Source organism: Emticicia aquatilis (assembly GCF_014644295.1).
GTDB classification, from domain to species: Bacteria; Bacteroidota; Bacteroidia; order Cytophagales; family Spirosomataceae; genus Emticicia; species Emticicia aquatilis.
Window position 1 is genome coordinate 519,043 of sequence record NZ_BMKK01000005.1, and the last position, 57,671, is coordinate 576,713.

At 38.4% G+C, this 57,671-nt stretch carries 52 protein-coding genes (2 of these 52 only partly in view); 28 read left to right on the forward strand and 24 right to left on the reverse strand.

The features are described 5' to 3' along the window. Nucleotides 1-915 carry the 3' portion of a chorismate-binding protein gene (locus IEX65_RS14830; protein WP_188766862.1) on the forward strand. The gene continues 318 nt to the left of window position 1, outside the view, so 915 of the gene's 1,233 nt are visible here — the last part of the coding sequence; its start codon lies beyond the left edge, outside the window; the stop codon is at nucleotides 913-915. 58 nt (nucleotides 916-973) lie between these two features. Here IEX65_RS14830 and IEX65_RS14835 read toward each other — a convergent pair whose 3' ends face one another. After that, a complete protein-coding gene (locus IEX65_RS14835; RefSeq protein WP_188766863.1) occupies nucleotides 974-2,353 on the reverse strand; it encodes a hypothetical protein in 1,380 nt (459 codons plus the stop codon). Nucleotides 2,354-2,691: 338 nt separating this feature from the next. Between IEX65_RS14835 and IEX65_RS14840 the strand changes: the two genes are divergently transcribed. The 5 genes from IEX65_RS14840 to IEX65_RS14860 all read left to right on the forward strand — a co-directional run bounded on the left by IEX65_RS14840 (nucleotide 2,692) and on the right by IEX65_RS14860 (nucleotide 7,642). Then, on the forward strand, nucleotides 2,692-3,297 hold the full coding sequence (locus IEX65_RS14840) for an RNA polymerase sigma factor (protein WP_188766864.1): 606 nt from the start codon (nucleotides 2,692-2,694) through the stop codon (nucleotides 3,295-3,297). Beyond that, the gene (locus tag IEX65_RS14845; protein ID WP_188766865.1) at nucleotides 3,266-3,502 is read left to right on the forward strand and encodes a hypothetical protein; all 237 of its coding nucleotides are present in this window, start codon (nucleotides 3,266-3,268) and stop codon (nucleotides 3,500-3,502) included. The genes IEX65_RS14840 and IEX65_RS14845 overlap by 32 nt, the downstream gene beginning before the upstream one ends. Before the next feature lie 168 nt (nucleotides 3,503-3,670). Continuing rightward, nucleotides 3,671-4,819 (forward strand): hypothetical protein, encoded by a 1,149-nt coding sequence (locus IEX65_RS14850; protein WP_188766866.1) that lies wholly within the window; start codon nucleotides 3,671-3,673, stop codon nucleotides 4,817-4,819. A 110-nt stretch (nucleotides 4,820-4,929) separates the two neighbouring features. Beyond that, nucleotides 4,930-5,883 carry a glycosyltransferase family 2 protein gene (locus IEX65_RS14855; RefSeq protein WP_188766867.1) on the forward strand — a complete coding sequence of 318 codons (954 nt, stop codon included), beginning with the start codon at nucleotides 4,930-4,932 and terminating at the stop codon, nucleotides 5,881-5,883. Further along, on the forward strand, nucleotides 5,867-7,642 hold the full coding sequence (locus tag IEX65_RS14860; RefSeq protein WP_188766868.1) for a PorZ beta-propeller-like domain-containing protein: 1,776 nt from the start codon (nucleotides 5,867-5,869) through the stop codon (nucleotides 7,640-7,642). The genes IEX65_RS14855 and IEX65_RS14860 overlap by 17 nt, the downstream gene beginning before the upstream one ends. Nucleotides 7,643-7,677: 35 nt before the next feature. On the opposite strand, the gene IEX65_RS14865 is transcribed toward IEX65_RS14860, so the two are convergent. From IEX65_RS14865 to IEX65_RS14885, 5 genes are all read right to left on the reverse strand, one after another. Further along, the gene (locus tag IEX65_RS14865) at nucleotides 7,678-8,625 is read right to left on the reverse strand and encodes a hypothetical protein (protein WP_188766869.1); all 948 of its coding nucleotides are present in this window, start codon (nucleotides 8,623-8,625) and stop codon (nucleotides 7,678-7,680) included. A gap of 6 nt (nucleotides 8,626-8,631) precedes the next feature. Then, nucleotides 8,632-10,275: a M1 family metallopeptidase gene (locus IEX65_RS14870; protein ID WP_188766870.1), complete on the reverse strand. Its 1,644-nt coding sequence runs from the start codon at nucleotides 10,273-10,275 to the stop codon at nucleotides 8,632-8,634. A gap of 131 nt (nucleotides 10,276-10,406) precedes the next feature. Beyond that, the gene (locus IEX65_RS14875) at nucleotides 10,407-10,925 is read right to left on the reverse strand and encodes a DinB family protein (protein ID WP_188766871.1); all 519 of its coding nucleotides are present in this window, start codon (nucleotides 10,923-10,925) and stop codon (nucleotides 10,407-10,409) included. Nucleotides 10,926-11,108: 183 nt separating this feature from the next. Next, nucleotides 11,109-11,969 carry an alpha/beta hydrolase family protein gene (locus tag IEX65_RS14880; protein ID WP_188766872.1) on the reverse strand — a complete coding sequence of 287 codons (861 nt, stop codon included), beginning with the start codon at nucleotides 11,967-11,969 and terminating at the stop codon, nucleotides 11,109-11,111. A 109-nt stretch (nucleotides 11,970-12,078) separates the two neighbouring features. Beyond that, a complete protein-coding gene (locus tag IEX65_RS14885; RefSeq protein ID WP_188766873.1) occupies nucleotides 12,079-12,636 on the reverse strand; it encodes a TetR/AcrR family transcriptional regulator in 558 nt (185 codons plus the stop codon). A gap of 242 nt (nucleotides 12,637-12,878) precedes the next feature. On the opposite strand from IEX65_RS14885, the gene IEX65_RS14890 reads away from it, so the two are divergent. The 5 genes from IEX65_RS14890 (at nucleotide 12,879) to rpoN (ending at nucleotide 17,832) form a co-directional block, all read left to right on the forward strand. After that, nucleotides 12,879-14,156: a metallophosphoesterase gene (locus IEX65_RS14890; RefSeq protein ID WP_188766874.1), complete on the forward strand. Its 1,278-nt coding sequence runs from the start codon at nucleotides 12,879-12,881 to the stop codon at nucleotides 14,154-14,156. A gap of 2 nt (nucleotides 14,157-14,158) precedes the next feature. Then, the gene (locus IEX65_RS14895; RefSeq protein WP_188766875.1) at nucleotides 14,159-14,734 is read left to right on the forward strand and encodes a Crp/Fnr family transcriptional regulator; all 576 of its coding nucleotides are present in this window, start codon (nucleotides 14,159-14,161) and stop codon (nucleotides 14,732-14,734) included. 69 nt (nucleotides 14,735-14,803) lie between these two features. Next, nucleotides 14,804-15,223, forward strand: coding sequence for a darcynin family protein (locus tag IEX65_RS14900; protein ID WP_188766876.1), 420 nt, complete (start codon nucleotides 14,804-14,806; stop codon nucleotides 15,221-15,223). A 4-nt stretch (nucleotides 15,224-15,227) separates the two neighbouring features. After that, nucleotides 15,228-15,965, forward strand: a complete 738-nt coding sequence (locus tag IEX65_RS14905; protein WP_188766877.1) for an SDR family oxidoreductase — start codon at nucleotides 15,228-15,230, stop codon at nucleotides 15,963-15,965. Between the two features lie 379 nt (nucleotides 15,966-16,344). Then, on the forward strand, nucleotides 16,345-17,832 hold the full coding sequence (gene rpoN / locus IEX65_RS14910) for an RNA polymerase factor sigma-54 (RefSeq protein WP_188766878.1): 1,488 nt from the start codon (nucleotides 16,345-16,347) through the stop codon (nucleotides 17,830-17,832). Nucleotides 17,833-17,977: 145 nt separating this feature from the next. On the opposite strand, the gene IEX65_RS14915 is transcribed toward rpoN, so the two are convergent. The 3 genes from IEX65_RS14915 to IEX65_RS14925 form a co-directional block, all read right to left on the reverse strand. Continuing rightward, the gene (locus IEX65_RS14915; protein WP_188766879.1) at nucleotides 17,978-18,133 is read right to left on the reverse strand and encodes a DUF4295 domain-containing protein; all 156 of its coding nucleotides are present in this window, start codon (nucleotides 18,131-18,133) and stop codon (nucleotides 17,978-17,980) included. A gap of 50 nt (nucleotides 18,134-18,183) precedes the next feature. After that, nucleotides 18,184-18,366, reverse strand: coding sequence for a 50S ribosomal protein L33 (rpmG, locus tag IEX65_RS14920; protein WP_188766880.1), 183 nt, complete (start codon nucleotides 18,364-18,366; stop codon nucleotides 18,184-18,186). Nucleotides 18,367-18,557: 191 nt separating this feature from the next. Further along, nucleotides 18,558-19,751: a TlpA disulfide reductase family protein gene (locus IEX65_RS14925; protein ID WP_188766881.1), complete on the reverse strand. Its 1,194-nt coding sequence runs from the start codon at nucleotides 19,749-19,751 to the stop codon at nucleotides 18,558-18,560. Nucleotides 19,752-20,008: 257 nt separating this feature from the next. Here IEX65_RS14925 and IEX65_RS14930 point away from each other — a divergent pair, with 257 nt between their 5' ends. Both IEX65_RS14930 and IEX65_RS14935 read left to right on the forward strand, forming a co-directional pair. Further along, a complete protein-coding gene (locus IEX65_RS14930; RefSeq protein WP_188766882.1) occupies nucleotides 20,009-21,007 on the forward strand; it encodes an NADP-dependent oxidoreductase in 999 nt (332 codons plus the stop codon). 51 nt (nucleotides 21,008-21,058) lie between these two features. Then, complete coding sequence (locus IEX65_RS14935; RefSeq protein ID WP_188766883.1) at nucleotides 21,059-22,201, forward strand: hypothetical protein; 1,143 nt, start codon at nucleotides 21,059-21,061, stop codon at nucleotides 22,199-22,201. Here IEX65_RS14935 and hisF read toward each other — a convergent pair. From hisF to hisH, 6 genes are all read right to left on the reverse strand, one after another. Further along, nucleotides 22,198-22,965, reverse strand: coding sequence for an imidazole glycerol phosphate synthase subunit HisF (hisF, locus tag IEX65_RS14940; RefSeq protein WP_188766884.1), 768 nt, complete (start codon nucleotides 22,963-22,965; stop codon nucleotides 22,198-22,200). The two genes, IEX65_RS14935 and hisF, sit on opposite strands and share 4 nt — an antisense overlap. Before the next feature lie 27 nt (nucleotides 22,966-22,992). Next, entirely contained in the window at nucleotides 22,993-23,436 is a 444-nt protein-coding gene (locus IEX65_RS14945; protein WP_188766885.1) for a GNAT family N-acetyltransferase, read from the reverse strand. Between the two features lie 72 nt (nucleotides 23,437-23,508). After that, nucleotides 23,509-24,231, reverse strand: a complete 723-nt coding sequence (gene hisA / locus IEX65_RS14950; protein WP_188766886.1) for a 1-(5-phosphoribosyl)-5-[(5-phosphoribosylamino)methylideneamino]imidazole-4-carboxamide isomerase — start codon at nucleotides 24,229-24,231, stop codon at nucleotides 23,509-23,511. Nucleotides 24,232-24,324: 93 nt separating this feature from the next. Continuing rightward, nucleotides 24,325-24,738, reverse strand: a complete 414-nt coding sequence (locus tag IEX65_RS14955) for an HNH endonuclease (protein WP_188766887.1) — start codon at nucleotides 24,736-24,738, stop codon at nucleotides 24,325-24,327. Continuing rightward, nucleotides 24,735-24,974 (reverse strand): hypothetical protein, encoded by a 240-nt coding sequence (locus IEX65_RS14960; protein ID WP_188766888.1) that lies wholly within the window; start codon nucleotides 24,972-24,974, stop codon nucleotides 24,735-24,737. The genes IEX65_RS14955 and IEX65_RS14960 overlap by 4 nt, the downstream gene beginning before the upstream one ends. Nucleotides 24,975-25,028: 54 nt before the next feature. Continuing rightward, entirely contained in the window at nucleotides 25,029-25,619 is a 591-nt protein-coding gene (hisH, locus tag IEX65_RS14965; protein ID WP_188766889.1) for an imidazole glycerol phosphate synthase subunit HisH, read from the reverse strand. Nucleotides 25,620-25,870: 251 nt separating this feature from the next. Here hisH and IEX65_RS14970 point away from each other — a divergent pair, with 251 nt between their 5' ends. The 3 genes from IEX65_RS14970 to IEX65_RS14980 all read left to right on the forward strand — a co-directional run bounded on the left by IEX65_RS14970 (nucleotide 25,871) and on the right by IEX65_RS14980 (nucleotide 30,915). After that, nucleotides 25,871-27,232 carry a deoxyguanosinetriphosphate triphosphohydrolase gene (locus IEX65_RS14970; protein ID WP_188766890.1) on the forward strand — a complete coding sequence of 454 codons (1,362 nt, stop codon included), beginning with the start codon at nucleotides 25,871-25,873 and terminating at the stop codon, nucleotides 27,230-27,232. 262 nt (nucleotides 27,233-27,494) lie between these two features. Further along, nucleotides 27,495-28,745: an MFS transporter gene (locus IEX65_RS14975; protein ID WP_188766891.1), complete on the forward strand. Its 1,251-nt coding sequence runs from the start codon at nucleotides 27,495-27,497 to the stop codon at nucleotides 28,743-28,745. A gap of 112 nt (nucleotides 28,746-28,857) precedes the next feature. Beyond that, on the forward strand, nucleotides 28,858-30,915 hold the full coding sequence (locus IEX65_RS14980; protein WP_188766892.1) for a ComEA family DNA-binding protein: 2,058 nt from the start codon (nucleotides 28,858-28,860) through the stop codon (nucleotides 30,913-30,915). Nucleotides 30,916-30,939: 24 nt separating this feature from the next. Here IEX65_RS14980 and IEX65_RS14985 read toward each other — a convergent pair whose 3' ends face one another. Then, nucleotides 30,940-31,782: an N-acetylglucosamine kinase gene (locus IEX65_RS14985; RefSeq protein ID WP_188766893.1), complete on the reverse strand. Its 843-nt coding sequence runs from the start codon at nucleotides 31,780-31,782 to the stop codon at nucleotides 30,940-30,942. Nucleotides 31,783-32,043: 261 nt separating this feature from the next. Between IEX65_RS14985 and IEX65_RS14990 the strand changes: the two genes are divergently transcribed. From IEX65_RS14990 to IEX65_RS15005, 4 genes are all read left to right on the forward strand, one after another. Then, the gene (locus IEX65_RS14990; protein WP_188766894.1) at nucleotides 32,044-33,711 is read left to right on the forward strand and encodes a glutamine--tRNA ligase/YqeY domain fusion protein; all 1,668 of its coding nucleotides are present in this window, start codon (nucleotides 32,044-32,046) and stop codon (nucleotides 33,709-33,711) included. Nucleotides 33,712-33,857: 146 nt separating this feature from the next. Continuing rightward, the gene (locus IEX65_RS14995) at nucleotides 33,858-34,583 is read left to right on the forward strand and encodes a hypothetical protein (protein ID WP_188766895.1); all 726 of its coding nucleotides are present in this window, start codon (nucleotides 33,858-33,860) and stop codon (nucleotides 34,581-34,583) included. A gap of 172 nt (nucleotides 34,584-34,755) precedes the next feature. After that, nucleotides 34,756-35,307, forward strand: coding sequence for an RNA polymerase sigma factor (locus IEX65_RS15000; RefSeq protein ID WP_188766896.1), 552 nt, complete (start codon nucleotides 34,756-34,758; stop codon nucleotides 35,305-35,307). Between the two features lie 43 nt (nucleotides 35,308-35,350). Then, nucleotides 35,351-36,913, forward strand: coding sequence for a hypothetical protein (locus IEX65_RS15005; RefSeq protein WP_188766897.1), 1,563 nt, complete (start codon nucleotides 35,351-35,353; stop codon nucleotides 36,911-36,913). A 50-nt stretch (nucleotides 36,914-36,963) separates the two neighbouring features. Here IEX65_RS15005 and IEX65_RS15010 read toward each other — a convergent pair whose 3' ends face one another. Continuing rightward, nucleotides 36,964-37,827, reverse strand: a complete 864-nt coding sequence (locus IEX65_RS15010) for a c-type cytochrome (RefSeq protein WP_188766898.1) — start codon at nucleotides 37,825-37,827, stop codon at nucleotides 36,964-36,966. Nucleotides 37,828-37,955: 128 nt separating this feature from the next. Here IEX65_RS15010 and IEX65_RS15015 point away from each other — a divergent pair, with 128 nt between their 5' ends. After that, complete coding sequence (locus IEX65_RS15015) at nucleotides 37,956-40,013, forward strand: kojibiose hydrolase (protein WP_188766899.1); 2,058 nt, start codon at nucleotides 37,956-37,958, stop codon at nucleotides 40,011-40,013. Between the two features lie 202 nt (nucleotides 40,014-40,215). Here IEX65_RS15015 and IEX65_RS15020 read toward each other — a convergent pair whose 3' ends face one another. Together IEX65_RS15020 and IEX65_RS15025 are read right to left on the reverse strand one after the other, a co-directional pair. Beyond that, a complete protein-coding gene (locus tag IEX65_RS15020) occupies nucleotides 40,216-42,354 on the reverse strand; it encodes a SurA N-terminal domain-containing protein (RefSeq protein WP_188766900.1) in 2,139 nt (712 codons plus the stop codon). 288 nt (nucleotides 42,355-42,642) lie between these two features. Next, the gene (locus tag IEX65_RS15025; protein WP_188766901.1) at nucleotides 42,643-43,428 is read right to left on the reverse strand and encodes a hypothetical protein; all 786 of its coding nucleotides are present in this window, start codon (nucleotides 43,426-43,428) and stop codon (nucleotides 42,643-42,645) included. Nucleotides 43,429-43,583: 155 nt separating this feature from the next. Here IEX65_RS15025 and gldB point away from each other — a divergent pair, with 155 nt between their 5' ends. The 4 genes from gldB to IEX65_RS15045 all read left to right on the forward strand — a co-directional run bounded on the left by gldB (nucleotide 43,584) and on the right by IEX65_RS15045 (nucleotide 47,999). Continuing rightward, nucleotides 43,584-44,582 (forward strand): gliding motility lipoprotein GldB, encoded by a 999-nt coding sequence (gldB, locus tag IEX65_RS15030; protein WP_188766902.1) that lies wholly within the window; start codon nucleotides 43,584-43,586, stop codon nucleotides 44,580-44,582. Between the two features lie 81 nt (nucleotides 44,583-44,663). Continuing rightward, on the forward strand, nucleotides 44,664-46,565 hold the full coding sequence (locus IEX65_RS15035; protein ID WP_188766903.1) for an ABC transporter ATP-binding protein: 1,902 nt from the start codon (nucleotides 44,664-44,666) through the stop codon (nucleotides 46,563-46,565). 12 nt (nucleotides 46,566-46,577) lie between these two features. Next, nucleotides 46,578-46,994: a Fur family transcriptional regulator gene (locus tag IEX65_RS15040; protein WP_188766904.1), complete on the forward strand. Its 417-nt coding sequence runs from the start codon at nucleotides 46,578-46,580 to the stop codon at nucleotides 46,992-46,994. Nucleotides 46,995-47,087: 93 nt separating this feature from the next. Beyond that, nucleotides 47,088-47,999, forward strand: coding sequence for an EamA family transporter (locus IEX65_RS15045; protein ID WP_188766905.1), 912 nt, complete (start codon nucleotides 47,088-47,090; stop codon nucleotides 47,997-47,999). 5 nt (nucleotides 48,000-48,004) lie between these two features. Here IEX65_RS15045 and IEX65_RS15050 read toward each other — a convergent pair whose 3' ends face one another. The 4 genes from IEX65_RS15050 to IEX65_RS15065 form a co-directional block, all read right to left on the reverse strand. Beyond that, entirely contained in the window at nucleotides 48,005-48,889 is an 885-nt protein-coding gene (locus tag IEX65_RS15050) for a tetratricopeptide repeat protein (RefSeq protein WP_188766906.1), read from the reverse strand. 135 nt (nucleotides 48,890-49,024) lie between these two features. After that, nucleotides 49,025-49,774, reverse strand: coding sequence for a hypothetical protein (locus tag IEX65_RS28185; RefSeq protein ID WP_308424966.1), 750 nt, complete (start codon nucleotides 49,772-49,774; stop codon nucleotides 49,025-49,027). A 188-nt stretch (nucleotides 49,775-49,962) separates the two neighbouring features. Beyond that, nucleotides 49,963-50,439 carry a hypothetical protein gene (locus IEX65_RS15060; RefSeq protein ID WP_188766907.1) on the reverse strand — a complete coding sequence of 159 codons (477 nt, stop codon included), beginning with the start codon at nucleotides 50,437-50,439 and terminating at the stop codon, nucleotides 49,963-49,965. A 122-nt stretch (nucleotides 50,440-50,561) separates the two neighbouring features. Then, nucleotides 50,562-51,956 carry a POTRA domain-containing protein gene (locus IEX65_RS15065; RefSeq protein ID WP_188766908.1) on the reverse strand — a complete coding sequence of 465 codons (1,395 nt, stop codon included), beginning with the start codon at nucleotides 51,954-51,956 and terminating at the stop codon, nucleotides 50,562-50,564. A gap of 184 nt (nucleotides 51,957-52,140) precedes the next feature. Here IEX65_RS15065 and IEX65_RS15070 point away from each other — a divergent pair, with 184 nt between their 5' ends. Next, nucleotides 52,141-53,355, forward strand: a complete 1,215-nt coding sequence (locus IEX65_RS15070) for an acyl-CoA dehydrogenase family protein (RefSeq protein ID WP_188766909.1) — start codon at nucleotides 52,141-52,143, stop codon at nucleotides 53,353-53,355. A 72-nt stretch (nucleotides 53,356-53,427) separates the two neighbouring features. Here IEX65_RS15070 and IEX65_RS15075 read toward each other — a convergent pair whose 3' ends face one another. Beyond that, a complete protein-coding gene (locus tag IEX65_RS15075) occupies nucleotides 53,428-54,630 on the reverse strand; it encodes a sensor histidine kinase (RefSeq protein WP_188766910.1) in 1,203 nt (400 codons plus the stop codon). Between the two features lie 503 nt (nucleotides 54,631-55,133). Between IEX65_RS15075 and hemA the strand changes: the two genes are divergently transcribed. Together hemA and IEX65_RS15085 are read left to right on the forward strand one after the other, a co-directional pair. Beyond that, nucleotides 55,134-56,390, forward strand: coding sequence for a glutamyl-tRNA reductase (gene hemA, locus IEX65_RS15080; RefSeq protein ID WP_188766911.1), 1,257 nt, complete (start codon nucleotides 55,134-55,136; stop codon nucleotides 56,388-56,390). 165 nt (nucleotides 56,391-56,555) lie between these two features. Then, on the forward strand, nucleotides 56,556-57,671 hold the 5' portion of the coding sequence (locus tag IEX65_RS15085; RefSeq protein WP_188766912.1) for a Gfo/Idh/MocA family protein. Its footprint extends 330 nt past the window's final position; 1,116 of the gene's 1,446 nt are visible here — the first part of the coding sequence; the start codon lies at nucleotides 56,556-56,558; the stop codon falls past the right edge of the window.

The following is a 57,671-nucleotide window of genomic DNA, read 5'->3' on the forward strand; positions in this document are numbered from 1 at the left end:
CCTCATTTTGTTGAGTTGATGAATGGTATTCATGATAAACCTGCTGTAAACGGAGTAAAAAATGTAGATATTAAGCAAACCTCAAAGCAGGATTTTATAGATTTAGTAGAAAAAGGCATCGCCGAAATAGAGAACGGAGTATTTCAGAAAGTGGTTCTTTCTCGTACTAAACAAATAATATTACCTGCCGATTTTGATATCATCAGCATATTCGATAAACTCTGCGAAACTTATACCTCGGCTTTTGTTTCGGCAGTTTCATTGCCACATTTAGGTGTTGTTTGGATAGGTGCTTCGCCCGAAACACTTGTGAGTCAAAATTCAAAAGGTATTTTCCGCACGATGGCTTTGGCAGGCACTCAATCGGCCTATGATGCAGATGGAAATTTAATAAAACCCTCAGAAGCTCTATGGCGACAAAAAGAAATCGAAGAACAGTCGTTTGTGACGAGGTATATCATCAATTGCCTAAAAAAGATAAGGGTGAGAGAGTTTGAGGAAGAAGGCCCAAAGACAGTTATTGCAGGAAATTTGATGCACCTACGCACCGATATTATTATTGATACAGTAGCTATCAATTTTCCGCAACTGGCAACCGTCATGCTTGATTTATTGCACCCAACTTCAGCCGTCTGTGGAATGCCTAAAATACCCGCAACGGAGTTTATTTTGGCTAATGAAGGTTATGACCGTGAGTTTTATAGTGGCTTCTTAGGGCCAGTAAATATGCAATCGAGCGAAGGGCAAGCAGAATCTCATATTTTTGTAAATTTACGTACAATGAAATTGCAAGAAAATATAGCTACGCTTTACGCTGGTTGCGGAATAACAGCCGACTCAAGCCCCGAAAAAGAATGGAACGAGACTGAGATGAAAACCCAAACGCTGGGGAAAGTTCTGAATGCTGAGTTTTGAGTTCTGAGTGTTTGTTCAGCAAAAAACTTCGCGAAGAAAACTCAGAACTCAGAACTATTCAATACGAAGTCAATCTAAAATATTTCGGATAACGAGTAAATCTCAGACCCACCGTAAAATCAAGTCGGCTCAAGTCGATGGGTGTAGCTAAGTTTATCGCACCGCCACCTGCACCAAAATCTAATGCACGCATTTTACCGTAGCTATAACCTGCTTCCAAGCTCAAAATAATATCACGTCCCGTAATATCGTTGCCGAGTAAGAAATCAATCCCAAGTGTTGCTGATGCACCAAAATCCATTCCTTTAAATGTATAATTAGCATCATTATAAGAGCCTTTATCTTTATAGAAATAAACTCCAGGCGAAACTCCCAAAACTACCATTGTTTTGAAATCAATATTCTTACGATAGTAAAAAACTGGACCAACGTATTTAATCGAACGTTTATTTGAGATACTTCCCGAATCAGGTTTATTCAAAATCTCGTTACGAAAAGCTATATTCTCTGCTTTATTATTAGCCTGAAAATTATTAAACATCAAGCCAAAACCTATATTATCTCCTGGGAAATAAGCCACATCAGCACCCCAAGTAAACCCTCGAAGAAGTTTTTCTTGATATAAACCATAAGCATTTGTAGTAGGAATTTTGGCCAACATATTTCCAAAACCACCCTTTGCCCCTACTCTCCATTTCAAAAAGTTACTAAACTCGTTATCTGCCTTTGGAGCAGCCAATGGAGCAACTGCTTTCTCTTCTTTTTTGGCAATTACTTCTTCTTTTTTAGGCTTTGTTTCCTCTTTCTTTGTTACCACTTTTTTATCATTATCGGTAGCTTTTGGTTTATCTGCAACTTTTTCTGCTTCTTTTTTAGAAGACGACTCCTTAGCAGTAGCTTTTTCATCTGATTCTGCTACATCATTTGCTTTCTTATCATTTTTCTTCGACTCACTCTTTGCTTTGGTAGGTTCGCTCTTGCGAGTATCTACACGCTGAGTTGTGGTGGCATTTTCTTCTCTCGCTCCACCTAAACCTTCAGGCATTTTATTTCCCTTGGTCACGATGTCGCTCGGATAGAAATTATATTTAAAATCTGATACTAAATTTTTGAAGATTTCATTTCGTAAAACTTTACCCGATGGAGAAAGGTACGCATACACAAAACGGTTGGGCGTTTCATCTAAAATTCGACAGCGAATTTTCTCACCTGCTTGGGTCGTAATCTGGTCACGCTGTCCAAATGATTGGGTAATCGAAAAACCAAAAACTAAAAAAAGTACAATTATTACTTTGTTTAGTTTAGTATTAAAAATATGATTTTTTGAGGAAAGAATCTCCTCTTTCAAATCAGGTTCGCTTCTCCATAAAAGCTGGGTTGCGAGAAGTTTATTAACTTTCAGATGAAAATTACGAGTAAAGTCAAACATTTTTTCCATGATTATATTTATTTCACTTGCGTAATAGTGCAAAAATGATACCGAAAAAAACAATGCACTATTAAGGCCTATTAAATATCTGAATATCAGATATTTACAATTTTAAAATTGAACAAAACTACTGGTACAGTTTTTGTCCAATATTCTGTATAAAACGATGAAAACGAAATTTCATTTGGATTATTAACAAACCGTTAACTATTTTTTTTATTTCAAACACTTGACACGAATCATTATTTTTATCTATCTTTCGACACAAAACAAAAATTCTTCTACAATTTAAACACAGATATACAATATGGCATAAAGCTCTACGTTAACTAAATTGAAATACTGAAATGGGAAAAATCCAAGTTAACGACAGTGAGCTTGTTTCATTGTATATCCGTGGCAACGAAAAAGCATTTGCTACGCTTGTTCAACGTTACAAATCAAAAGTATATACCACGATTTACCTTGTTGTGAAAGACCAATACGTGGCCGAAGACTTGCTACAAGATACATTTATCAAAGCAGTTGAAGTTTTGCGTGATGGTAAATACAATGAGGAGGGTAAATTCTTACCGTGGGTACTCCGAATCGCTCATAACCTTGCGATAGACTATTTCCGTAGAGAGAAACGCTACCCGACCGTAGTGTTTGAAGACGGAAGCAATGTGTTTAACACCCTCGAATTTGCCGAAGATTCAATCGAATCAATGCAAATCAAGCGTGAATCTCACGAACACTTACGTGATTTAATCAAACGATTACCCGACCAGCAGCGAGAGGTTTTGGTGATGCGTCATTACGATGACATGTCATTCCAAGAAATTGCCGATGCAACTGGCGTGAGTATCAACACGGCGTTAGGGAGAATGCGTTATGCTCTCATCAATCTTAGAAAAATGATGGGAAAATCAGCGTACGCTTATGACACAAACCTTTACCAGCACGCAGAATGATGTAATTCGTTATTTGTATAATGAAACATCAAACAAAGAAAACTCTTTAGTAGAAGAAGCTCTTCTTTTTGATAAAGATTTGCTTGATTTCTACCTCGACTGTGCCGATTTGAAATCGGGCATGGACAAAATTCAACTCTCGCCATCAGATTCGGCGATTGAGAGAATCCTCAGCTATTCAAGAAACTACGAGCCTAAGATTTAATCTTGGGCTTTTTTTATGGTTTGATTTTTGCCAAAAAGTAGGCATCTTTGCAGATGAAATCTGAAACATTTGCTGAGGAATAAACACGTAACTGCTTATTCAATAAGCAGCTTAGTAGCTCTGTGTTTCATTCTACATTCTTAATTCTGCATTCTACATTAACCAAAAATGTCTTTTTTAGAAAATTTATATCAGCGTTTTGAGGCAAAAATTGCTTCGTTTTTATCTGGCCCAAAATGGAAATCGAGAGTTGTGATAGTTGCCGTAGGCGTTATGTTGCTTTCGTTTTTTAATAATATTTCTCCACTTCGTCATTTCAGTGAATTTTATACAACAGTAATCAAAGAAAAGCGAGAGTATTTCCTATATCAAACCATCAAAGACCGAGCTGCAAGTATTACATATAATTGGACTTATCCAGAGTTTACGGGTATGAATAATCGCACGTTCAGACTCACCATGCCAGCCTTTGTGAAGTTTTTACACATCGAGCATGTAAGTATAGTTTTGTTCGGTTTACAGCTGATTTTGGGGATTGTGTTTCTATATATGCTCATTAATTTTTTGGAGCGTACAATTACAGATAAAACATCTATTTTTTATGTAGTTTTAGGTGTTGCTTCAACTTATATAGGTTCTTCATTCTTTATTGATATTGCCACTTATGGAGACTTTTTCTGCTATTTTGCTTTGTTTTTGGCAATATACTACCGAAATCCAGTCTTGATATTCATATTTTTATCATTGGCTTTTTGGGGTGATGAACGTGCGGGCGTAGGCTCAGGAATGGTGTTTTTGTGGTGGTGGTTTGTGCCACAATGGAAAGAAAACAAGCCATTTAAGATTCAGATAAACCTACAAATGTTAGCAGTGATTACCGCTTGGGTAGCTTATGGTGCTGTTCGTAAATTTTATTTGGTTGATAAACTCGGTATGCACGACACCACCAAACCTGGTGAATTTGCCGAAATGTTTGGTGGCAGTTGGCCAGTTTGGGGTTTTAAGTTTTTATGGGTTTTTGAGGGCTGGTGGTTACTTATCTTATTGGCGTTTGTATTTCTTTACATTGCCAAAGACTGGCTCAGACTCTTGGCAATCTTGGGTGCATTGCTGGCCATGTTGGTAGGCTCTCTCACAACTTTCGATTCTACTCGAAGCGGCTCTTATGGCTTGATTACTATATTTTTAACGTTAATCATTGCTCAAAAGTACCTTACCGAAAAAGAATTAAAAATATTGCTTTTTCTGATTGCAATTATCTGTTTCTTGCATCCGATGGCTACTCGCACGAATGGAACTGGTTTTTTCTTGATGTAAAGACGATGTTTCTGTAACTTTGTGGTAAGTTTTGATTCAAAGCGATGTTCTTGAATCAGATAAATCATGGATTTCTACTTTTGAAATCTTTTAAATCCTGTCAAAATTAAATGTGTAAACTCCTTTTGGTTGTTCCGTGCTACAACGAGCAAGAAATTCTTGAAAAAACGTATAGCACTTTGTCGATGTATTTTTCAGAATTGAAGGAGCGAAATGCCATTACGGCTGATAGCAAAATCTGTTTTGTGAATGATGGTAGCCGTGACTCGACTTGGATAATCATTGATAGCATCTGCAAGAGGGATTCAAATATCATTGGCTTGAAACTCTCACGAAATTTTGGGCATCAGGCGGCTTTAGTGGCAGGTTTATTACACCACAAAAACCAATTTGATTGCTACGTTTCGATTGATGCCGACCTCCAAGACGACCTCCGTGCGATTGATGGAATGCTGGAAAAATACAACGAAGGTTCAAAAATTGTTTACGGTGTTCGCAATGACCGCAGTACTGATTCGTTCTTTAAACGTTTCACGGCTGAAACATTCTATAAACTTATGCAACGTATGGGCGTACCGACAGTTTATAATCATGCAGACTTTAGATTGATTGATAATCAAGTGCTTAACGAATTTTCAAACTTTGGAGAAACTAATCTTTTCATTCGTGGAATTATCCCAATGATAGGTTTTCAGAGCGATAAAGTTTATTACAAACGCCTCGAACGTGAAGCGGGAGAATCAAAATATCCACTTAGAAAGATGCTAATTTTTGCGTGGAATGGCATTACTTCGTTTTCGACAGTTCCGATGAAACTGGTACTTTGGTTTGGTATCTTCAATTTTGTGTTTGCGATGGGAATCACGGTTTGGGTACTTATCTGTAAACTATTCGGATTTACGGTACAAGGCTGGACCTCAATAGTGCTACCAATGACTTTTTTCAGTGGCTCAAATATGATTGCCATCGGTTTGATTGGCGAGTACGTGGGTAAAATCTACGAAGAAGTAAAAGCTCGCCCAAGATATATTATTGAAACGGTTTTGAATGAAGAGAAGGTTTGAAAATATAGCATTATCAAAAATAAATAAGGCATTGTTTGAATTGAAACAATGCCTATTTTTTATTGTTTTAGCTTCTCAAACTTTCGCCCAAATTCCAACCAATACTTGGCGAACGCACGCCGATTATTTTAGTGCAAAAGGTGTAGAAATTGTAGAAAAAAACAAAATCTATTGTTTCTCGAAAAATGGCTTTTTCTACTTCGATAAAGCTACAAATCAAAACTTTACCCTTTCAAAACTAAACGATTTAAGCGAAACCAATATCTCGCAAATCAGATACATTTCTGACTTCAAAACGCTCATTATTGCTTACGAAAGTGGCAATTTAGACCTAATGAGCATCACCGCAGATGGCTTGCCCAATAAGATTCAGAATATTGATTTTATCAAAAAAACAGATGCCATTCAAGATAGTAAAACCATTAATCAAATAGAATTTCGAGGAGATTTTGCTTATATGGCGACCGATTTTGGCTTGGTAGTTTTGGATGTAAAGAAAAATGAAATCAAAGAAACTTACCAAAATATTGGTAATAATGGCAATAAAGTGGCCGTTAAACAAATAACTTTTGCACGGGACAGTATTTTTGCGAATACTTCTGGTGGAATCTTGGGGGCAAAGTTTTCGGCGACTACCAATCTACAATTTTTTGGCAACTGGAAACCCATAACTGCAAGTACGGCCTCTCAACTTTTTCAAACTCAATCATTCCCAAAAGATAATCTTATTGTTTTTCCTAATGAACTTGAAATCGATGCCGATGGAAAAATTTGGATTGCTGATGGTGAAAATGGGCTTTTGAGCAATTTTTCGGGAAGTTTTAAATCTTACAGTCCAAATGGAGTAAAAGGTGATATTTTTTCAGTTTTTTACCGAAATCAATCTATTTATGCTTCAGGTATTACAGGGAACGCATTTGTGGATAACTTGTGGAAAAGCCTACTTATCAACCAAATACCCAATAATAGTAGCGATATAATTGACCAATACGGTTATCGTTGGCAAATTTCGGGACAAACATTGAGAGTTACTGACCCAGCCACCAATCAAACCCGTTTTTATTTCGCAGGAAGAGGAGCAGGAGGTTTGCCCACTTCAAATGTCAATTCAATTGCCTTAGACCGAGATAATTTACTTTGGGTGGGGACAGATAATGGCGTAGCGGTAATCGTCACGACACGAGATATTTTTACGACTGCTTCGGAAGCCTACACACCGTTTTTCCAAACTCGACGATTGCTTTTGCAGGAAGTTATCAATAAAATTGTAATTGATGGCGGCAACCGAAAATGGATTGCTACTCAGAATGGTTTGAATCTTTTTTCGGCTTCGGCAGATGAACAAATTTTGAATTTTACAGAAGAAAACAGTCCTTTACCCTCAAAAAACGTCATTGATTTAGCCATTGACTCTATTTTGGGCGAAATCTTTGTTCTAACCCAAAAAGGGCTTCTCTCCTACCGTACCGATTCCTCCGAACCGAGTGAAGATTTCAGTTCAGTAAAAATATTTCCAAATCCAGTTCGTCCTGATTTTCAAGGCGTGCTTACGGTTTCGGGGCTTCGTGAAAATACTGCTCTAAAAATAACAGATACCGCAGGAAGATTGATTTACGAAACAAAATCGAATGGTGGAACTGCCACTTGGGACTTGCAAAAATTTGAAGGAAGTCGAGCCGCTTCTGCCATCTACATGGTTTTCTGTGTTGCCGAAGATGGCTCTGAAAGTTTTGTCGGAAAAGTGGCGGTTTTGAGATAAAATAGAAAGGCGAGTTAAAAACCCGCCTTTTTGTTTTATTTTCTTTTAAAAGTCTGAGCTACTTTCTTAAACCTTTCTGAATACTTTTCAAAATCATTAGAAGCTAATCCGACCATGATATAATAGGTATTATCCACAAACAAAATTGTTTGATAAACCAACTCCTTTTTACCTTGGTCATCTTCACCCCAAGCATTAATCGTATAGCCTGGCATACCATCAATACTTATTTCTTCAGTATTCTCGACTTTAATTTTATTACCATTTGGTAATGATTTTAACCTATCCAATACAAACTGCTTTTTGTCAATAATAATCACACTGCTAATTGCTTGACCTACTGAAAAAAATGCTTTATCTGTTGATTTTACAGGAGCGAAACCATCACTCGTAAATAAAAGCATACCAGAAATAGCATTAGCAAATTTCAAATTAGAGCCTTCCAAATCAATCTGAAAGGGAGCATCACCAAGCGGATTTACAACTTTATCTTGCTGATAGATTGACGAATAAAGTGCTTTTTTGATACTTTCTTCAAGATTTATTTCACTTTCTGGAAAAATACCGTTTAACATCACTACCCCTTTTTCATCACCAAATACCAAAATGTATTTTACAAACAGTACGCCCTGTGCCGACTGTTTAGCCTTATATATTACCGCAGGCTGCCCTTGAAATGTAATTTCTTCCTTATTCAGTAATTCCATTCCACGGGTTTTTAAATTTTCAGCCGTAAAGTTTTTGAGTAAAACCGAATAAGGAGCAGGTAGCTCCGAAATCATGATTGAAGCATTGGTTTCGGGTTGCTGAAAACCACTAAAAGCAGTGGCTTTAATAAAGTCTTGTGGGGGAATCATTGCTACCTTTGTTCCTCCTACAAAAATATGCTCTTGGGTCTGCTTATTCGAGATTTCTTTCTTTTGAGCAAAAGTTGCAGTATAAAACAACAAGATATATACTACATTTATCAATTTCACTTTCATTATTTCTTATTTGCTTACTGATTTTGTAGTAACATAAAAATTCTCATCCACTTTCAATTCTGATTTGCCTTTCATGGTTTTCCAAGTGGTAGTTGGATAAATAAACTCTTCTTTTCCACCGTCGACCATCACTTTTACAGGCATATCAAAACCTTCCACACAATTACTCCAGCGATAGCTGATTTTGTTTTTTTCTACCGAATATTCCAAAACTGGAATCCTGACATCACGCAAATATTGGTCAAAAACTTTGTCTAAATCTCGGCCCACGTTTTTCGATAAATAATCTTCGATTTGTTGAGTCGTAACGGTTTGGTGATAGAAAGTTTTATTCAAACCTCTCAAAATTTGTCGCCACTTATCATCATTATTCAAAATCTGGCGAATCGTATGTAACATATTTCCACCCTTCGGATACATATCGCCCGAGCCACTTTTGTTTACATCATACGAGCCAATAATCGGAATATCGTTTCTAATGCCCTTGCGAGTACCAATTACATATTCAGAAGCCGCTTTTTTGCCAAAATAATATTCTGTATAAAGACTTTCTGAATAGTTCGTAAAACTTTCATGAATCCACATATCGGCTACGTCTTTGTACGTGATATTATTCGCAAACCACTCATGCCCAGACTCATGAATAATGATAAAATCCCATTTTAAGCCCCAACCCGTACCAGACAAATCTCGACCTAAATACCCATTCTGATACTTATTCCCATAAGTTACTGAGCTTTGGTGTTCCATTCCCAAATACGGAACTTCTACCAATTTATAACCATCTTCATAAAACGGATACGGCCCAAACCAATGTTCAAATGCCTTCATCATCATGCCTGCTTGCTTAAATTGTTCTTTAGCTTTTTCAAGATTTTCGGGTAATACATAATAATCCATTGCTAGCTTCCCCTTTTCGCCATCATAGATTTCTCCAAAATGCACATAATTTCCAATGTTTACATTTACTCCATAATTATTGATAGGATTCTTCACAAACCAATCAAATGTCTTTGTTCCATCTGCATTTTCGGTTGTTTTTCTCAAACGTCCATTAGAAATATCTGTTAAATTTTTCGGAACAGTGATACTTATCAACATACTATCACATTCATCATACATGTGGTCTTTACAAGGCCACCAAGCACTCGACCCCAATCCTTGACACGAGGTAGCCACAAAGTCATTTCCTGCCTTATCTTTCACCCATTGAAAGCCACCATCCCACGGTGGACGCTTCGCTACAATTGGTCTTCCAGAATAAGTCACTACGATTGATTCATTTTTACCTTTTACTTGGGCTTTTTTCAGTGAAATCATGTAGGCGTTTGCTCCATCTTTTTTGAAAGAAAGCTCTTGTCCATCTTGCGTAACTTTTTCTATCTGTAAAGGCGGCTGAAGGTCGATTTGGATAATTTGGTAGGGCTTCAAAACCTCATAAAATACAGTTGTACTGCCCGCAATCGCTTTTTCGGTAGGTGTTACTTTTACTCGAAGTTCATAATATTTCAAATCCCACCATTCACGCTCAGGTGTGATTCTTCCACGAAGCGAATCTTCACGTGTGAAAGATTTATTGTGGCTTTGCCCGCAAGCAGTGATAAATGGAAATAAAGAAGCAAAAAAGACAATGAGTTTTAGCAATTTCATAAATGCACATTTTGTTGGAAGTGAAACGTGGAATCATCCACTAAATTGGATGCAATATAAATAAAATCCCAACAAAAAACCTGCAAGGTTTGAAAAGACGGGGTCGCCCAGACCTTACAGGTTTGGGTTCGCTAATTATATCGCAAAATAGCTTTTCGATGATGCAAAATATGATAGTGCATAAAATAATAAAACTCTCTAATAGTAAGGTTTTTAAGCACAGGATGTTTGATACAATATTCATCCAGTTCGCTCTCCGACCAGTCATTCAGAAAATCGGCCAAAGTTTGGTGATGCTTCGCAAAACTACTAATCAGCAGTTCCTTTGAAGGATTTTCGGGCATTTGTGGCACAAATCCGCCTCGTGCGGCTACACCAGTATCCAAAACTGCCCAGTAACGCTCCACAACGCCATCATAAGAAAGAGTCGGACGGTCGATTTTTCCAAATTGTTGTTCAAGAAAAGCCTTCGGCAAACTCATGCCTTGATTCAGACCTTTTACTGACTGCGTAAGATGCAGCATATTTTCAGCAACCGACCATTTTTCGCCGATTGGAGCAAAAAACTGACTTTCTTCGATGTTTCCTGCATCCGAAACAATTGTTTTATAGCATTCTTCCAATGCTTTTTTTAGTTCTTCTTTTGTCATCTTTGTAGGACAAGTTCTTAACTTGTCTTTATCGTGAATAAAAAATTTCAAAAATTGCTGAATGCAGTCGGAGCTTCGTTCCACAGAACAAATCATGAGGGCATACATAAACGCACGCCCTCTGACCAAATTACCTGTTAACGCACTATAAAACTTTTACTCGACACAATTTTGAAAATTGTGCTACTGCATATCTTCTAATTTATCTAAGATTTTGGTCCAAATCGTATCTTTGAACTGTTTTTTGAAAAAGCCAAAGTGTTCAATTTTCTTCGCTCCTAATTCGGCAGGAATGAGTTTTTCAGAAGTTAATGTTTTGGTAGTTTTGAAATTTTGGAGCAAAAGCGGCACATTTTTTTCGTTGGCGATGGGGTCGTCAGTTGTCCAAAAATGAGCAATCGGAAAGGTCAGTTCGTGATAATGCCCCACAGGAACAGTTTTTCCGAAAAAGTGTTCGTCCCAAAAATAATTCGGTACACTGCACCAGTCAGCCCAATCTTTTACTACTTTTCTGGGCAAATCTTCCATAATTCCGAAACGCTTTGCAGCTACATAGCCAGTCAACAACACACTAATCGGACGAAAAACATGAAAGAAAAACAAAGTTTGTAGCCGATACCCCAAAGGCATATTTCGCCAGTAACCCGAACCAGAACCAACAGCTACTACCCCATTGAGTTTCTGATAATTAGGCATCAGTCCGAAATTCATTCCTCCTACACTATGACCGACCAATAATTTTGGTAAATCGGGGTACTTTTTATCTAAAAACTCCAATACGGCTGGCATATCCTGTGTACCGTATTCAATATAATTATAGTTACAATCTTTCATCGAAGCAGGTGCCGACTCGCAAGTACCACGATAATCGAATGTACAAACTGCATAATCATGCTCAACTAAAAATTTAATGAATGGAAAGTAAAACTCTTTTTTTGCACCTGTACCAGTGCAGAGTTGTACGGCAGCTTTTGGTTTTTCGGGTTCAAACAAAACTGCTGCCAGTTCTACACCATCTTCACATCTTACTTTTAGCTTTTGCATAATTTATATTATACCAAACGTTTGTTTTATTCTCAATTCTCAATTCTCAATTCTCAATTCTCAATTCTCAATTCTCAATTCTCAATTCTCAATTCTCAATTCTCAATTCTCAATTCAATTTCATCATCGTACGAGCGAAAGCATCGTAGAGAAACTGTCGGTCAGCGTATAATTTCGAGAACATTACGGCACCTTCAAACTCCATGATGGTTTGTTGGGCGAGTCTGAATGATTGCTCTGGGCTTTTACGAGTTACAAAGATTATCTGCAAGGCCTTTGTCCAATCGTCCATGATGGCTCTTAAAACTGATTGAAATTCGGGCACAACTCCCACTGTTTCGAGGGTTGTGTTTCCTACTAAACAGCCTCCTTCCTTCTCCAAAAGTAGTTTCCCCATCTTTTTCAAGAGTTTTTCCATTCGTTCTTCGGGCGTGAGGCTTGTATCTTCGGCAATCGGGAAAACCTTATTAGTTAGGTAAGTATGAATCGAAACGAGTAAATCTTTCATTAACATTTCTTTACTCGGAAAATGATAATACAGACTTCCCTTGAGCAAACCACTGGCTTCGGCAATATCTTGCATCGAAGTATTATGGTATCCCTTCACTCGAAAAACATCCGATGATTTTAGCAATATTTCTTCTTTGGTAATTTTCTGAACTGGCATTTTCAGTCGATGGCCCACAGACAACAGTCTGTAGTTGATTTTATTTAGACTCAAATGTAAAAATTATTTTTCACTTACCAAACGATTGGTAGAATAAAGTTTAGATTCTATACATCAGCGATATATGCCATTCATAACTAATTATCAACGGTTCAGAGAATCGTTCCATAAAATTTGAAACCTTATTTCTGTCAAAACCGTTGTGTTTTCATTCAGTTTTCTCTAAACAAGTACACTATTTTATGAATCGAATGTTCGGATTCGCCCTCATGGCGGTCTTCTTTTTCCTGATTGATTTATATGTTTGGCAGGCGATAAAAGTTGTTATGCGTTCGGCCACTCTTTCTACTCAACGCATCGTTGGTTTTGGTTTTTGGGGACTCACCGTATTCTCAATCCTTTCAATCATTGCTATTTTTACTTATATGCCGATGTCGGCACCCGTAAAGGCGAGTTTCAGAACTTTCTTGATGGCAGGTATTTTTATCCTTTATATCTCAAAGGTGTTTTCGGTTTTAGTCCTAATTATTGATGATTTGATTCGTTTCGGTAAATGGGTAGTTAATTTCTTTCAAGGTGATACTGCTTCAGTGCAAGTAGCAATCGATACAGTGCAACCTGCTGCCGAGAAAATCAGTCGTTCGGAGTTTTTGGCAAAATCTGCTTTGGCTGTTGGAGGCTTACACGCTGGCGGAATGGCTTGGGGAATTTTATCGGGAGCTCACGATTATCGAGTACGAAACGTAACGCTTCGTTTGAAAAATCTACCGAAACAATTCGATGGGATGAAGATTGCTCAACTTTCGGATATTCACTCGGGAAGTTTTTTCAATAAAACTGCCGTGAAGGGTGGAGTGGAAATGTTGATGAAAGAAAAACCCGATATGTTTTTCTTTACGGGTGATTTAGTAAATAATATTGCTCCCGAAGTGAAAGATTACATTGATATTTTCTCGAAAATAAAAGCACCACTCGGCACTTTCTCTACACTCGGGAATCACGATTATGGCGATTATACACAATGGGAGTCGCCCGAAAAGAAAAAACAAAACCTACAAGATTTGATGAACGCCCACAAAACAATGGGTTGGGATTTGCTGATGGACGAACACCGTGCCGTAAAAGTGGATGGCGAAAGCATCGGAGTCTTGGGCATTCAGAACTGGGGTGCAGGAAACTTTGCCAAATATGGAAATTTGGAAAAAGCTCAACAAAATGCCCACGATTTGCCCGTGAAACTATTGCTTTCGCACGACCCAAGCCACTGGAGAGCCCAAGTTTTGGATAAACACAAAGATATTGATGTGGCTTTTGCAGGGCATACGCACGGTATGCAATATGGTGTTGAACTGGGTAATTTTAAATGGTCGCCTGTACAACTCCGTTATAAAGAATGGGCTGGTCTGTACGAAGAGAATGACCAAAAACTCTACGTGAATCGTGGTTTTGGTTATATTGGTTACCCAGGACGTTTGGGTATTTTACCAGAGATTACCATTTTTGAATTGAAAGTTGGTTAATTTTGGATAAATTAGAAAAATATTTCAATCAACTGTCCCCGCTCAAATCTACCACGTGGGATAAAGTGAAGCCACTTTTTACGAAGACACATTTGCAAAAAGGCGAACACTTCATTGAGCAGGGACAGTTGGCTTCTAAAATCGGGTTTCTGGAGTCGGGTATTATGCGAGCGTTTTATCGCAACGACGAAGGCACCGAATACAACAAGCATTTTTTTATCGAAAACTCTTTTGTTGGGGGCTATGCTTCTTTGATTACTGGCCAACCCAATATTATTATTCAACAAGCTCTAAGTGACTGCCATTTGTGGGTAGCTGACTTTAAGCAACTTTCTGCCCTATACGATACTTGCCCAGATTTAGAGCGAGTGGCTCGTCGCATTGCCGAACTTTATTTTGTTGATAAAGAAAATCGTGAAATCGAAATCATTCTTTTAGATGCCGATAAGCGTTACGAACTCTTCCAAAAACGTTTCCCACAACTCGAACAGCTCATTGCCCAATATCATATCGCTTCTTATTTGGGCATTACTCCTACACAGCTGAGCCGCATCCGAAAAAAATTAGCCCAACGCTGATTTCTTTACCTATGTAAATGCTTCACCGCTTCTACTATCATAATTTTGCTCAAAAAACAGCAAAAACACATGAAGTATTTACTAACCTTGCTTTTGTTTGGCAGTATTTTGTTCCATACAAAAGCCCAAAATTCCTCTAATACGATGGAAATCAAAAAGCCTTACACGATTCTGATTTTAATGAATGCTACACCAAAGTGGCTTTCGCACACACGAGAAGAAAGAGGTGTTTTCTTCGAGAAAAAGGTAATTCCAGTTTTTCAGAAAGTGAGTAAAACCGTTAAAGTACAATTATTTGATAGCGAGTATTTCCACGCTAAAGTTTCAGATTTTATGATTGTTACGGCAACTTCATTAGACGATTATAAACTTTTGATTGAACTACTGCGAGACACCAAAATCTATGCTGAGCCTTACTTTGAGATAAAAGATATAATCGTGGGTCAAGAAAACGCTTTTGAAGATTTTAACGAATTACTCAAGAAATAAAACCATGAAAAGTAGCGGAAATACCATTTTGATAACGGGCGGTACGGCAGGCATCGGGCTTGAACTCGTCAGACAGTTTTATCAGCTCAATAATCGGCTCATTGTCACATCGAGCAATGCTGAAAACTTAGAAAAGCTGAAAATCACTTTCCCGAATATTCTGACTATTGTCTGCAATTTGGCATCTGAAAGCGATGTAAAAGCACTTGTAAATACTTGTTTTAGCCAGCATAACGATATTAACATACTGATAAATAATGCTGGCGTACAATACAATTATGATTGGAAAACGGAAGTAGATGGCTTCCAGAAAATAGCTGACGAAATAGCCATCAATCTAACAAGCCCCATGCAACTTGCCTATGGTTTATTACCGATTTTATTAAATCAAAAACAAGCAGCTATCATAAATGTATCGTCGGGTTTGGCCTATGCTCCTAAAGCCTCAGCACCTATTTACTGTGCTACTAAAGCCGCTATTCATAACGGTACTAAGGCTTTACGCTATCAACTCGCAGGAACAACAACGAAGGTCTTCGAAATTATTCCCCCGCTGGTATCAACCGCCATGACCGAAGGCCGAGGAAAAGGCAAAATTTCACCACAACAGTTGGTTGATGAATTTATGAAAAACTTCGAGCGAGATATTTTTGAAAGTAATATCGGAAAAACCAAACTTCTACGATTCATCCAGCGGGTTTCGCCTGCATTGGCTGATAGAATAATGAAAGGTGGATTATAGGATTATAACTGATATTTCTTGAAGTAGCTATTCGAAAGATAGCTACTTTTTTTGTGTTTAAGTCTATCAAGTTAATTCCAATTTTTGTTTTTTTTCTCATTATTTGTCTGACATAATGTTTCGAGTAAAAATTCTTTTTTTGTGACTTTTCTGAAAAATTGCGTATAAATTATAGTGACTTTCATAAATTAATTCAAGTAAATATAAAGACTTGATTATCAATATTTTATAAAATATTTTCATTTATTTTCAAAAGAAAGTTTGGCAGTTTGTAAAAAAATATTTTCCTTTATTTATTAAAAAAACATTCAGTTGGCACGAAAAATGTGGAGGGGGTTAGATAAGTCCCTATAATGAATGGAAAAACTCTACTTACGCAATGCAGAAATTAAGTCTTAACCAGTCCCTACAGCAACGTCTGTCGCCTCAGCAGATACAGTTCATCAAACTGTTACAAATCCCTTCTGCCGAGCTTGAACAGAGAATCGAAGAAGAGCTTGAAATCAATCCAGCTTTAGAGGAAGGCATGGACATGGATGAGCGTGTGAAAGATGAGTATGACGACGACTATGATGGTGGCGACGACCACGATGACTATGGTGAATACGGTGAGTATGAAACCTACGAGGGTCTGGACGTAAAACAATATTTAAATCAAGATGATTACGCGGGGTACAAAATGCAGGGTGACGGTTGGGGGGACGACGACCGTGATGCAATGCCCGTAATTGCAACAAGTACATTGGCCGAATCTTTGGTTCAGCAATTGGGTTTTTTACGCTTGGATTCTCGCCAAGAATCAATCGGTATGCAACTGATTGGTAGCATCGAAGAAGATGGCTATATCCGTCGTCCGCTTCGTTCAATTTGTAATGATTTGGCTTTTACGCAAAATATTTATACCAATGAAGAAGAAGTAATTGGACTCTTGAAGAAAATTCAAACTTTCGAGCCAGCTGGTATCGGTGCAAGAGATTTGAGAGAATGTCTTATTCTTCAACTCGAACGCAAAGACCAAGACGATTTTGCGGTAGAAACTGCCATCAAAATCATTGATGCTTACTTCGATGAATTTACGAAAAAACATTACGAAAAAATACAACGTCGCTTAGATATTGATGATGATACTTTGAAGAATTCTATCAAAGTTATTACTCGTCTGAATCCAAAGCCAGGCAGTATCGGTAACGGAGATAGTGCTGCTGCCTATTTAATGGCGGATTTCATTGTGACGAATAACAATGGTAAATTAGACGTTATTCTGAACTCTAAAAATGCTCCAGAGCTTCGAGTAAGCCGTTCGTTTGCAGAAATGCTTGATACTTACGACAAAACTGATAAAAACGGTTCAGCACAACACAAGAGTATCAAAGAAACTGTAACGTTTGTCAAGCAAAAACTTGATGCTGCCAAATGGTTTATTGATGCCATTAAACAACGCCAACAAACATTGCTGAAAACCATGAAATCAATCGTTGAGTTTCAGCACGAATTCTTCCTCGATGGCGATGAGTCTAAGCTAAAACCAATGATTTTGAAAGATATTGCTAACCGCATTGATATGGATATTTCTACGGTATCACGTGTGGCTAATAGCAAATCCGTACAAGCTGATTTTGGTATTTATCCGCTAAAATATTTCTTCTCAGAAGGTATCGCAACCGATTCGGGCGAAGACGCTTCGAGCCGAGAAGTAAAAAATATCTTGAAAGAATTGATAGAAAACGAGCCTAAAAACTCGCCACTTTCTGACGATAAACTCGAAAAGCTACTCAATAAGCGTGGCTATAATATTGCTCGCCGCACAGTTGCCAAATACCGTGAGCAGCTTAATATTCCTGTGGCACGTTTGCGTAAGCAGTTGTAGATTAGGTATTTATATATTATTAAGGACGGCATGGCTTTGAGCCATGCCGTCCTTTTTTTATACCGAAATAATTAGTTACAAATCAAACAGAAAAATCCTTCCTGATTTCTCAAGAAGGCTTCTCAATTTCTTTGTACGTTGTAAGTTATACTTTCAACGCAGCCTGTAATTCTTCCATAGGAACCATTTCTTCCTTGAAAGTGTAAGCACCAGTTTTTGGTGATTTCACAGCTTTGATAACTTTCGCAAAGTTTTTACCTGCGGTTTTATCACGGAGCGTTGCAACTACTTTCTTTGCCATTTTTAATTTGATTTTAGATGCGAGAAAAACTCACATTCATTTCTTTAAAATTACTTAATTTCTTTGTGGATAGTGTGAGCTTTCAAAAATGGATTATATTTTTTCAACTCCAAACGTCCAGTTGTATTCTTACGGTTTTTTGTCGTTACGTAACGAGACATACCTGCTACACCGCTTGTTTTTTGTACAGTACATTCTAAGATTACTTGTACACGATTGCCTTTCTTAGCCATTGTTTTATCTATTTAATGTATTGACTTTTATTGATAAGCAATCAAATCAAGCCAAAATGATATTTTAAAGAATAAATTTTCAATTTAAAATGCTGAGACTTTTTAGCTAAGTGCCTGTCTGTCTTGCATTTGGGGTTGCAAAGATACAAAATTGTGTTTTGTTTTTCAAAAATCTTTTAAAAGTTTTTTGATTAATTGTTAGATTTATCATCGTGAAGCACCAAACACGCTGTTTCGGTGGTTTTGGGAGCCAACTTAAATCCTAATTTTTGGATACTTTCTTGCACTTTCGATACTTCTTTCGGAAAATCAGTCACCCAAATAATGCTTGTGTCAGCGGTTTCACTCTCATTTATTACGGGCATATCAACCACTTTCGTATCCCAAAGTAGTTTTAGGAAGTCTTTCAGCGGCATATCCATTCCTACTTTATTGTCGGTTAGCGTTACTTCTTTATTGGTTGTAAGGGCATAGACCTTACGAATACGATTCTCGGTTTTTGCTTTCAAACCAAAAACATCCTCCAAATTCTTCATGCCGATTTCTCCCAACCGATGTTTCATTGACTCAGGCACTTTGATAATTAGGCAATACTGCTGTTTTTCCTCCAATAAGTATTTGGTTTGCTCCGAAACCTCCAAACACGCTCGGTCAGTAGGGTTTGGGCGAGTAGTTTGATAAAGCACTTGGTACATCAGTGGTACTGTGCAATTAATAAATTCGTACTCGAAATCTGATTTTTTATTGATTTGTGGCTGTATGCCTTCTTTATGTGCCGAAACGGCCACTTTATAAAAACTTTTATCTTCTGCCAGCCCAACGCTCATAGCCGTGACACTTTCGGTTTTTGTAGCAAACTCGGCTTTGGTTTTTACGGCTAATATTGCCCCACTTTTTGCCAAATAAATTACGTCTTCAGTTACTTCTTCGGGCGATGTAATAGCTTTGATGTAGCCCTGCGGGTCGATGATAATCGTATGAGGCATCAGTTGATGGTAAAATAACTGATTGATTGATTTGTTGGCATCAATCGCAATCGGCATCGAGGTTGGACGTTTTTTTAGGAAATTCACAACTTTCCAACGTTCTTCGTCAGTTACGTTGATAACTTCTAAATCGGTCGGAAATTTTTTCTGTAAAGTAGCCAAATGGTCCATCGCAGGAAAACACGGCCCACAGTAAGTTGCCCAAAACTCCAAAATGACTACTTTTCCACGATAGTCTTTGATATTTTTCTTGGTTGTACCTTCTTTAGTGAGAATATTTATATCGAAATCAGGTACTAATGAGCCTAACTGAATCGATTCTGAAACCGCTCCCTCTTGTGCATAAGTACGCACCGCAAATGCACATACAATACTGACGATGGTTAAAATCCTTCTCATTATGTTTTGATTACGATTAAAATCTATGCAAAATTAAGCCTTTATTCGGAGTTTTTTATAAAAAATAATAGCCGACTTGATACTAAAATTCAAAAAACTGGCAATTTTTTGAACAAATTTGGGCAAAAATCCTGCCACGGAATAGAAATTGGTCTTCTTGAAAACCGCCCTATCAATCAAGATATTTTTATGCGTGCATACTATTTTTCAAGAAATTTGGATTAATTTCGCCATTATCTATCAACTAAAAAACCAAGATGAAAAATACACAAGTAAAACTTATTGCTCGACCTGTGGGAGCTCCAACGGCCGATTGTTGGGAAATTATCGAAACAGAAACACCCGAATTGGCTGAAAATCAGATTCTTATTCAGAACCAATATTTGTCAATCGACCCTGCGATGCGTGGCTGGATGAACGAAGGGAAATCATATATCAGACCCGTAAAAATCGGTGAAGTGATGCGTGCCTTAGGTGCGGGTGTTGTGGTAGAATCGAAACACGCTGATTTTAAGGCGGGTGATTTTGTAACCGCTGGAACGGGTGTGCAGGAATATGCAATTTTGGATGGAAAAGAAGCTGTAAAAGTTGACCCAAGTTTTGTGCCATTGCCTGCGTATCTCGGCACTCTGGGAATGTCGGGCTTAACTGGCTATTTTGGATTATTGGATACTGGTCAGCCAAAAGAAGGAGAAACGGTGGTAGTTTCGGGAGCGGCAGGTGCAGTGGGAAGTGTAGTTGGACAGATTGCTAAAATAAAAGGCTGTCGAGTGGTGGGAATTGCTGGAGGAGCCGATAAATGCAAATATGTGGTGGAAGAATTAGGTTTTGATGCGTGTGTAGATTATAAAGTAGGAAATTTAAGAAATCAACTCAAAGAAGCGTGTCCAGCAGGTGTTGATGTTTATTTTGATAATGTCGGTGGAGAAATTTTGGATACTGTGCTGACTTTGATAAATCTTCGTGCAAGAATCGTGATTTGTGGAGCGATTTCGCAGTATAACGCAACCGAAAAACCTGTTGGGCCAAGTAATTATCTATCGCTTTTGGTGAATCGTGCAAGAATGGAAGGAATTGTGGTGTTTGATAATGCCGCTAATTATGGAAAAGCGGTAAAAGAAATGGCGGGTTGGATTGCCCAAGGAAAACTTAACTCGAAGGTTTATGTGGCCGAAGGTGGCGTGCGAGCTTTCCCTGAAACATTGATGAAATTATTTAAAGGAGAAAATACGGGTAAGTTGGTTTTGAAAGTTTAAGTGAGTCGATGGTCGGTAGTCGATGGTCGATAGCTTTTTATATTGCTGTCTATGTTGTCTCATGCTGAAAATATTGATGCTTTAATCGAACGCATCGCCTTGTGCCAGTCACGAGGTGATGCGTTTTTTCCTATTGGAATTTTTCCTTCGTATCGACACAACAAATATTTATTTTATCGACGCCCCGATACCAATATTTTTTATACGGCCACTATTGTATTCATTCTAAATCAGGTAAAAGGCAAAGTTTCGGCAAAATCTCAAACGATTATTGAACACATTACGGCAAGAGCTATTAAAAATTATCCCGATTTTCAGAATAAAGATGGTTTAAAAACTTATAATTTCTGGAAAACAAAACCTTCAAAACACTTTCCGAATGGCAGCATCTTCAAGCATTTTGACCATTTCAGAATCCCCGATGATATTGATGATACAGCATTAGTTTACCTGACTTTACCATATTCAACAGAAGATACTTTGTGGTTGAAGGAGAAAGTGAAACAACATACCCACCCCCCCGCCCCTAAAGGGGAGCTAAATGAGAGCCAGATGGGTGTTTACTCCACATGGTTTGGAAAAAATATGCCTATTGAGCATGATGTTTGTGCGTTGTGCAATTTGATGTATTTGTTTGAAAAACATCAGTTACCACACAATGAATATGACGAAACTGTCTTTGCTTTTTTAGGAGAAGTTATTTTAGAAGAAAAATATATTACTGATGCTTTTGAAGTAGCACATAATTATGCTACAACTCCACTGATTATTTATCACTATGCTCGACTTTTGGGTGATTTCGAGATACCACAATTAGAGGTTTGTCGAGAAAAGTTGATTAATAAAATCAAACAACTTCTTGATAATGAGTTGGATACGATGAATCGGGTGATTTTAGAAACGTCTTTAATGAAGTTAGATAAAAATCAAAGACTAACCAGAACTCAGAACCGCACGGCGGACCGTTCAGAATTCAGAACTGCACGGCGGACTGGTCAAAACTCATTCACCTATTTCATTGCAGGACTTTTGAGTTCTTATAAAAACCCGATTCTATACTTCTTTGCACCCTTTAAAATTACTCAAATGGAATGGGAATGTGAAGCTCATGAGTTGGCACTTATCGTGGAGCGAACCTCCGAGTTCGCTGTAAAAATCAATAATGCGAACTCGGAGGTTCGCTCCACAGATTAGATTCTCATCGGAATACCTTTTTCTTTTAGGTAAGTTTTTAATTCTGGAATCCCTATTTCTTTAAAGTGAAAAATACTTGCGGCTAAACCTGCATCGGCCTTTCCTGCGGTGAAAACATCATAGAAATGTTCCACCGAACCAGCTCCACCCGAAGCAATGATTGGAATATTTGAATTGTCGGAGATTTCGGCAGTTAACTCTAAGGCAAAACCCGCTTTTGTACCATCCGTATCCATCGAAGTCAATAGTATTTCTCCTGCACCACGGTCTTCTACTTCCTTTGCCCAAGCTATTGTTCTTAGTTCGGTTGGTTTTCTACCTCCGTGTGTGTGAACAATATGTTCGTAGCCATTGGCTTGTTCAATATATCGAGTATCAATCGCCACAACAATACATTGTGAGCCAAATTCAAGAGCTAACTCATTGATTAATTGAGGATTACGCACTGCCGAAGAATTAATGGAAACTTTATCCGCTCCAGCATTTAAGAGCTTAGAAACATCAGCAACCGACCCAATTCCCCCACCTACACAAAACGGAATATTGATAGTGTGAGCCACTCTACGTACTAAATCGAGTAGTGTTTTGCGTTCTTCAACGGTGGCAGTAATGTCGAGAAATACTAATTCATCTGCTCCTTGGCGGGCATATTCGGCACCGAGTTCTACGGGGTCGCCCGCATCACGAAGATTTACGAAATTAGTACCTTTGACGGTACGGCCATCTTTTATATCTAAACAAGGTATGATTCTTTTTGTAAGCATAGTTTCAAAGGTTCGGAAACCGTATGATTATTTTTCGTTATAAATATTGGGTCGGGCAATTTGCATCATTATATCGGGGTTATCCAAAGGAGTAAAACCGAATTGTGCATAAAGTCCGTGGGCATCACGAGTGGCAAGCATCCATCGGCGAAGTCCTTGTAAATCAGGTTGTTGTGTGATACATTCCATCAGCCATTTTGAAATACCTTTGCCCCTTTCGCTCTCTAAAACAAAAACATCGGCCAAGTAAGCAAAAGTAGCATAGTCAGAAATGATTCGGGCATAGCCTACTTGATTTTCTGATTTATAAATACCAAAAGTTGTTGAATGTTCGGCGGCACGTTTCACGATTTCCATCGGGATATTGGGCGACCAATAGCTCGTCGATAAAAAGCCATGAATTGCATCGAATTGTAATTTGGTTTTATCGGTGCTAATTGTGTATTCGTCTTTTTGGTATTCGTAAATCATAATTATGGAACGCTGATTTTATTGTCACTTCAACAAAGTCAAGGTTAGATGCAACTCCGATACAAACCTGCCCTACAAGAATCTCTTTTCTATCTCTTTCAAAGTAACACGTCCTTCATAGATGGCTTTGCCGACGATTACGCCAAAGATATTGAGTTCGGCTAAATCTTCTAAATCTTGCATTGAACTCACGCCTCCGCTTGCAATTACTTGTAAATCAGGGAATTGAGCTTGCATTTTCTTGTATAAATCAGCTGAAGGGCCTTGAAGAAGTCCATCTTTGGCTACATCAGTGCTGATAGTATATTTTACGCCTTTGGCAATCCATTCGCCCACAAAATCATATACCCAAACTCCCGAGTCTTCTTCCCAGCCACTTACTGCGATTTTTTCGTTACGGGCATCTGCTCCCAAGATAATGGCTTCGCTGCCAAATCTTTTGAGCCATTCTTCAAATAATTCTGGATTTTTAACTGCTATACTTCCGCCTGTGATTTGCTTTGCACCACAGTCAAAGGCCAAACGAATATCGTCATCCGATTGCACACCTCCGCCAAAATCAATGTGAAGATTAGTTTTTGATGCGATGGTTTCGAGAACCTTAGCGTTGGTAATTTTTTTATTTTTCGCTCCATCTAAATCAACCAAATGTAAGCGTTTGATGCCCGCATCTTCAAACATTTTGGCTACTTCGAGCGGATTTTCGTTGTAAGTTTTTTTCTGAGAATAATCACCTTGTGTAAGCCTTACGCATTTACCGTCGATGATGTCAATGGCTGGAATGATTTGAAACATAGTGGTAGTCAACAGTCAATAGTCCGCAGTCAACAGATTTGATAGTCAATATTTTGCTGTACTAAAGATGCTATTGTAGTTTAATTAAATTATTCAAAAAAATAAGCCAAGCCTTATCATTTCTTGGCGTTCTATGATTGATTCAGGATGATTTAAGTCCAGAATTTTAATGGTTGCAGCTCCTATATCAGTGATTGCTTCTAACAGACCTATTTCATCAATTGAGAAATGCTCATTCCAAATATCAGTTCTTGGATTAAAAAATCTGACTAAATTATCAGTATTTCCCAAAAAAGTAGCAATATCAGAGCCTTTATTTAAGTTACAAATTTGACAACTATATGCTAAATTTTCGGGAGAGGTTTTACCGCCATGCTTTACACTTATAATATGGTCTATGTGAAAAGCAAAAAAGGAGTTTTGAGCATCAACCCTACAATACTCACATTTATAAGAAGCTCTGTTAGCAACGAAATCTCGAAGTATGTCGGAAATATAACGACTCATGCAGCTTGTTTGCGGCTTTGAATACGAATCTTGGCTAAACGGATGAGCCTCTCTAAAACGATGTAATGGTCAAGTTCATCCTTTTCCTTATGTTCCAATTCTCCAACCTTAGATTTTTCAATCAAATCTTCCAGACGAGCTTGCATTTCTTCATTAGCTTTCAAAGCCATGACCTTTGCTGGGTCAAGAGATGCTATCAAATCTGCTATTTGGTCGTAAGCATTATATATGGTCATAATCTGTATGATTTTTTACAAAGATAAACTTTTTCTCATAAAACATACCGTCTATCAAATCTCCAAGAAATTCTTAAAAATCTGTTCGCCTACATCACCGCTGATTTCGGAGTGAAATTGTGCCGCAAAGAAATTATCTCGCTGTAACATCGCCGAATATTCCAAAATATAATCCGTTTTGGCTACTGTATAATCGCAAAGCGGAGCATAATATCCGTGGTTATAATAGACATATTCACTTTCACGCAAACCTTTCAAAAGCGGATTTGGCTGCTCGGCTACAATGTTATTCCAACCAGTCTGTGGGACTTTAAATCCTTTTACTCTCGGAAATTTTAAGATTGGAATATCAAAAACTCCCAAACATTCAGTGTTATTTTCTTCCGATGATTGGCAGAGAAGTTGCATTCCGACGCAAGTTCCCAAAAATGGTTGTTTGAGCGTTGGAATCACTTTATCGAGACCATTTTCTCTCAAGCTTTTCATGGCGGTTGAAGCTTCGCCTACACCTGGGAAAATAATTCGTTCGGCAGAGCGAATCACTTCGGCATTATCAGAAAGCTCATAGCTTGCACCGATACGCTCAAGGGCATACATGACCGACTGTACGTTGCCTGCGTTATATTTGATAATTACGACTTTCAAAATTGAATGAGTGAATGAGTGAATGATTGGATGAGTGCCGCAGTGGAGCTGAATATTAAGTCAATTCCACACTTTCTTAACATTTTACAAATCTAAACTTATCAGTAGATAAAACTCTACTTTTATTAAAAAAGCAATATTTTATCTTGTTTTAATTTAATTATTTATCAATAATTTAAAATATTCTATCATTCTATCATCCTATCATTGAGGCATTAGTTATCTTGCAGCGAAATTTCACCACCCCAAAAATGAATTGGCTGACTCTTTTTTCTAATAAACGACTCGGTGCCGAACACCGCAACGCCCACGAACATTTCCGCACTGACTATATGCGAGATTACGACCGATTGATTTTTTCGTCGCAGTTTCGCCGCTTACAAAATAAGACTCAAGTTTTTCCATTACCTGGGGCAGTTTTTGTGCATAACCGCTTGACTCACAGCTTGGAGGTTGCTTCGGTTGGACGTTCGCTCGGTAAAGCAATTGGAGAAAGAATTGTGGCAAAATATGAAAATGAGCTGAATCAAGAAGCTATTGAATTTTATAAATTTGAGCTTTCGGCGGTGGTCATGACGGCCTGTATTGCTCACGATATTGGTAATCCTCCTTTCGGACATTCAGGCGAAGAAGCGATTCGTACTTATTTTAGAGAACTGGAGGGTGAAAAACTCAAATTTCTGACTGAGAATCTGACCGAAAACCAATTCAACGATTTCAAATGGTTTGAGGGAAATGCCAATGCGTTTAGGATTCTGACAACGATTTTCAATCAAAGTAATCTGAATCTAACTTACGCAACTTTGGCCTCAATCATTAAATATCCTGCCGATTCGACGAGTGGTTTTAAGAAGAAAAGTTTTATTTCGGCAAAGAAATCGGGCTTTTTTGATGCCGAAAGTGAGTTTTATCAACGCATTGCTACCGAGCTGAATATCAATGCTTTGAATGAAGAGAAAACAGTTTTTGCTCGTCATCCTTTTGTGTTTTTGGTAGAGGCGGCCGATGACATTTGTTACCGAATCATCGACCTCGAAGATGCTCACCGACTAAATATTATTTCGATTCAAGAAGCAAGAGATTTGCTCGAACCTTTCTTTGAAAACCAAGAAGGTAAAAAGTCTATCAAAGAAAAAGTTGATACGATTGAAGACGATAAGCAGAAACTTTCTTTTCTGCGAGCAATGCTCATCGGGAAATTGGTAGGAAAATGCACCGAAATTTTCTTTGAATATGAAGCCCAACTACTCGACGGCTCGCTCAATAAGCCTTTGATTGACCTTTTAGATGAAAAAACCACCTCTTTAATCAAAAAAATCGACGAAATTTCTGTCAAGAAAATTTATAACGACAAGTCAGTCATTGAAATCGAAATTGCAGGTTATCATATCATTGGTGGATTGCTGAAAGAGTTTGTTTCGGCGGTTTTGCAGCCGGAAACTGCCAAATCAAGAAAATTATTGCAGTTGATTCCGAGTCAATATGGTATTACGAAAGGCGGAGATGTTTATCAGAATATCCTTGCGGTAGTTGATTTTATATCGGGAATGACCGATTTGTTTGCCATTGACCTTTATCGAAAAATTACAGGGATTCAGATTCCGCAGTTGTAAGGTAGTCTGAGATATTTGGCTCATTAAAAAAATTGAAGCGGGGTCGCCCGTGCGATTAAGGATAGAAGATTGTTGATTTTAGAAAATTCATCATAAATCTATAATTTGTAATCTTTAATCTTCAATATTCATTAGCTATGCCACCCTTAGTTCGCCAATTTAAGAAATTAAGGAACTTCAAAACCGAAAAAAACTGTTGTTTTTACATTAAGTACCCTCACCCCCGCCTCTCCCGCAGGAGAGGAGCTATTTTTTGAAATCAATGAAGCAAACCAAAGACCCTTACGCAGCCCTCCGTTTTCCCGAATTTAGATATTTCATCTCGGCTCAGTTTCTGTTTACGGTTGCAGTTTTGGTACAAGAAGTTGTTATAAGTTTTTATTTGTACGAAATCACCCACGACCCACTTTCTTTGGGTTTAATCGGACTTTTTGAAGCAATTCCGTATATTTCTTTGGCACTTTTTGGTGGATATTTTGCCGACCGAGGCGATAAAAAACGCATCATTCAGATTTGTTATGGCGTAATTGTGCTGTGTTCGTTCCTGCTACTTTGGGTTACTTATCCGTCGGCCAATCATTCGTTTGATGTCTCTCAAATCAAATTTGTTGTCTATCTAACTGTTTTTATATTGGGCATTGCTCGTGGGTTTTATGGTCCATCGTGGTCTTCGCTCAAACCTTTTTTGGTTCCAGCCGAACACTATCCTAACTCTGCTTCGTGGAGCAGTCAGTTTTGGCAATCGGGTATGATTTTGGGGCCAGCATCGGCTGGTTTTTTATATAGTTGGTTGGGCCTGACCAATACACTTATTTTGGTAATAGTTTTATTTGCCATTGCTTTTGTTTTGGTGAGCTTGATTTCTAAAAAACCTATTCAGCAGTCGGCTACTCATCAAAATGTCTTCCAGAGTTTGAAAGAAGGAATCGACTTTGTGCGTAAAAACCGAATCTTATTTTATGCCATTTTACTTGATATGTTTTCGGTGCTTTTTGGCGGAGTGATTGCTATTTTGCCAGTTTTTGCCAAAGATGTGTTGCACGTCGGAGCTGAGGGATTAGGCATTTTAAGAGCAGCTCCAGGCGTTGGAGCAGTACTAACAATGCTCGGAACAGCCTACTTCCCACCAACTCGCCAAGCATGGCGAAATATGCTCATCGGCGTAGCTGGTTTTGGAGTAGCAACGATAGTTTTTGCACTTTCTACCAATTTTTGGCTGTCGGCAGGAGCTTTATTCTTAACTGGGGCTTTCGATAGTATCAGTGTAATTGTGCGTCAGACCATCTTGCAAGTGCTTCCGCCCGACGAAATGCGTGGGCGTGTGAGTGGCGTAAACGGTATTTTTGTGAGCTGCTCAAACGAACTCGGTGCTTTTGAATCTGGTGTAGCGGCAAAGCTTTTGGGAGCTGTACCTTCAGTGCTTTTTGGTGGCGTGATGACACTCGTTTTTGCGACTATCATTTTCTTCCGTTCGGGCGACCTCTTTGATGTGAAATTGGAGAAGAAAGCATAGTTAGAAGTCCATAGTTAACTGTCCGCAGTCAACAGATATTTAAAGATTTTTTTGCAACTATTGGTAGCTTGAAAACAAAATTTTACATTTGCTAAGACGAAAACCTATTTGCATGATTCGACTTTTAGCTGTTGTAAATGATTTTTTTAAGAATAAATCCATCAAAATTGCTTTGTTGGCGTTTTTTGTTTTTTCAGAAACTATATCTTTCGCCCAAAATCGACCACGAACGGATATTAATTTAGATGAATTTATTCAGCGAGTTTTTCCTGTTCAGCAAGAAAACATTAATTACGAAGACCTCTACGAATCGCTTTATCAGCTTTATCAAAACCCACTTAATCTAAACACAACCACTGCCGAAGATTTAGCTTCGCTTTATGTACTTTCGCAGATTCAAATAAAAAGTATCCTCGACCATCGAGAGCAAAATGGTGATTTTCTGAGTATTTACGAACTCCAAGCCGTACAGAATCTTGATTTAGAGACAATCAATAAACTGCTGCCTTTTGTTGATATAAAGTATAAGTTTTCGGTCGGAGATTTAAAAAATCGACTAACTAATGCTACTGACCATTATTTTGTATTGCGAAATAGCCAAGTTTTAGAAAAATCAAGGGGTTTTGAAGAAGGAAAATACCTTGGTTCGCCACAACATCTCTACGCCCGCTATCGCCTGAGCCACCCGAAAGACTTTCAAGTAGGTTTTATTGTAGAAAAAGACGCTGGCGAAAAAAACTACCTCGATTTCTACACATTTCATTTTCAACTTCGTAATAAAGGTAAACTCAAAAACTTAGTTTTGGGCGATTATCAAGCACAATTCGGGCAGGGCTTAATCATGTCAGCAGGTTTTTCGTTGGGAAAAAGTAGCGAAGCAATTGCTACCACTCGTCGCAGCAATTTGGGAGTTCGTCCTTACGGTTCGTTGCTCGAAGGAGGCTATTTTAGAGGAACAGCCGCCACTTATCAATTTGGCAAAATCGACTTAACAGGATTTTATTCATACACCAAACGAGATGCCAACATCAGCGATGATAGTGGCGAACGAGAAGATTATTTCAGCTCGGTCTTAACAGGAGGCTACCACCGAACCGAAACCGAATTGGCTCGAAAAAATCAATTAACTGAGCAAAATATTGGCGTAAATGCTACTTTTTCGTTCAGAAATGGGCAAATTGGAGCAACTTTACTCAACACTCAATTTGACGCTACGCTTCAACGGAGTCCGACTTTGTATAATAAATTTGAGTTTTCTGGGAAACAAAACTTGGTTATCGGCACAAACTTTACTTATACTTGGCAAAACTTCAATTTCTTTGGCGAAGCGGCTCGCTCAAGTAGTGGTGGAATCGGAGCGATTGGTGGTTTTGTAGCAGCCCTTAGTCGACAAGTTGAATGGGCAGTAAATGTCAGAAATTTCGATAAAAATTTTCATAGTTTTTATGCCAACGGGCTGAGTGAAGGAAGCAGAAATATTAACGAGCGAGGCATATACTGGGGACTGAAATATTCCCCAAAGAAAAGCTTGACCTTCAGTGCTTTCTATGACCGTTTTCAGTTTCCGTGGCTCAGATATTTGGTCGATGCTCCTTCGGGTGGTTTCGATTATTTACTCCGAATGACTTATCAGCCAAATAAAAAAGCCTTGTTTTATGTGCAATATCACGAAGAACACAAAGGTAAAAATCTTCCGAACAATGCGTCTGTGACTGATGTTGTCGTAAACGTAATGCGACAAAGTATTCTGGCAAATTTTGAATATTCGGTTAATCGAGTTTTCAAGACCCAAACCCGTGTGCAGTTGAATACTTATCAATACGAAACTCGCTCACAATCAAAAGGTTATGCAATTATGCAAGACCTCGAAGGCTCAATACGAAAACTACAACTCAAAGGCAGAATTGCTTATTATAATACAGATGATTATGATTCCAGAATCTATGTCTACGAAAATGATGTGCTTTATGCAGTTTCGTTGCCAGCGTATTCGGGCAAGGGCATTCGTACGTATCTGATTGCTCGTTATGGCCTCACTCGAAATCTTGATTTGTGGGTACGTTATGCTCGTACACAACTCAGTAATGTAAGCACAATTGGAAGTGGGACGGATTTAATCAATTCCCCGCACCGCAGCGAAGTGAAAGCACAGATTAGGTATTCGTTTTAGTACGATACAATTTATAAAATTGTGCTACTTCTGATGAAATTCTACTAAACCACTAATTGGGGTTTCTAATATCCTTCCAATTTTAATGCCTTGACTATTAGCTACTTTTGTCAATAATTCTTTATAGTAAAAAGCCACCGAACCCACAAAATTCATGTTGGTTTCGTGGCACATTGGGTATTTCAGAATGTATTTTTGAAAGAATTGCAGGAAGCAATTTTCTACTAAATTGCTGCAAAAATCCTCATTAAGATTATCAAACAAAAACCTTGAAAACGAAGCAAAATAACGATTCGGAAAAGGTTTGTGATAAGCATTTTCGAGAACTGTCAGTCTATCCATTGCTCCGTATTGTGTTTCAAACTTTGTTCCGATTTCGAGAGGCATTTCTTTGTGTAAATAGCTCAACAATAGGCTTTTGCCCAAATGGCCACCACTGCCTTCATCACCTAACCAAAAACCCAATGGTGGCACTTGAAAACTCGTTTTTTCACCATCAAAATAAATGGAATTTGAACCCGTACCCAAAATACAAGCAATACCCGCTGTTTTTCCGCACGCTGCACGTGCTGCACCGACCACATCGCTTTGAGCTTCGATTTGTTTGCAAGTTGGAAAAACTTTCAAAATAGCTTCCTTAATTACCCCCGCTTTTTCTTCATTGGTTACACCTGTTCCATAATAAAAAACTTGTGTTACTTCCTTCGTGCAGAGCGGCAAAAGATTAACTTTTAATTCGTTGGCAATCGAATCGGCATCTTGGTAATATGGGTTGAAACCTACGGTTTGAGTTTGGGCAATTACTTCATTTTGGTCTAAAATTCGCCAATCGGTTTTGGTTGAGCCGCTATCTGCAATCAGAATCATGTAGAATATTGTTTTGTTGATGATTTAGGTCGTAAATATCAGAAATGTAGGACAGGTTTGCAACCTGTCAGTGCGTAGAAATAGTTTTTAGCTCATTCCCTGATTTTGACAAGTTAGAAACTTGTCCTACATGAAAACATAACATTTTTAATTTTTTATTTCATTAATTCAATAAATTCTTGCGTTAAATGGATACTTCCCAACTTTAAACTTAAAAAATAGTTAAATTCGCAACATAGCAACATCACCACTTACAGAATCATGGCAGAAGCGACTGAAAAACCATTAAATTTTATTGAACAAATTATCGAAGATGACCTCGCAGCAGGCAAAAATGATGGTCGAGTTTTGACCCGTTTCCCTCCTGAGCCAAACGGCTACTTGCACATTGGTCATGCTAAATCTATCTGTTTGAATTTTGGAGTTGCCCAGCGATACGGTGGAAAAACAAACCTTCGATTTGATGATACAAACCCAGTAACCGAAGAAACAGAATACGTTGAGTCTATCAAGGCCGATGTAAAATGGCTCGGTTTCGATTGGGCTGAGGAACTATATGCTTCTGATTATTTCGACCAACTTTACGAATTTGCCATAAAACTTATCAAAAAAGGCTTGGCTTATGTCGATGATAGTACATCGGAAGAAATGGCGGCCATGAAAGGTACACCAACCGTTGCGGGTATCAATAGTCCCTACCGTGAACGAACAATCGAAGAAAATCTTGATTTGTTTGTGCGTATGAAAAACGGCGAATTTGCCGAAGGAACAAGAGTTTTGAGAGCCAAAATCAATATGGCCTCTACAAATATGCTCATGCGTGACCCTATCATTTATCGCATAAAATTTGCCACGCATCACCGTACAGGAGATAAATGGTGTATTTATCCGATGTATGATTTTGCACACGGTCAGTCTGATTCGATTGAGCAAATTACGCATTCAATCTGTACTTTAGAGTTTGTTCCTCACCGTGAGCTTTATGATTGGTGTATCGAAAGTTTGGAGATTTTCCCTTCAAAGCAATACGAATTTGCTCGTTTGAATCTTTCTTACGCCATTACCAGTAAGCGTAAATTATTACAACTCGTCAACGAAAACTTCGTAACAGGTTGGGACGACCCACGTATGCCTACAATTTCGGGAATGCGTCGTCGTGGATACACGCCCGAAGCGATTCGTGAGTTCTGCGACCGTATCGGTATTGCCAAACGTGATAATTTGATTGATGTAAGTTTATTAGAATTCTGTGTTCGTGAACACCTCAATAAAGTAGCTACTCGTGTGATGGCCGTACTTGACCCAATCAAAGTAGTGATTACGAACTATCCTGAAGGAAAAGTTGAGGAATTGACTGCCGAAAATAATCCCGAAGACCACGAAAGTGGTTCGAGAATTATGCCATTTAGCCGTGAAATTTTGATTGAAAAAGAAGATTTCATGGAAAATCCAACGAAAAAATACTTCCGTTTGGGGCCTGGCTTAATGGTTCGTCTGAAACACGCCTATATTATTAAGTGTGATGATGTAGTAAAAGATGAAAACGGCGAAATCATTGAACTTCACTGCTCATACATCGAAAATTCACGAAGCGGAAACGATACTTCGGGCATTAATGTAAAAGGAACAATTCACTGGGTATCAGAAGCACAAGCCGTTGATGCTGAAGTAAGACTCTACGACCGATTATTTAAGGTAGAAGACCCAAGTCGTGAAGATGGCGATTTTAAAGAATATCTCAATCCAGAGTCGTTGCAAGTGATAACGGCAAAAGTTGAGCCTGCACTCAAAAATGCAACGCTCGGCACACCGTATCAGTTTTTGCGTAAAGGATATTTCTGCTTAGACCCAGATTCAACCACTGACAAATTGGTTTTCAACAAAACAGTTGGTTTGAAAGATACTTGGGCTAAAGAAGCGGGCAAATAATATTTCAGATTAAACTATCCGAAACCTGCAAAGTCTAATACTCGTGGCTTTGCAGGTTTCTTAGTTTATGAAAGATATTTTCGGCCTCAATTATACAATTTCTCTAAAAAAAACGTTATTAGTCACAACAAATAGAAATCCTTACGATGAAAAACACAGCAATAAAAATCTTCGCTTTTATATTCATTAGCCTTAGTACGTTTGCCCAAACAGCCGATGAAATTTTCAGCAAACATATAGAAGCAACGGGCGGAAAAGAGCTTTGGGATGGCATTTCAACTTATTCTATCAAGCAAGCATTTCGAGGCAATTCAGCAGCTGATTATGATATGGAGCTAAAAGGCTCTTTCAGCGAAGCCGCACTTTATAAAGCAAAAACCATCTTGAAACGTACTTTCATTTATGGTGTAAAAGGAACAGAAGGCTGGAGAAAAGTGCCACTTGGTAGCTCAGACAAAGCAACTCAATACGAAACCAACAGCTTGAGCGACAAAGAACAAGAAAATATGCGTAGAGAGTTAAAGGAAAATGTTTTACCTTTTATCGATTACCAAACTAAAGGCTATATTGCAACCGTAGTAGGAAGCGAAACCCTCAACGGAGCGAAAGTTATACAAGTTGAATTAAGCGGAAAAGGCATCAAATATAATCTCTATTTTGATGAAACAACTGGGCTTTTAGCAAGAAAAAAACTTACTTTAAATACTGGTGAGGTAATTACGGAAGATTACACAAAATATGCTGATACTGCCTACGGTGTAAAATTCCCGACCGAATCGACGTATTTGAGCAGCATTGATAAAAGAAACTTGAAAGTAACAACTTCGGTTATTTTCAATGATAAAATTGCTCCAGAATACCTTATGAAGTAAAAAACATCAGTAAGAATTAGCCTCTCAGTTTTTTGAGGGGCTTTTTTTTGCTTAAATTGTATAGTTATTAAAATATTTTCAACCAACTTCCAACCATTTCAAAATAAACGGGGTCTTATTCACAGCAACCCTTAAAAAACGATTAGGTTGGAGCATAACATATACCCTTTTCATGTATAGCGAACAAGAATTAATACAGGCTTGTATTCGCCAAGAACGACCAGCCCAACGGCAACTTTACGAGCGATTTGCGAGTAAGTTGTTCGCTACGGCTATGCGTTACATGAAAAATCGAAGCGATGCCGAAGATGTTTTACAAGATTCGTTTATCAAGATTTACCAGAAAATAGATAGTTTCCGATTTGATTGTCCGCTCGAAGCTTGGCTCAGAAAAATAGTAGTCAATACGGCCTTGAAGCAATTACAGAGTCAGCCAAATTACATGGAACATACTGATAGTCAGTTGATTTCTGACGAAGTTGAACAAGATGAATTTACGCTTTCTGGGTTTGAGTTTACACAACTAATGGAAATAGTACAAAGCCTACCCGATGGCTGCCGAACAATTTTCAACTTGTATGCTATTGAAGGTTATCAGCACAACGAAATTGCAAATATGCTGGGCGTTACCGAGGGAACATCAAAATCGCAGTATTCGAGGGCCAGAACTTTATTACAAGCAAAATTAAAAGCGATGGGAATAGCACCCAAAGCCATGAAATAAATCATTTAAGTAAAAGATACGAAACTGTTTTTCGTAGAAACCAATGGACTCACAGAAGCCAAATAATTTTGAAGAAGAATGGCAAAAGGCATTTAATGATGCTTCTTTTGCTCCCCCAAGCGATATGTGGGAGCGAATCGAGCAGGATTTAGAACGCAAAAAACGTCGCCCATTCTTATTTTTCCTTCGTCCGTCAGCCATGCTGGCTGGCGTAGCAGCAACCTTAGTTTTGGCTTTGGGAGGAATTCTATTTTTCAATCAAAAAGAATCGAAAACACCATTAGCTGTTGTTAGTGGAAGTACTACAAAGGTTTCATCAAAATCTCAAAACACAAATTCCCAAGCAAATACTGCTCAAGCAAACACCGATAATCTTGCTTCGGCAACACCAAGTTTTACAGAATCAAATCTTTCAACCGAAAATAATGGCACAAAGCAAACACTCGCTTTGGCCAAAAACGATATTAATAACCGTGTTACTGACTCTAAAAAATCTACACAAAACAGCCAATTACCAACCTTAGCCGCTGCAAGCTTTGCAAGCGATAACGTAGGTAATATGGTGGCTGACACGCCACCAACTAACAATCAAGCATTAGGTAGTTTTAATACAAAAAAAGCTGATAATCAAACAAATACGAGTATTTCATTAGCTCAAAATGACAATAAAGCTATTGTAGATTTAGCTCTATTGAAATATCATGAATACAAATACTTAGGAAGCCGTTACACACTGAAGCGAAATAAATTGGTGTTTGAAGGTGATGCAACCGAAGCTCCAATTGTGGCATCAAACGATTCTAAATTTTGGGTAGGTGTTCAATCAGGCGTTTCGCCTTTTGACCCCAACATGAAACTCGGCGGACTAAATACCATTGCACTTGCACAAGCCGATGCTTATGCCAAAAACTCAAACATGGCTTCAGTTGGAGCTTCTCCATCAGTTGGAGATAAAGATGGAAGCGTCATGGTTTCTCAGCCACAAAATGCCATTAGAGCAGGAATCGGCATTAATACAGGCGTGGCGATGGGCTATAAAATCTCAAAGAAATTGAATTTTGAGAGTGGAATTAGATATTTACGAGGAAATTCTACACTCAATAGCAATACTTATGCTTTCCAACAAAACGGTTATGCAAATACTTTCTTGGCAAATTATTTATTGCAAAATTCGGCTAATCAAGATATGCAGTTTGCTAATAGCCAAAGTAATACGGTTGTGGCTGATGCTTCACAATTTGCCAATCGTTATGAATATTTGATGATTCCGATGCAAGTCGGCTACGAAATAGGCTTATCCAAAAAAGTGGCATTAAATATCTTAGCTGGAGTTTCGACTGATATTTTCTTACAGAATACCATCATCAACGATAATAGTATTTTACAAGAAAAAAGCACTATTAATACTTCGAACAATATCTACAAACCACTGAACTTGAGCGGTTTAGGTGGCGTAAGAGCAAGTTATCTTATCAGCAAGCACTGGCAGCTAAATCTGGGTAGCTCTTATCAGCATTCGCTATTTTCGGGCATTAATAACTCAACTGCCTTGCAGATGCGTCTGAAAATGTTTGGGTTAAATTACGGTTTGAATTATCGTTTTTAACCCCCTATCCCCCAAAGGAGAGTAAAAACGATTTTATACTTTACTCCCCTTTAGGGACGGTCCGCCGCAGCGATGGGGGTTTTACTCATATAGCTTAGATACTTCACAATTTCGGTCGCTTCTTCGGGCTTTATACCCAGTGTTGGCATTTTTACGTCGTTTCTATAAGCGGCAGGATTTTGAATAAATGCTTTCAAATCATCGGTTTTCCAATATTCCGTTACGCTTTTCGGATAATTGAGTTCTGGCCCCATTTTTCCACCAATTTTATTAATAGCATGGCAAGTTTGGCAACGATTTTTGAATATTTCATAACCAGCCAATGCCGACTCATCTTTGGGTTTAAGGGCAGCATCGTTTTCATGAAGTGGAGCGAGGTGTATCTTTACTAAGTTATATGGCCATTTATAGCTTACATCTTCTGCCGAAACCCCTTCGTAAACCACATAAAAAGGCTCCATCTTAGTTTCTTGACCATTTTTTAAGAGAATTTCCCATGCACGACCCTTCGGGGCATCGGCATCACTTACAGCCAAATACGCTTTTGCCGAAAGTAATTTTTCTAATGGCATTTCGGGCTTGTAGCCATCTTCACATTCAAAAACCACTTTTAAATCAGCCACATTCATTCTTTTTATCAAAGAATATTTCTCAAAGATATCCTTCAATGACAAAGCATTAAATCGTTTATTTTTATGGTAAACGGGGTCAGGCTTAACCATCACCACTTGGGTGTTTTCAAGTAAGCCTTTTTTCTTTAAATCTAATAAATCAATGCTTAGAGAATCGCTGGCTGGGGCTTCTTCAATAGCCATCTTAGCTACTTGTAGTGAATCTTTATGGGAGTTTTTTTGTGAGCTATCACACGAAATGTAGAAAGCTGATAATAAAGCAAATGCAATAACTTTTTTCATAAATTTCTATTTTTAATCGGTCATGGATTAGATGTTAAAATTAGCTAAAATCTTTGTTTAAATAGTGTATTTTTCTTCGACACCTAAAAAAATACTATATTTATGCTCAATTAAACAAAACTTGACCTATGAAAAAGACAAATTTGTGGCAGCACATCTGCACACTGCTGCTATGTATGAGTGTAATCGCACCAACTTCGGCACAATGGCAAATCTCAGCAAAAAACTTCGACCCCAACAATTATTACGGTGTAACAGTAGCCAATGGTATGGTCGGAATCACTTCGTCGCCTGACCCACTCAAAGTAAAAGAAATCGTACTAAATGGCACATTTGATACCTACGGGCGTGGACGTGTGGCCAATATCATGAAAGTTTTTGAATTTGCGAATATGGAGTTAATTATTGATAATCAACTAATTAACCGTAATAATGTCAGCAATTTCGTACAAACGATTGATATGCAAAATGCGATTTTTACTACCACTTTTGATATGGGCAGTAAGGCATCAATCAAGTCAAATGTACTTGCACTTCGCCATTTACCACATTCGGCATTGATTGAAATGGAGATTTCGGCTAAGCAGGATATCGAATTTACACCCATCAGTATCATGCAAACGCCCGATATGCTGCGTGATGTAAAGAATTTCTTTCATACCATCGACCGCCCTCACTCATTGATTCCATTGATGACTTCGGTAGCAAAAACACCTACGGGAAAACACACGATTGCGGCATCAAATTCTTTTTTATTTGAAGAAGAGCGAGGAAAAGAGCCACAATTGATTCACGAAGAATGGGATAACGGAATGCACCGCATGAAGTTTACTAAAAAATTGAAAGCGGGCGAAACCTATAAGTTTTCGGTGGTTGGTTCAGTAATTTCGACGGCCCACGTAACCGACCCACATAACGAAGCTGAGCGTCTGACAATCTTTGCGGCACTCGAAAAACGTGAGCGTTTACTCAAAAAACATAAAGAAGCATGGGCAAAACTTTGGGAGTCAGATATTATCATTGAAGGTGATGAAGAAGCTCAACGTGCGGCACGTTTTTCATTGTATAACCTGTACTCGTTTTGTCGTGAAGGTCAAGCGTATAGCCTTTCGCCAATGGGTTTGTCGGGCTTAGGATATAACGGACACGTATTTTGGGATACCGAAATCTGGATGTATCCTCCACTATTGGCCATGAAACCTGAGTTGGCCAAATCATTGCTCGAATATCGTTTTGAGCGTTTGGAAGCTGCCAAATACAACGCCAAAGCACACGGCTATCAAGGAGCGATGTTTCCGTGGGAATCTGATGATTCGGGGCAGGAATCAACGCCTGTATGGGCTTTAACGGGACCATTTCAGCACCATATCACAGGCGATGTTGGTTTTGCTTTCTGGAAGTATTATCAGGTTACGAAAGATAAAAATTGGTTGAAAGAACGTGGATACCCAATGCTAAAAGAAGTGGCCGATTTTTGGACAAGCCGAGTGGAAAAAGGAAGCGATGGAAAGTATCATATTATCAATGTAGTGTGTGCTGACGAATGGGCAGAAAACGTTGATGACAATGCTTATACGAATGGTATGGCAAAAGAGGTTTTAGGCTACGCCAATCAAGCAGCCAAAGAACTCGGCCTTCCCGAAAATCCAAAATGGAAAGAAGTTCAAGAAGGAATCGTGATTTTGAAGTTTCCAGATGGCACAACTCGTGAACACGCTACTTATAACGGCGAGCCTATCAAACAAGGCGATGTAAATTTGCTCTCTTACCCAATGAAACAAATCACTGACCCAGCTACTATCAAGAAAGATTTAGATTTCTATTGGAAAGTTTTGGCCGATAATCTTCCAGGAAGAAAAGGACAAAGCCCAGCAATGGCACATGGTGTGTTTTCTATCTTAAATGCTCGTTTGGGAGATACCGAAACTGCCTACAAACAATACATGGATAGTTATAAACCTAACGAAGTTCCACCATTTGGAGTTCTGGCCGAAACGGCTGGTGGAACAAATCCATACTTCTCGACAGGTGCGGGTGGATATTTACAAACACTCATCAACGGCTGGGGTGGACTTGATTTTACTGATGCAGGAATCATCCAACTAAAAACCAAACTTCCAAAACAATGGAAATCGTTGACTTTGAAAGGTGTTGGAGTTGATAAAAAGACTTTTGTAGTGAAGTAAAATTATTTAGTTAAGATTCGAAAACCTCAGCGTTTAAATACGCTGAGGTTTTTATTTTACTACCAAAATCCAAAAGGAAACGACGTTGGCAAGGCTCTGAACCTTGCCGACGTTAAAGATATTACGATTTGATATATAACTACACAAAAAGAGGAATACCTTTCGATATTCCTCTTTTCTAAATTTTATTTTCTAAGATATATCAGAAGAATTTAGCTCTGTTATCTTTGATATTTGCGTTGTCACGAATTGCTTGGTTAGCCATGTACGATACCCCATAACCACCGTTGCGTTGCATAACTTGGTTTTTGTATTGCGTATAGTCTGCAATTTCAGGAGCTTTTGTAAGTTTAGTTGTTTCAACTACAAATACACCGTTTTCACCAACAAATGGCTTAGAACGTTTGCCTGTTTGCAAACTGAAGATTTTACCAACAGCTACTGGGTCAATACCTGGAGATGTCAACATACCTGTTGCCAAGTTGATGTTTGACGCAGTTTCTACTAAAGCACCTGCACCATATTTTTGAGCAACTTGCTCTAAAGAACCCGATGGGTTTCCAAGTTTTTTCAAGATTTGCTCAGCTTTGATTTCGTTACGAACTTTAGCAGTAATCGCATCTTTGAAGTCGTCAGCTTTAGGGCTATCTTTTTCTGTTTTAGCAGTTACAGCCGCAATGATAAAGTTATCACCAACTTCAAATACACGGTCAGAAACTTTACCTACTTTCGTGTCATCGTTAAATGCCCACAATACAACCTCACGTGCGTTTTGGATAGTATTGAACGTTGATGCTTCTGGGAAAATCTTATCAGCTTTCAAGATAACCAATTTACCATCTTTTTTCACAGCAGCTTCAAATTCTTCTTTTGAGCTACAACTTGCACGTAATGTTTCAGCTTTTTGGTAGATAGCATTTCTTGTGCTTTCACTTGCTTGCAACTCACGGCTGATAGTAGCAATTTTATACTTAGTGTTAGTTTTTCCTTCTGTTACTTTAATTACGTGATAACCGAAGTCTGTCTCAACAACATTTGGTACTAAACCAGCACCACTCATAGCAAATACAGCCGATTCAAATGGTTTTACCATTGTACCGTTGTTTTTGAATGTTCCTAAATCTCCACCTTGTTGAGCCGAACCGTCTTGGCTGTTTGCACGAGCCAAAGTTGCAAAATCAGCACCTTGATTCAATTGGTTCAAGATGTCTTGTGCTTTTGCACGAGCAGCAGCTTTTACCGAATCTGGAGCTGTTTTATCCGCACGGATTAAGATATGACTTGCACGAGCTGAATAAAGAGAGTCTGTTGTTGTTCCTTCGTATTTGTAAATCGAGTAAGTATTGTCTTCTTTGAACGGCCCGATAACTGCACCTTGAATGGCAGTAGCTAAAGCAGCTTTCAAAGTTGGGGTCAATTCGTTGGCACTACGCTCATAAGGCACACGGCTATCAGAGTTAAGAGCAGCATAAGCTTTTGCATCTTTAGCAGCAGCTAAACCTTTAGCAAAACTCTTAATATCTTCATATAAAGCAGCACTATCTTCTTTTGTAGGCATTACTTGATACACTACGTAATCGAATGAGCGGCTATCGTAACCTTTGAATTCTTCTTTGTGTTTGCTCAAATAATCTGACAATTGGCTATCAGTAACTTTGATAGTCGTGTCAATGATACTTGTATATGGAACATACAAATAACGAGCATCGGCTTTATTAGCTTGTGCGTCGTATTCTCTTTTAGCTTCGGCAGTTGTTACGAACGAAGAAGCAGAAAGTAGAGCGTTGTATTTCTCCAACAAACGTTGTTGAATCGCTTGCTCTTTAATTTGGTCCCAAGCAGCTTTTTGTTGTGCAGGAAGTTGATTTGCAGCAGCTGCATTGATAAACTCAATATGACGATTACGGTCATATTGTCCTGTTTGTGGGTCAGTAAATTGTTGCTTAATGATTGGACTAAGGTTTTTAGTGCCTTGTACCATTTCACGAAGCTCATCTGGCGTAACTTTCAAACCGAGTTTCTCGAATTCAGCTTTGTAAGTAATGTCAAAAATCATTTGTTCCCAAACTTGGCTGCGTAATTGCTGAATCTCTTGTTCTTGCAAAGCTCTTCCAGCTTGTTGCTCATAATTTGCACGAGCCACATCTAATTTTGCCTGAAATGCTTGGTAATCAATACTGGTGCCTGCAATTTCACCAATTTTATTATCATTACTACTAAACAAGCCACTTTTACCATTTCCTCCGAATAAATCTCCTCCGACAATGAATAAAATGAGTGCAATTGCGATAACTACGACTGCAACACCTGAACGTTCACGAATTTTGTTAATTAAAGCCATTTGTTTTTTAATTTATTACTGGACTTTTAGGACTGTTTAAATGCCTGATTATTGTTTTTTAAATTTTTTCAAAAAAATTGAGGTGCAAAAATAAGCAGATTCATATAGATTATCAAGGAAATCCAATTGATATATTAGCTTATTTTAACAAGTTTTATGCCAAATAACGCTTTTTGTTTCTTAAACTTAGGTCAGACCTTCGGTAAAGGCCCAAAAAAAGCCCACGTTTGAGGCATGGGCTTGATAATATCTATGTGGCTATCAGCTTATTCTCGAATTGCAATTTGCTCAATTTCCTACTAAAAAATCATCAAAGAATTTCAAAAGTTTTTTCTGATAATCTTTAATTACTTTATTATCAGTTAATTCGATAAACTGGCTATCTTTCCTTGACTTCTCCTGAACCCTCGTCGAAGCATAGAACAACGTCTTATTGTCTTCGTATGGATGTTGTACCATTTTAATATCACAGTCAACACGAGTTTCGATGGTTTTCTTGAAAAGTCCTTTGGTCTTACGGTCTTTGAATACCTTCGACACTAAAAAACCTTCGTCAGTATTACGCTCAATTACTAAACCAATACCTTCATCTAAGATTTTGCGGAGAACACGCACACGCACTTGGTCGTATGGCATCGTATAAACTCTCACAACGTTTGTATCTTTTACAACTCGGTTTTTATCTTTAAGAGCTTGTTTTCTGAATTCTCTGAAAAGCTCCATTGAGTCAGCAAACGCAATCTTGAGGGAAGCTAACTCGGCATCAGTTTTTTGCTTATATTCGGTGTAAGCACTCGAAACCGTAGCCGTAGAATCTCTCGAACTCTTCAGAACTGATTTATAATAATTAGTTATGCCTTCTTGCGAAAGTATCTGATTACTTTGTTTGATAATCAACTGATTTAAGGCATTTATCTCATTGGTAAGTTTACGGTTTCTCTGAATCAGAGCATCTACCCGATTTCCACCTTTCTGAACATTTTTTTGTGCAAGAGCTTGAAACGAACAAAAACAAACGCTGAGTACCAGCATCTTATTGACAAAAGACTTAGCCGAAAAGTTTACATGAAACATTTTAAGTGGTTAATTAAGGGTTTTATAATTTACCTGATTTTAGCAATCAAGCCTCCTGCAAATTTGTGTTTGAATTACAATCTTACAAAATTAGATGATTCGGGGCAAATATTTATCTATTTTTGTGCGTTTTTTAAAAAAATATTTAACTATTTATGAAATTACGCTTCGTTTGCTTTGTTGCTGTTGGCTTAATAATCGGCTTTTTTTCGTTAGTTTCATGCCAAAACTCCGAAACTATCGACACATCAAATATATCGGTAAAGGTTGATATTCAGAGGTTTGACGAGACAATGATGCAACTAAAGACCAAAGAGCAAATCAAAGATTTTTTATCGAAAAACACCAAATTTGTTAATCAATTCTATCAGACCTCGCCCGAAGACACTACTCTGATAAACCGACTATTTTTGATTCATAATAACCCAGATACACAGGCGTTTTACGAAGATACTAAAAAGTCTTTCGGGAATTTGACTGATTTGAAAAGCCAATTAGAAACCGCTTTCAAGCATATAAAATATTACTATCCCGACTTTAAAGAGCCTCAAATCATCACAACTTTTACGGCACTTGATTTAGAATTGATGGTTTCGGATGATATGATTGTAATTCCGCTCGAAACTTTCTTAGGGCCAAAAGCAAAGTATCGCCCGCAATATCCGCTTTATCTTTTGCAACGATTCGATAAACCATACATCGTACCTTCAATACTGACAATTCTATCTAAGAAATATAATGCCATTGACCCAAATGACCATACACTTCTGAGCGACATGATTTATTATGGCAAAAGCTATGAATTTACTCGTGCGATGCTTCCGGATGTGGCCGACTCGCTCGTGATTGCTTACGCCGACTCGAATATGACTAAAACTTGGAATTCACAAGATTTAGTTTGGGGACATTTTATTGATAACAAAGTACTCTACGAAACCAATGACCGCATTAAAGATAAATATCTCGGTGACCGTCCAAAGGTTTTTGAAATCGGAAGTGACTGTCCAGGACGTATTGGTCAATGGCTTGGCTGGCGAATTGTGAGCCGTTACCGAACCGAAAACCCTTCAATTTCGTTAATTGATTTGATGAAAAACTCAAATGCTCGTGATATTTTCGAGAAATCGAAATATAAAGGACAATTAGAAGATTGACTTTAGCAATCTTCTAATTGGAAATGAGCAGTTTTAGACATTGAATAGCATATTTTAACGACCATTGTAAGGTAAATAATCATGGCAAAAAGAAGTAGTAGTTTTGGAGCGGGTGTATCAGAAGCTGATAAAAAAAAGGTAACAAAAGAAGGTTTTAAGAAAGCATTAAAGATTTTTAGATTTACATTGCCCTATAAAGGCACTTTTGCCATTGGTTTTATTTTCTTGGTTTTGTCGCAAATAACCTCTATGAGTGTGCCTTTGCTGATGGGACAAATGGTTGGGGCGATTGTTTCTCCAAAAAATCCATCGGCGGCTCTTCAAACGCCAAATATGATGGGTGGCAACATTGGTATCGAGAAGTTTCAAGGTATTTTTAGCTCATCCAATAATCTTACGCTCAACGAAGTAACATTTCTTTTTGTGGCTTTGCTTATCATGCAAGCGGCCTTTTCTTTTCTGAGAGTTTATACTTTTACGAGAGTTTCGGAGCGTTCGATGCGTGATTTACGCCAAGAACTTTATACAAAAATTATTACCTTACCGATTTCGTTTTTTGAAAAAAGTCGAGTTGGCGAACTCATGAGTCGCATCACATCAGATGTTACGCAACTTCAAGATGTACTCTCAATTACACTTGCTGAGCTTTTCCGCCAGATTTTTACCCTTGTGGGTGGCGTAATTCTAATCACGATGCTTTCGGGCAAACTGACACTCTTCATGCTTTCTACTTTTCCGTTTTTGGTAATTGCGGCCATTGTATTCGGGCGATTTATCAGAAAAAACTCAAAGAAAGTACAAGATGAATTGGCTCAAACAAATATCATTGTTGAAGAAACCCTTCAATCGGTCAATGTTGTGAAAGCATTTACCAACGAACGCTTGGAAGTAAATCGCTACGGTATTTCTATCCAACGAGTAGTTGATTACGCTCTCAAAGCGGCGACATTCAGAGGTGGTTTCATTTCATTTATTATTTCTGTTTTGTTTGGTGGTGTTGTAGGAGTTGTGTGGTACGGTGGAAACTTGGTGCTTTCGGGTGAGTTGGCTTTTCAAGATTTATTCACATTTATTCTTTATACTGGCTTTATTGGTGGTTCGGTTGGAGGATTGGGCGATATGTACGCTCAAATTCAACGTACGGTCGGAGCTTCTGAGCGAATTTTAGAAATTTTAGACGAAGAATCAGAAGTTGATGTAAGCAAAACGCCAGTTTTCAAGAAAGCCGATGGCAATATCGTATTTGACAAAGTTGGTTTTGCATATCCTTCTCGCCCTGATGTAACGATTCTGAAAGAATTATCGCTTTCAATCAAATCGGGTGAAAAAATAGCCATTGTAGGCCATAGCGGTGCAGGGAAATCAACGATTGTACAGCTTTTGATGAAACTTTACCCGCTTACAAAAGGTAAAATTACTATTGACGGACAAAACATTGCGACACAAGATGTAACCGAACTTCGCAGCAATATTGCGATTGTGCCACAAGAAGTAATGCTTTTTGGTGGAACCATCTACGAAAACATTGCTTACGGAAAACCGAATGCTACTCGTCAGGAAGTGCTGGAAGCAGCCCGAAAAGCAAATGCTTTGGAGTTTATAGAATCTTTCCCCGATAAATTTGAGACAGTTGTGGGCGAGCGTGGTGTGAAACTTTCGGGCGGACAACGCCAACGTATAGCAATTGCCCGTGCGATTCTGAAAGACCCTTCTATTTTGATTCTTGATGAAGCTACCAGTGCTTTAGATTCTGAATCAGAAAAATTAGTACAAGATGCTCTTGATGAGCTCATGAAAGACCGCACGACTATCATCATTGCTCATAGGTTGGCTACGATTAGAAACGTTGATACAATTTATGTTTTGAAAGATGGAGAAATAGCGGAGTCGGGCAAACACGATGAATTGATTTTGAAAGAAGAAGGAATTTACGCAAACTTGGTAAAATTACAGTTTGATAACGTAAATTTGCTGGTCGAATAAACGTTGACAGATATGAATCCTTCTAAAGATACGCTTAAAGAATATGATTTACGACACACTGGCTGTCGGGCAGACATATTGCAGTCTTTCCAAAATAATAATCACGCACTTTCGCATGGAGATTTGGAAGCACTGTTTGGGCAACGCTTCGACCGTGTGACAATCTATCGTACACTCAAAACTTTTGTTGAAAAAGGCATTGTTCATAAGGTCTTAGACGATGAAGGTGGTACAAAATACGCTTTGTGCCGAGTGTCGGAATGTAGCCACGAGAATCATCACCATGACCATGTACATTTTAAGTGCTTAGTTTGTGGAAACACAACTTGCATTGAAAGTGTGCATATTCCTACTATTAATTTGCCAGAAGGATACAAGCGTACTGAAGTAAATATGCTCGTACAAGGCACTTGTCCTGCTTGTGTTTAGTTACTGGTTATCGGTTATTAGTTACTGGTTAATGTCTCAATAGCCAATAACCTGTGTTCTCTAATTTTCCAGTAACCAATTTCCAATCCCTAAATGTCAGAAAAAACAAAAATATATATTGCACTCGGAATTGTTTACATAGTTTGGGGGTCAACTTACTTAGGTGTCAAGGTTGCTCTTCATACTTTGCCTCCGATGCTTATTTCATGCACTCGATTTCTGATTGGCGGCTCGCTTCTATTTGCTTTTACATTACTCAGAGGGCAAGGAATGCCCACACTACAAGAAACTCGAAATGCTGCTTTTATTGGCGTGCTTTTGAGTGGTGTTGGCAATTGTGCCGTGGCGTATGCACTCATGAAGATGCCTTCGGGTTTGGTCGCACTTTTGGTAGCTACATTACCCGCTTGGATGATTTTGCTTGATTTTTTGTTTTTCAGCAATGCAAAACCTACGGTTATCGGAACAATCGGTTTGGTGCTGGGCTTGGTCGGAATGGCAGTTTTGCTCAATCCTTCTCAGCAAATAGGCCAACAAGAAGTGCCTGTTTTGGCTGCCTTGATTGTTTTTCTTGGTTCAATCGCTTGGGCTTTTGGCTCGCTTAAATCTCCTTATTTAGTATTACCTAATTCGCTACAATCAACGGCTATTCAGATGGTAGTTGGAGGATGTTTTTCTTTGACAATGAGTATCGCTTTTGAGAAAGACCAACTTCAATCTTTTCAGAATATGACTACCGAAACATATCTGGCGATGATTTATTTAATATTTATTGGTTCTTATGTGGGCTATACGGCCTACGTTTGGCTGATAAATCATGCTCCGCCGCAGCTTACAGCAACCTATGCTTACGTAAACCCAGTAGTGGCTATTTTTTTAGGTTGGATTTTCTTAGATGAGCGTCTTACCTCTCGCTCAATGTTGGCGTCAGCTATTATTTTAGCGGGTGTAGTAATGATGACTTTGGGTAGAAAAAGACCTCCTAAAGAAATAGATATGCAATAGCAGTTTTATTTCAAAGCGGCTATTAATTTCTTTGCATATTCATTATTAGGATTTATCTGCAAAGCCTTTTGGCAATTTTGTAGGGCTGCATTTTTCATTCCCATTTGTTGGTAAGTTTCGGCCAATCTATAAAAACCAATATCACTCTTGGGGTTTATCGTGACCGCTTTCTGATAAAAAACCGAAGCTTTATCATAGTTTTTGGCATCAAAATATAAACCTCCGAGGTTAAAATTTGCTTCGTAATGTTGAGGATTCAATCGAAGGACGTTTTCTAAATCAGCAATGGCTTCTTGCGAGCGACCGAGTGCTGTTTTACAGTTGGCTCGTTTGTAATAACTGGTTTCAAGATTGATGTTTTGCTTAATACAGCGGTCAAATGCTATCAATGCTTTGGCATCTTCATTTTTATCATACAATTCCAGAGCCTTTTTGTATAACTCAGCTGTGGGTATTCTTTCGATTTGTTGCTTAAAAGTTCCTAAATTATCATCTTCTGTAATGGTTTCTTCGGAGAATATCTCAAATCCATCAAACGTTTCCACATTATTGGCTTTGGTCAATTCGTTTAAAGATTTACCTTTCTGAGTAGCTGAACTTGCATTGTGTGCCTCATTTTTCTCTACTTCAAGCTGATATTTCCCTGCATTTTTTGTGGTCCGTACATATTTGTAGTTCTGTTTCAGTAATACATCTTTCAACTGATTGAGGTCTTGCTCATTTGAGTCGATAAAAAAATAGTGATAAGCAATTGGCTTTTGGGTATCGAAACCATTCGCAGCTAATTGACTATAAAGACTTTGTATTTGATTAGCATGATTGCATCTTTGTGCAAAACCGGCAAAAGGTAATACTAAAAAAAGGCACTTAATATATAGTAGAATTTTCATTACTAACAGAGTATTATGACTATCAAACGTTTATCGGATACACTGAATTGTGAATTTAACAAAAAAGACGCCTTTTGGGCGTCGATTTTACAATTAGTTTCCAGACAAATTTAAAGTATTTTAAAAACCAGATGTTTATTTCGGAATTCCGAAGGCTTTTGCCACTTCATCAAAGTTTGTATAATCAATATTTGCTCGTGTTTTTACTCCGCCAGGAATAATTATGTAACGATACTGTAATCCAGTTGCTGGCTTTCCTTGAATATCCAGTAATTCAGAAAAAGTAATGTTTATTTTTCCTAACGCCGCTACTACATTATAGTTTGTTAAACCCGAATTCGTCTCCAACATCAACGGCAATAAGTAGGCTGGTCCACTTGAAACCTGACGGCTATATGCTAAAACAACACCTTTATCTATAATTTCTTGGGTAACTTTTGCTTCAATGATACTATATAAATAGCTCTTTTCGGTAACTTTTTGCCAATCAACAAATGCAGGGGTAAACCAATCAGAATAAATAACATTGGTCGTTCCAGGGTCACCTTTTGGGCCTTGTGGACCTGTCGCTCCTGTGGCTCCAGTAGCACCCGTTGCTCCTGTATCTCCTTTTGGACCTTGTGGACCCGCTGGACCTGTCGCCCCAGTTGCTCCTGTGGCTCCAGTTGCACCCGTAGCCCCTTGTGGACCCGCTGGGCCTGTCGCTCCCGTTGCCCCTGTGGCTCCAGTAGCACCCGTTGCTCCTGTATCTCCTTTTGGACCTTGTACACCTTGTGGGCCTTGGTCGCCTTTTACTCCTTGTGGGCCTTCGGGGCCTTCACAACTACATAATGCTAAATAGCCCATCAGCATTATACCGAGGGTAATTTTTCTCTTGATTTCCATGATATGGGTTAGGCTGGTTATTGGTTAGAAGAACAGCCTTTTAGTCAAGGGCTATCAAGATTTATGCCAATTTTGAAGTAATAGTGTTTTTATTATTTAATATATTATTTATCAGTCACTAAAAGCAAAAAACGCTCGATAAACCGAAAACAGTTTACCAAGCGTTTGAAACTAAAATTAATGTCTGATTAGATGACTTTCTGAGATTGAATATATCTAACCTCTAAGCCTCTATCCAATTTATTTTTTACTACTTTGATGCTTACCTTTCCATTAGGTTTTATTTCCCAAGTCGGAATTTCAGTATTGCTCAAAGGTTTACCGTAGAGTGTGGTAAATTGTTTTGTCAATTCATTTTTAAGACTATCGTTCGACGAATCGGTATTCATATAAATATCCAATTCTATGCCCGATACACGATTTTGCTTGTCTTTTTCGTAAAGAATATCGACAGTCTCAAGATTATCTGTGTCAAAAGAATAACCAACGTGGTCTTCTACTTCTTCAAATAACTCAGCTTTTTCTTTTTTCTTTACATCTGCAATAGCATCACCAAATTGGATGCCCCGGAGGAGACCTTCGCCCGTACCCATGATGGTACGTAGCAATTTTTGAACGTTACTCGATGTAGCCGTTTGAGGAGAGGGAGGGTTTAAAACTTCCACTGTTTCTGTTTTTTTTGGGTTACTGCACGCAATTATTAACAAAGATAAGATTAAAAAACAAATTTTCATATTTTTTTGAATGAAATGTATAGAGTGAAAAAACATAATTTTAGTGAGTGGTATCAGAACTCTCGTGAGAGATTAAAAAACAGCCTTTTTTCGCCTGCACCATTAAGCGAATAATTGAGGCGACCTACTACATTGTACCACGTCACTACATCAAGCCCGATTCCTCCACCAACTAACCATTTATTTGCAAATTTAGTATTATTTAACTCAGGAAAATTATTTTTTACGTATCCAACATCAAAAAACGTATTAATATACGCTGCCACGGGTAAGGCATTGAACTGTTTTACCTTCAAATAACGGCTCAAATCAAAGATTTTATCAAACATTTGGTACTTCAGATTTGTCTTTAACAAACCATAACTTTGGCCATCAATTACATAGAGTTCGTAGCCCCGAACTAAGTCGTTGCGATAGCCCAGCCCTTGAGTTTGTAAAAAGGGTTGTTTTTGTGGAAAAGATGCCTTAGCTCTTAGACTATAATTTCCATAAAAGTTTCGGTGTAGGGGAAAATATTGGCTAACTGTTCCACTTAAACTAAATTGGTTGATATCGTCTCGTGCAGAAAGTCCATACTTAATGGCATCAAAGCTTAGCCGATAGCCTTTGAGGGCATATTGGCGATTATCTCGACGGTCAAACACATAAGAATAGCTAATCAAGAAATATTTCTGTTGGGTGCGTCCATTGAGAAAATAATTAGGGTTAAGTCGAGCAATAGTATCGGCAATTTGAGTTTTGTTATAAGTAATTTGCAGGTATTGATTCTGAAAAAATCCTGTTCGGCGAGCAAGCACCGCATAAAAATTGAGGCGTTCACGCTGTCGTTTTTCGCTTTCGAGAAACTGAAATTTATCTTGCCACGTTCGATACACCATCGTTTTATTAATCCCATAAAAAGCACCAACCGAAAAAGTTGTTTGGAGGGTTTTGTCGAGATAAGGCGTACTGTAAGCAATTTCGAAGTTAGGAATAAAGCCAATTTCGGCTCTGATTTTTAGTTGGTCGTTGTTGCCAGTCAGATTAGAATGACGACCATAAATGCCATAAATCGTTCGCTTCAAATCATGTCCACGTTCATACCACCATTCATTGAAATTTCGGTCGGCCAAATAAAAAACAGGTAAAACGACTAAATAAAGCCTCTCTTTTACCTCTACAATCACATCAATTTGCTGATTATCAATGTCTTCCGAACTAACCTTGACCGTAACAAATAGATTAGTATTAAAAATCTTCTTGCGGTCGGCTTCTAAGACATCGGTTAGCTTAGCTTTTTGTAGCGTATCACCTGCTTTTATAGCCATATCTCGAAAAATAATCTTCTCTTTCGTACGGATATTTCCTATAATTTTCACCTGACGCACAACCACGACATCTTCGGCAAAAGTTTGATAATGAGCAATTTGCAGTAAAAGTAAACAAATAAGAGATAAGCGTTGGGTCATTAACGGTCGGCTATAAATAATGGTGTTTTAAAGCAATATACGAAGTTTTGATGATGTAGGAAACACTAAATCTAAACTATTTTTCAAGAAATATGCTAAAAAATTGTACCATCAAGATTGTAAAACTAACTTTAAGAAATATTTATGGACTCAACCGCTTCGGCGACCCGAAAAACCACTAATAATGGAAACTCTATTTATAACCGACAAACTGAAAGACTTATTGCCAAAAATAAAGGCTTTTGTAGAAACTGAATTATATCCGCTCGAAACTACCGAAAACCTCGCTCATAACTTCTCGTTTGTCGAGCCAATTTTGCAAGAAAAAAGAGCTTTAGTAAAAAAAGCAGGGCTTTGGGGCTTGCACCTACCCGAAGAAGACGGGGGTCTTGGACTGACCTTATGCGAATTTGGACAAATCAGCGAAGTGCTGGCAAGTTCGCCTTTCGGGCATTTTGTGTTTAATACGCAAGCTCCCGACATCGGTAATACCGAATTGATGCACAAATATGCTCCTAAGCATTTAAAAGATAAATATTTGAAGCCTTTGATGGACGGTGAAATCAGAAGTTGTTTCTCGATGACCGAACCCGAATTTGCTGGCTCAAACCCTACTCGAATGGGAACAACGGCCGTAAAAGATGGCGACGACTACATCATCAACGGCCATAAATGGTTTACATCTTCGGCCGATGGAGCAGCTTTTGCGGTAGTGATGGCCGTAACAAACCCTGATGCAGCTCCGCATAAGCGTGCAAGCCAGATTTTAGTACCGCTCGATACCGAAGGTTTTAAATTCATAAGAAATATTCCAATCATGGGTCATGCGGGCGATAGTTGGGCGAGCCATGCCGAAGTAATTTATGAAAACGTGCGAGTGCCACAAGCTAATTTGATAGGTATGGAAGGTGCAGGTTTTTTATTGGCACAAGAACGCCTCGGGCCAGGTCGCATTCATCATTGTATGCGTTTTATTGGTATTGCTGAGCGTAGCTTTGATTTGATGTGCCGATATGCTGCATCAAGAGAAATGGCCGAAGGTGTAATGTTGGGCGAAATGCAATTTATTCAAGGATTTATTGCCGAAAGTAGAGCCGAAATTGATGCTGCACGTCTTTTGGTGCTTCGTACAGCCAAAAATATTGACGAGCAAGGTGCTGCAACTGTCCGTGACGAGATTTCGATGATAAAATTTTTCACGGCTAATATGATGCTCAGAGTAATTGACCGAGCTATTCAAACGCACGGTGCATTGGGCATGACGAGTGATATTTTGCTATCGTACTGGTACGCCCACGAACGTGCCGCTCGAATCTACGATGGAGCAGACGAAGTACACAAAACTGCTCTGGCTCGTGGAATTTTGAAAGGATATGGGCTTGATACTCGCAAAAAGTAATCTTTTCGCCTTAAAAAGAGATTTGGTCGGTGGTTTCGACTACGCTCAACCACCGACCGAACTTCTTTTTCTTTATACTGTATCTAATAAAATCCTAAAGGTTGTTCCTTTATCTACTTGTGTATCTTTCACAAAGAGTTTGCCTTCGTGATAATTTTCGATGATACGTTTTGCCAGCGTAAGTCCCAAACCCCAACCACGTTTTTTGGTACTAAAACCAGGTTTAAAAACCTTCCGCAAGTTCATTTTCGAGATTCCTTTTCCTGTATCTCTTATGTCAATTGCAATTGTTTTCTTTGCCGTTGGCATAATCGTCACAAACAATTCTCCTCTTCCTTCCATCGCATCAACGGCGTTTTTGCACAAGTTTTCCACCACCCATTCAAGCAAGTGTTTATTTAGACTAACTTTCACATTATCTGATACTTGGCTATCGAAATGCACTCTTACTTTTGTCGAAATCCTTCTCTCTAAATAACTAAGTGTCTGTTGAACTAACGGCGAAATTTGCTCTTCACTCATCTGCGGCACCGAACCAATATTTGAGAAACGAGTTGTGATAGTTTCCAGACGTTTTACATCTTTTTCCATTTCATCACCAATACTGGCATCAAAGTCAGGATTTGAGCGAAGTACCTCAACCCAAGCCATCAGAGCCGAAATTGGTGTACCGAGTTGATGAGCCGTTTCCTTGGCCAAACCTACCCAAACTCTATTTTGCTCAGCCTTGCGAGAAGAACTATAAGCGATAAACGCCAACGAACCGAAAATCAAGAATGTACCCAGTAGAATATAGGGAAAATATCGTAATTGCTTAGCTACCACCGAGTTACTATAATACAGCGAAACTTTATCTTTTCCAATCGAAAACTCAATCGGTGGATGCTCATTTGCCATTTCTGAGATTTTGGTATATAAAATAGTTTCTTGTTCTTTTGGCTTCCATGTGCGAGTTGTATCTCTAAATTCTGGAATATTGATATTATTAATCGGCACACCATTTTGTACAACCACTGCTGGAATAGTTTCATTAGCTTCTAATACCTCCTGTACAAACGTATAGTCACAAGTGCTTTCTAAACTCATTTCGATAAAAAACTTTATACTTGCAGCATATAAGGTAGCGTATTTCTTTTCTCGCTCCTCAACTTGTTGAGCCAATTGATTGAAATAATACAATACCCCAGCACCAATTACCAGCAAAACCGCAATCGCAGTAAATCTCCAACCCGTTATTTGCTCATAAATATTTACAAAAACTTCTCTTTTTGCCATAAAAAATTAATTTGAAAATGCTAAAATAGTGGTGCGAAGGCTTTTTATGATAAAAATCATGTTTATACAATCAGTATAATAATAGTTCAAATATCGTCTCCTTGTTTTATAATTAACTTTTAGTTTGCACTTTTATTTTCTATATCAAACTTTTCTTCTCCATTTATCGTAGATATATTCAAACAGAAAAATACTGCTTTGGGAAACATTTAGCCATGAAATTACGTATCTATAATATATCGGTAAGATGCTGCTCAACAGTTTTTTAGGGTACTAAATACAATGATTGTAGATTTTTCGTTAGTGTATTTCAAGCTTCCTAAATACTGAATCCGCATATTAAATTTAGATTAAAAACCGTACCAGTATTTTTGTATTTTTCATAGATTAAACGGTAGTAAGACCAGTCATAATTTAGAATAATTCTAAATTAAAAAAACTGATAGAAATCATATCAATCATATACGATTCTGAGCGTAAATTTGCAAACTATTTTAGAAAAGATGCACGGACTATTTAAAGCAATAACGATTTCGCATAAAAAAGCCTCTTTACAGCTAAGAGGACAAATTGCACTTAACGAAGAAGAATCAAAAGCATTGATGCTAAAGATTCGTGAATCGTTTGATGTGTCGGAGGTGCTTGTGCTTTCTACTTGTAATCGTACTGAGGTTTATTACGTTTCAGAAAATAATTTAGGCGAGTCAATTATTCGTTTAATTGCCAGCCAAAAAGTACTTAATTCGACCGAAGTTCTTCCATATTTTGATGTAATTGACGAGCATAACGAAGCCGTAAGATATTTGTTTGAGGTTTCGATGGGCTTGCACTCACAAGTTGTAGGCGACTTGCAGATTCCGAATCAAGTAAAACACGCTTACCAATGGGCGGCCGATGTACAAATGGCTGGACCGTTTTTACATCGTTTGCTTCACACTATTTTCTTTACCAACAAAAAAGTAGTCCAAGAAACATCGTTCCGTGATGGAGCGGCCTCTACTTCTTATGCAACCGTAGAAGTGATGGAAACTTTCTTGCCGCTTTTGAGCAATCCGAAAGTTTTGGTAGTTGGTTTGGGCGAAATCGGTGAAGATGTATGTCGTACTTTGGCTGATAAAGGTTATAAAAACATCACGATTACAAACCGTACTTTAGAAAAAGCACAAAAACTTGCCAACGAACTTGGGTTTGAAGTAGCTGATTATCAATTCGTTAATCAGAATATTTTAGATGCTGATATAATTATTTCATCTGTACGCTGCGAGTCTCCGATTATCACTAAAGAAACTCTCAAAAATAAAACGCTTGCCGTAAAATATTTGATTGACCTTTCAGTGCCAAATAGCATAGCAACTGATATTGAGGAAGTTGCGGGCGTGGTTGCCTATAATTTGGATGAAATCCAACGTCGTGCCAATGAGGCTCTTCAACGTCGCATGGAAGCGATTCCGCAGGTATTAGATATTATCAGCGATGCAATTGGTGAGTTTAATAATTGGTCGCAAGAAATGATTGTTTCGCCAACGATTCAGAAATTGAAAGGGGCTTTGGAACAAATCAGAAAAGAAGAAATGGCTCGTTTCGTGAAAGAACTTTCGGTGGAAGAAGCAGAGAAAATGGAGAAAATTACGGCAAGTATGATGCAAAAAATTATCAAATTGCCAGTGATTCAACTAAAAGCAGCCTGCAAACGTGGCGAAGCTGAAACTTTGATTGATGTATTAAACGATTTATTCAATTTAGAAAAACAAACGGTGTAGTAAAACAATTTTCTAAATTGTTAATCGACAAACACAAGTTTCCAACTTGTGCTACAAGATATTGAAAAGGCGTAATTTCCATAGAAATTACGCCTTTTTTGTTGACCACTTTTTTCCTCCCCAATTTTTCTCTACATTTCGTAAAAAATTCAACCTTCTATCAGCATGAACAACTCTCACGACAAAAAACAACAAAACTCACGCCGTAATTTCCTTAAAAGTAGTGCTTTAGCTTCCGCAGGCTTTATGATTGTGCCTCGCCATGTGTTGGGTAAGGGCTTCGTAGCACCGAGCGATAAACTCAATATTGCGGCCGTTGGCTGTGGCGGAAAAGCCGACTTCAATATTCCGCAGGCCTATAACAATGGTTCTGATAATATCGTAGCTCTTTGCGATGTCGATGATAGACAATCGGCCAAGTTTCGGGCAAAATTCCCAAATGCTCCGTATTTCCGAGATTACCGAAAAATGTTGGAATCGGAGGGCAAAAATATTGATGCCGTAATCGTGACTACGCCCGACCACATGCACTACCCGATTGCGATGTCGGCGATTCAGTTAAACAAGCACGTTTACGTAGAAAAACCGCTCACACACGATATTTGGGAGGCTCGACAATTAACCGAAGCAACGGCCAAGTATAAAGTTGTCACGCAAATGGGCAACCAAGGAAGTAGTAGCAATGGTACTCGTATCACCGAAACGATGGTACAAAGTGGTATTATTGGCGAAATTTATAATGTTGAAGTTTGGACAAATAGACCAGTGTGGCCACAAGGAGTGAAATCGCCCAAAGATAAAGGCGAAAAACAGCCAATCCCGAACGAAGTTGACTGGAATTTGTGGCTCGGCACTGCCCCAATGCGAGATTATCACGAGGCTTATATGCCATTCCGTTGGCGTGGATATTGGGATTTCGGCACGGGAGCTTTGGGCGATATGGGTTGCCACTTCATGGATGTTCCTTTCCGTGCTTTGAATTTGGGTTATCCTACTTCGGTTGAATGCTCGGTTGGACAAGTCTATGCCGATTTCTTCAAAGAAGCATTTTTCGATGATGTTTGTCCGCCATCAGCCTCTATTCACCTCAAGTTTCCGAATCCAACAAGTAAAAACTTCAAAGAAATCAATCTTACTTGGAATGACGGCGGTATTCGTCCGAAGCTTCCCGAAGGCTGTGATTATGACAAAGTTTTTGCCAATATCGACGGTGGCGTAATGTTTATCGGAACAAAAGGCGTAATTGCCTGCGAAATTTTTGGAGAAAATCCTAAAGTATAT

Coding starts and splice junctions, on each gene's coding strand:
- IEX65_RS14925 (WP_188766881.1), bottom strand. CDS start 19,751: ATGAGAAGGATTTTAACCATCGTCAGTATTGTATGTGCATTTGCGGTG.
- hemA (WP_188766911.1), top strand. CDS start 55,134: ATGCACGGACTATTTAAAGCAATAACGATTTCGCATAAAAAAGCCTCT.
- IEX65_RS15040 (WP_188766904.1), top strand. CDS start 46,578: ATGAATCCTTCTAAAGATACGCTTAAAGAATATGATTTACGACACACT.
- IEX65_RS28185 (WP_308424966.1), bottom strand. CDS start 49,774: ATGGAAATCAAGAGAAAAATTACCCTCGGTATAATGCTGATGGGCTAT.
- IEX65_RS14840 (WP_188766864.1), top strand. CDS start 2,692: ATGGGAAAAATCCAAGTTAACGACAGTGAGCTTGTTTCATTGTATATC.
- IEX65_RS14890 (WP_188766874.1), top strand. CDS start 12,879: ATGAATCGAATGTTCGGATTCGCCCTCATGGCGGTCTTCTTTTTCCTG.
- IEX65_RS15015 (WP_188766899.1), top strand. CDS start 37,956: ATGAAAAAGACAAATTTGTGGCAGCACATCTGCACACTGCTGCTATGT.
- IEX65_RS15045 (WP_188766905.1), top strand. CDS start 47,088: ATGTCAGAAAAAACAAAAATATATATTGCACTCGGAATTGTTTACATA.
- IEX65_RS14845 (WP_188766865.1), top strand. CDS start 3,266: ATGACACAAACCTTTACCAGCACGCAGAATGATGTAATTCGTTATTTG.
- IEX65_RS14850 (WP_188766866.1), top strand. CDS start 3,671: ATGTCTTTTTTAGAAAATTTATATCAGCGTTTTGAGGCAAAAATTGCT.
- rpmG (WP_188766880.1), bottom strand. CDS start 18,366: ATGGCTAAGAAAGGCAATCGTGTACAAGTAATCTTAGAATGTACTGTA.
- IEX65_RS14860 (WP_188766868.1), top strand. CDS start 5,867: ATGAAGAGAAGGTTTGAAAATATAGCATTATCAAAAATAAATAAGGCA.
- IEX65_RS14855 (WP_188766867.1), top strand. CDS start 4,930: ATGTGTAAACTCCTTTTGGTTGTTCCGTGCTACAACGAGCAAGAAATT.
- IEX65_RS15025 (WP_188766901.1), bottom strand. CDS start 43,428: ATGTTTCATGTAAACTTTTCGGCTAAGTCTTTTGTCAATAAGATGCTG.
- IEX65_RS14945 (WP_188766885.1), bottom strand. CDS start 23,436: ATGATTTACGAATACCAAAAAGACGAATACACAATTAGCACCGATAAA.
- IEX65_RS15010 (WP_188766898.1), bottom strand. CDS start 37,827: ATGAAAAAAGTTATTGCATTTGCTTTATTATCAGCTTTCTACATTTCG.
- IEX65_RS15050 (WP_188766906.1), bottom strand. CDS start 48,889: ATGAAAATTCTACTATATATTAAGTGCCTTTTTTTAGTATTACCTTTT.
- IEX65_RS14915 (WP_188766879.1), bottom strand. CDS start 18,133: ATGGCAAAGAAAGTAGTTGCAACGCTCCGTGATAAAACCGCAGGTAAA.
- gldB (WP_188766902.1), top strand. CDS start 43,584: ATGAAATTACGCTTCGTTTGCTTTGTTGCTGTTGGCTTAATAATCGGC.
- IEX65_RS14905 (WP_188766877.1), top strand. CDS start 15,228: ATGAAAAGTAGCGGAAATACCATTTTGATAACGGGCGGTACGGCAGGC.
- IEX65_RS14930 (WP_188766882.1), top strand. CDS start 20,009: ATGAAAAATACACAAGTAAAACTTATTGCTCGACCTGTGGGAGCTCCA.
- IEX65_RS14875 (WP_188766871.1), bottom strand. CDS start 10,925: ATGACAAAAGAAGAACTAAAAAAAGCATTGGAAGAATGCTATAAAACA.
- IEX65_RS14985 (WP_188766893.1), bottom strand. CDS start 31,782: ATGATTCTGATTGCAGATAGCGGCTCAACCAAAACCGATTGGCGAATT.
- IEX65_RS14960 (WP_188766888.1), bottom strand. CDS start 24,974: ATGACCATATATAATGCTTACGACCAAATAGCAGATTTGATAGCATCT.
- IEX65_RS15005 (WP_188766897.1), top strand. CDS start 35,351: ATGGACTCACAGAAGCCAAATAATTTTGAAGAAGAATGGCAAAAGGCA.
- IEX65_RS14900 (WP_188766876.1), top strand. CDS start 14,804: ATGAAGTATTTACTAACCTTGCTTTTGTTTGGCAGTATTTTGTTCCAT.
- IEX65_RS14935 (WP_188766883.1), top strand. CDS start 21,059: ATGTTGTCTCATGCTGAAAATATTGATGCTTTAATCGAACGCATCGCC.
- IEX65_RS14870 (WP_188766870.1), bottom strand. CDS start 10,275: ATGAAATTGCTAAAACTCATTGTCTTTTTTGCTTCTTTATTTCCATTT.
- IEX65_RS14955 (WP_188766887.1), bottom strand. CDS start 24,738: ATGAGTCGTTATATTTCCGACATACTTCGAGATTTCGTTGCTAACAGA.
- IEX65_RS14980 (WP_188766892.1), top strand. CDS start 28,858: ATGATTCGACTTTTAGCTGTTGTAAATGATTTTTTTAAGAATAAATCC.
- IEX65_RS14835 (WP_188766863.1), bottom strand. CDS start 2,353: ATGGAAAAAATGTTTGACTTTACTCGTAATTTTCATCTGAAAGTTAAT.
- IEX65_RS15000 (WP_188766896.1), top strand. CDS start 34,756: ATGTATAGCGAACAAGAATTAATACAGGCTTGTATTCGCCAAGAACGA.
- hisF (WP_188766884.1), bottom strand. CDS start 22,965: ATGCTTACAAAAAGAATCATACCTTGTTTAGATATAAAAGATGGCCGT.
- IEX65_RS15020 (WP_188766900.1), bottom strand. CDS start 42,354: ATGGCTTTAATTAACAAAATTCGTGAACGTTCAGGTGTTGCAGTCGTA.
- IEX65_RS14885 (WP_188766873.1), bottom strand. CDS start 12,636: ATGCCAGTTCAGAAAATTACCAAAGAAGAAATATTGCTAAAATCATCG.
- IEX65_RS15035 (WP_188766903.1), top strand. CDS start 44,664: ATGGCAAAAAGAAGTAGTAGTTTTGGAGCGGGTGTATCAGAAGCTGAT.
- hisA (WP_188766886.1), bottom strand. CDS start 24,231: ATGTTTCAAATCATTCCAGCCATTGACATCATCGACGGTAAATGCGTA.
- IEX65_RS14970 (WP_188766890.1), top strand. CDS start 25,871: ATGAATTGGCTGACTCTTTTTTCTAATAAACGACTCGGTGCCGAACAC.
- IEX65_RS15065 (WP_188766908.1), bottom strand. CDS start 51,956: ATGACCCAACGCTTATCTCTTATTTGTTTACTTTTACTGCAAATTGCT.
- IEX65_RS14995 (WP_188766895.1), top strand. CDS start 33,858: ATGAAAAACACAGCAATAAAAATCTTCGCTTTTATATTCATTAGCCTT.
- IEX65_RS14865 (WP_188766869.1), bottom strand. CDS start 8,625: ATGAAAGTGAAATTGATAAATGTAGTATATATCTTGTTGTTTTATACT.
- IEX65_RS14880 (WP_188766872.1), bottom strand. CDS start 11,969: ATGCAAAAGCTAAAAGTAAGATGTGAAGATGGTGTAGAACTGGCAGCA.
- IEX65_RS14990 (WP_188766894.1), top strand. CDS start 32,044: ATGGCAGAAGCGACTGAAAAACCATTAAATTTTATTGAACAAATTATC.
- rpoN (WP_188766878.1), top strand. CDS start 16,345: ATGCAGAAATTAAGTCTTAACCAGTCCCTACAGCAACGTCTGTCGCCT.
- IEX65_RS15070 (WP_188766909.1), top strand. CDS start 52,141: ATGGAAACTCTATTTATAACCGACAAACTGAAAGACTTATTGCCAAAA.
- IEX65_RS14975 (WP_188766891.1), top strand. CDS start 27,495: ATGAAGCAAACCAAAGACCCTTACGCAGCCCTCCGTTTTCCCGAATTT.
- IEX65_RS15075 (WP_188766910.1), bottom strand. CDS start 54,630: ATGGCAAAAAGAGAAGTTTTTGTAAATATTTATGAGCAAATAACGGGT.